Below are 57,671 nucleotides of genomic sequence, written 5' to 3' on the forward strand. Positions count from 1 at the left end.
ATACTTAGTGGAACGCTTATAAGCATGATTAATGTCATTTTCCAGTCTATAAAAAATAAAATGATAACTGAACCAATGATCGTTATGATACCTGATACAAAATTAACTAAGTGGTCAGTGATTAATGATTTTAATGTAGAAGTATCTTGAGTGATACGACTCATTGTTTCGCCGCTTTCATGTCGGTCATAGTAGGGGATCGGTAAATGAAGAACCTTGCTCCATAGCTTGTTTCTCAAATCAGCAACGACAAATTCTCCTATGTAGGACAAAAGGTAGTAGGAAAAACCACCGAACACGGCCTGCAATATAAATACAGCCAATAACAATAGGATAAGAGTCCAATTGAAGCTAGTTGAGGTCAATGAGTCAACTAGTGTTTTAGTTACTAAAGGTACTACTAAACTAATGACCGTGCTTAATAAGGAAAGGATGATAGCTAAAACTGCTATTTTAACTGGCCACCTTAAGCTTTTCAGTAATTGGAAAAAATTTTTAGTAGAAGAGGACATGCTAAATACTCCTTTCTCCATTTCTTATACCAAAAAAATCGTGCAAACTAAAGCTGCACGATCATTATAAAGCCTGAGTCTCCGCCTTAGGTCTTTTTTGCAACTCTACGACTAGGGGGTCTGCAGACATTTCTAAAAGACTAGCTTGCTTGTTTTGCAAATCTAATCGCATTTTTTCTGTTTCTAATAGGAAATTGTCGTATTTAAGCCGTTCTAGTTCAATTTCATCCTTTATTACCTTAGATTTCATAGACTGCATTTTGCGTAAATGGGTTGTCCAAATAGCCGTTAACGGAATCGAAAAGACCATTACTATAGCAACAAGGCCAATAAAAAGTCCAATAATATCTTCCATTTAAATACCTCCTCTTCTTTTTTCCCTAGTATATACGAAAAATACAGAAAATAGTTTCCAATTGAGTTAAATTTTAAAAAAAGACGTATATCTTAACGCTTTTCTTTAATGGCAGGCGACTTAAGAGGGGAGTAAATAGATAATTTTTAGAAAATGAAAAAGCTAATCTAAGGATTGTATTATCCTTTGGATTAGCTTTTCAAAAATCATGTTATTTATTTAAGTAGGCCCAAGCGTATTGAGCATAAAGCTCTGCTCCTGTTACAAGTGAATCTTCATCAATATTAAAGTTACCATGGTGGTGCGCCCAATCTGTATCCTTTTCGGAGTTTCCGCATCCTACTAGTGCAAAGCTTCCAGGGGCTTTTGTTAAAAATGCTGAGAAATCTTCTCCACCCATAGTAGGCTTTTCATCATATACAGAGTCAGAACCAAATGCTTCGCTTGCTACCTGTTGAACAAGCTTTGCGCTTTCTTCCTCATTATCTACTGCATCTGTTCCACGAGTATAAACTACTTCTGCTGTTGCTCCGTAAATGGCTGCCACGTTTTCCGCATAGTCTTTAATGCTCTGTTCCATATGATCACGAGTTTCGGGGTGGAACGTACGAACTGTTCCTTCAATTTCTGCATTTTCAGCAATAACATTGAACCTAGTACCAACAATCATTTTTCCGATTGTTAGTACCGCTGGACTTTGTGGATCGATAGTGCGCGAAACGACCGTTTGAACGTTCATCACAAAGGAAGAGGCTACAAGGGCAGCATCAATACATGCTTCAGGAATAGCGCCATGCCCACCGCGACCTTTGAACTTTACAGTGAAAAGATCGGCTGCAGCAAATGAAGGTCCAGGGGTGCAGGATACTTTACTTGTCGGCATTTGTGACCAAATATGTATACCGAATACATTGTCCACACCTTCCATAGCACCTTGTTCAACCATAGCTTTAGCACCTTGAGCAATTTCCTCTGCCGGTTGGAAAAGCAAGCGAACCTTTCCAGGCAGCTGGTCCTTCACTTCAGATAATGCCTTAGCAGCAATTAGTAGCATAGACGTATGAGCATCGTGTCCACAAGCGTGCATTTTTCCTTCTATTTTAGATGCGTACGGCACATTATTTAGCTGCTGTACCGATAGAGCATCCATGTCGCCGCGTAATGCCACAGTTTTCCCATCAGTTTTGCCATAGATTTCTGCGATAACTCCTGTAGGCTCTGTTTTACGATAAGTAATACCTAGCTTGTCTAAATAGTTACAAATAAATTCTGTAGTTTTAAATTCTTCAAAAGATAATTCTGGCTCACTATGCAATTTCCTACGTAATTCAGTTAGCTCCTCACTGTTGTTTTTTATGGATTCCTTAATTTGAGTGTTAATCATGCTGTTCCCTCCGTTAGTCGTAATACTGTTTCATATAAAATAGTTGCTCCCTTAGCAAGGTCCTTAGTATCCGACCACTCTTCCGGGCAATGACTTAGACCATCCCTGCTAGGGATAAAGATCATCCCACATGCAGTATAATCAGAGAAAATCATGGCATCGTGACCTGCTCCACTACTAATCTGGCAATAGGAAATGTCTAGTTTCTCGCATGCCTCTGTTAAAAGAGAGTGAACTTCTTTGTCCATAACCTTTGGCGTCGTGTGAAGCAGCTGCTCAGCGACGCTTTGCACGTTCGAATTATTTTTAGATTCAATTAGTGCCATTACCTTATTAATTGCTTGCTGAACTTTTTCCTCTTCTCCTGAACGTATATCTACTGAAAAGATTACTTTGCTTGGAATTACATTAGAGCCGTTAGGGAAAACTTCTAATTGTCCTGTAGTAATAACGGTCCCATGTCCTACTTCTTCAGCAAGCTTTGGAAATGCGGAAATGATTTGTGCAGCTGTGACTAATGCGTCGGCTCTTTTGTCCATAGGTGTCGTACCTGCATGACCGGCTCTGCCTTGAATAGTAACCTCTAGCTGAGTTAGACCAACAATAGCATCCACAACACCTATAGATATGTTTTTTTCTTCTAAAATAGGACCTTGTTCAATATGTAACTCCAAAAAAGCTTTAATCGTTTTCGGGTCACGGTATTTTTCCTTAGTAAAATCTAAACCAATATTAGTCATGGCTTCTTTTACTGAAACTCCGTTTTTGTCTTTGATGGATTGAAAATCATCTTCAGACAATAACCCCATCATTCCCCTAGAGCCCATTAGCCCACCGCCAAAGCGAGAACCTTCCTCCTCGACCATTGCAATGACCTCCAGCGAGTTAACTGGATGGATTTGCTGTTCCTGAAATAAAGCGGCAACTTCTAAACCGACTACAACGCCAGCCGCTCCATCGTATGCTCCTCCGTTTGGTACAGAGTCAAAATGAGAACCTACTATAACCGATGGTGCACTTGGGTCGAGGCCTTCAAGTTTTCCAAAAATATTCCCGAGGCCATCCTCTGAAACAGTTAAGTTATAATTTCTCATCGTGTCTTTTATATAGTTTCTAGCTTCCAAATCTTCTTTTGAATAAGTTAATCTTGTTACCCCTGCTTCTGGGGTAGCTGTATATTGACTTAAAAGGTTGATATGCTGCTCTATTCTTAGTTGATTGGCTATCATTCTATCACTCCTTATAAGAATCCTACGAAGATACCAGCGAGTACAACAGATACAATTGTTACACTAATGAATCCCCCAACTAGCATTGGTGGGAGCATGTGGCTAGTTAAAACTTCTCGTTCCTTCTCATCCTCGGTTAAGGCCTTGATCACTTCGTTTGTAATAATGTAGTCTGCAGGGAAACCGTATAGTGCGGTTAAGGAAACAGCAAACGCCATGTTTTTACTTACCTTTAATATCTTACCGATGATGAATGAGAATATGTACATACCAATTACTCCTAAGATGATCGTACCGACTAACGGATATAGGATTTCCATAATCATAGAAGGAGTTGCATTTTTTAAAGCGTCGAAAACAAAAAGCATTAAAACTAGAATACAAATACCGAAGCTGTTTGCCTTTTGAAGTACATTGCGTTCTAAGAAACCGATGCTTCCTGAGATAATACCGAATAATAAGCAAAGAACAAAGGGACTAATTTCAATAATAGGGTTTAAAAGTGTAGAAACCCCATAGGCTAGGAACCCAACAAAGGCTAGTCTAAATAACTTGAAATAATCTGTATTGTATTTGGCAGGTAGGTTTTTAAACATCTTTAGTTCTTCTTTTATATTCTCTGTTGAATTTTCCGCTTGTCCGTCAATAGTCAATTCTCCCTGACGGAATTTGTTCAAAAGATATTTACCTTCTTTCTTAAGAACAATTGATGTAAGGGGATATCCTGCAAATCCTTGCATGACGTATATAACAATTGCAAACACAGATAAGGTGGTAAGCCCTGCATTTGCAGCACCTTCTGACATGATTAAGGCAGAAACAACGCCACCAACTAATGGCGGAATCGCCACAACAATGGTTTCAAAATCGAACAATAGAATACCAATTGTGAATAGTATGATAATTATTCCTAAAATTCCAGCTAATGATATTAAAATAGTTTTCCATTGTTCCTTTAACTGTTTAATAGAAAGAAGTGTTCCCATATTTGTAATTAGCAAATAGATCATCATAGTTGCAACTACTGGTGGTACACCGGCTATAGAGACAATTTCCTTTGGGAAAAAGGTCCAATATCCGATGATGAAAAGGACGGCTGATACGAAAACAGAAGGAATCCAAGCCTTTGTCCGAGTGGAGACCAATTCTCCAATAAATAAAATAGCAATAACGAGAACCAAAGCGATCATTTGTGGCATAATTTTCCGTCCTTTCAGATAATAAAGAATAATCAATAGATTAACATAAAACTTTACTAGAATAAAGTATATAATATATTTCAGAATAAGTAATTTATTTAAGTGGAAATGTAAGTGTTTTCATGTAGCAATAGGAAAAGGGCATTCCATTTTTAGTGGAATGCCCTTTAATATTAAAAGTTATTCAGCAGGATTTAGCTCTAACTCTACTGAAATTTTGATATCTTCGCCGACTAACACGCCGCCTGTTTCAAGTGCTTGGTTCCAAACTAAGCCAAATTCTTTTCGGTTTACCTTAGTCTCTGCTGAGAAAGCAACTACTTCCTGTCCCCAAGGGTTTTTACCCTTACCGCCATACTCAACTTCAAATGTGACCGGCTTAGTTACGTCTTTGATAGTTAAGTTGCCAGTTACATCGTATTCGCCTATGTCAGTGTTTTGAATTTCAGTAGCCTCAAATGTTATAGTTGGGTATTTCTCTGCATCAAAGAAATCCTCGCCACGTAAGTGATTATCACGATCCTCGTGGTTCGTATTGATTGAATTAACATCAATACTAAAAGTGATAGTGGCACCTGTTAAATCCTCGGCCGTACCCTCTAAATCAGCGGTAAAGTGAGTAAAGCTACCTTTTACTTTAGATACCATCATGTGTTTTACAGAAAAATCGATACTAGAATGTGCAGCGTCCAAATTAAATTTTGTCATTTTCATTTCCTCCTACATTTCTGTTTTTAATAGCAAATTCAAACGTAATAGTTTGAGAGTAACTCTTGGTTACTTTATGTAAGTAACTATAAATTAATAATATAATTACGTCAAGTAATTTAATTACTTTGGTTTTACAAAAAATATGAACAGGCGTATAATACTTAGTGATAGAGGTGATTAATATGAAGGAATTATCATTATGTCCGCGACTTTCCAAGGCAATGGAATTGTTAGGTAAAAGATGGACAACTTTAATTATTTATCAATTATTAGACGGTTCTAAGAGGTTTAATGAGATAGAGTCTTCTCTTCCTATAAGTGGACGTTTGTTGTCCGAGCGATTAAAAGAATTGGAAAGAGAAGGGATTGTGCAAAGAACACTTTTTTCTGAGGTTCCAGTTCGAGTAGAGTATAATTTAACGGATAAAGGTATGGCTCTTAAGGAAGTCATAACTGGGATTGAAACCTGGTCCAAGGATTGGTTATAATAAGACACTTGAAAGTTTATATAGGTAAACGCATAGTATGTAAGGTGATAGGTTAAAGAAGAAAGGATTGTCTTTTTTGAACAAACAAGTATGGTACAAAGAATTAATTACAAAGCTAGATCCAAGTAATGTGAAAATAGACGAAGCTCTTCATGTACACACGATGACTCGCATGGGTGGCATGGCTGACTTATTTGTTACACCTGAAAACGAGCAAGAAGCAGCTTTTATAGTTGACTATACTCATAAAAACAATATCCCACTGTTATTGCTAGGTAATGGTTCTAATATGGTTGTCAGAGACGGTGGAGTACGTGGCGTTGTTCTTTGCTTAGAGAAACTAGATAAAATTGTTATTGAAGGTAATCATGTATATGCTGAAAGTGGAGCTGCTATTATAGATGTCTCCAAAGCCGCTGCAAAGGAATCGTTGACAGGTTTGGAATTTACTTGTGGAATTCCTGGAACAGTTGGTGGAGCAATGGCAATGAATGCAGGAGCTTATGGCGGAGAAATCAAGGATGTAATTTTGCAGTGTACTGTTCTTACTCCTGAAGGTGAAAAACTGGTACTTTCAAAGGAAGAGCTGGAGTTAGAGTATCGTAAAAGCATAATTACAAAAGAAGGTTACTATGTCTTATCGGCTGAATTTGAGCTGAAGCCTGGAAACCCAGAAGAAGTAAATGCTAAAATTGCTGATTTAACCTTCCAACGAGAGTCTAAGCAGCCGTTAGAGTATCCTTCTGCTGGAAGTGTGTTTAAACGACCGCCTGGATACTTTGCTGGTAAGCTAATCCAGGATAGTGGTTTACAAGGGAAGGGCTTTGGTGGAGCAGAGGTATCTACTAAACATGCAGGTTTTATCGTCAATAAGAATAATGCAACTGCTACAGATTATATAAATACAATTGAAATGGTGAAAAAAGCAGTGCATGATAACTTCGGGGTTGAGTTAGAACTAGAAGTTAAAATAGTTGGGGAAAATAGTAAATAATATAAATCTAGTCCTATGAATATACATTATTCATGGGGCTTTTTTTATCTTCCAGTATCAGGGGCTATTCCAAGAAATTTAAAATGATGGGCAGGGGTTTACCTGGTTTTGTCGAATTATGACATAGAAATACAAAGGGGGTAATTATTTGAAAAAAGGCAGGAAGGTACTTCTTTGGATATTAGGAATACTAGTGGCTATTGTAATTGTGGTTGTAGTAGGCTTAAATGTTTTTTTGTCTAACACTAAGCCTATTATTCGAGGAGAACTGGCAGTAAAAGTATTGAATGAAGACGTTCAGGTTGTACGGGATCAGGATGGGGTTCCTCATATTAAAGCTCAGAGTGATGAAGATCTTTATCGTGCTCAAGGATTTGTGCAAGCACAGGATCGCTTATTTCAGATGGATTTAGCTAGGAGGCAGGCGAGTGGCCAGCTAGCAGAGGTAGTTGGTAAAGGGGCATTAGATACAGATAAATTCTTTTTAACCTTTAGCCTTCGAGATGCAGCTGAGAAATCCTACGCCGGCTATAGTGACGAAGCAAAGCAGGTTTTGAAGTGGTATACAGAAGGGGTAAATGAATTCATTGATTATGCTATAGAAGAGGGAAAGCTCAGTTATGAATTTAAACTATTAGGCTATGAACCAAGAGAATGGTCTCCAATTGACTCTTTGGCTGTCGGTAAATTTATGGCATATGATTTAGGTGGAAATTGGTCAAGCCTAGCACTTCGACATTGGGCAATTAATGAGTTTGAGCAAGAAAAGGCGGAAGAACTATTTATCACTTATCCAGAGGATGCACCTTCTATTATTGAGGCAAATTTAAATAATCCAGTTGCTGTTAGTGGTAGATTCGATGCAGCTATTCTACCTAATGAATTTAATGGGAGTAATAACTGGGTTGTTAGTGGAGAAAAGACTGCTAGTGGAATGCCGCTTCTGGCAGATGATCCACATTTGGGTTTAAGCACCCCATCGATTTGGTATCAAATGCATTTAGAGTCACCGAGTCAAAATGTAAGTGGTGTAATATTCGCTGGAATACCTGGTATTATTTTAGGACATAACGAAGAAGTGGCATGGGGAGTAACAAATGTTGGGCCCGATGTACAGGACTTATATATTGAAACGCCAAACCCAGATGATCGCACGAAATTTATGTATGAGGGTAAATGGGAACAGGCAGCTATTCGTAAAACGAATATCAAAGTAAAGGGAGAAGAGGACGTGCCATTTGAGGTGTTGGTGACACGCCATGGACCAATTATTTCTGATGTGCTTTTCAAGGAAGAGAATCCTTCTGCATTATTTTCTATGCAGTGGACAGCGTTAGAGCCTACATTAGAGTTACAGGCTATATTAAAAATGAATAAGTCCTCTAATTGGGAGGAGTTTGAGAGTGCTTTAGAGGACTTTCATGCTCCAGCACAAAACTTTGTATTTGCCGCAAAGGATGGGACAATCGCTTATAAAGCTAATGGTAGGATACCGGTCCGTAAAACAGGTGATGGACAGCTTCCGGTTCCGGGCGATTCTAACGAATTTGGCTGGACTGGATATGTACCTTATACAGAACTGCCTAAGGTTGTTAATCCTGAAGAAGGTTTTATTGCAACAGCGAATAATGAGGTTGTCGATGAATCCTATTTATACCATATAACTGATTTTTGGGCGCAATCTTATCGTTACGAAAGAATTGCTGAAGTGTTGGCAAGTAAAAGTGAGTTAACTAAGGAAGATATGATGACACTACAGATGGATCAAAAAAATTTATATGCGCGTGAATTTTTAGCTTCCATGGTAGGGTCGGTAGAAAAGCAAGATAGCGAAGGGAAATATAATGATGTTCTAAAAGTGTTAAAGAAATGGGATCATGTTGATGATAAAGATCAGTCAGCACCATTAGTTTTTCATAAATGGATGAAGCAGCTTCCAAAAACAATGTTTAAGGAGCAAATGCCTGAGGACGTTTATGCCATGTTACCTGGAAAGGGCAATATTTCAGATCAATTATTACGGAAAGGGTATAAAAGCGAAGCGAGTGCTTGGTTAGAGGAGTACGGTGGAGTAGATAAGTGGGTCTACGATTCTTTTACAATTGCAATAAATGAAATTGAAGAGGATTTTGGGAAAAACGAAGCCAAATGGAAATGGGGAGACTATCATCAATTAACGTTTGATCATCCAATTTCAGGTGCCTCTCCTATACTTGGTTACTTTTTAAACCCTAAACCAGTACCAATAGGTGGATCTAACATTACGGTTCAAGCAGCAGGTTATAAAGAAGACGGAAGCGTAAATCACGGTGCATCCTGGAGATTTGTAGCTGATTTAGCTGATCTCTCAACGGCCTATCACATTGTAGGGCCAGGGCAAAGTGGACACATTAAATCAGAGTGGTACCATAGCCAGGTAAGAGATTGGGCGAATGGTAATTATCACACTACGGTGATTAACGGCGACATAAAGGATGGCTTTGAATTAATATTAAAGGCAGATTAAAGAGATGAATTAAGAGCATCGTTAAATGAAATCTAGGAATTTTATTATGGGTTTGGAAACTCGAACGTATGTGGTTATCCAGACAATTAGAAGGCACTTCTGTTCAATTTGAACAAAAGTGCCTTTTTAGTTTGGGAAACTATAAAGTTCTAAACCTGTGGATAAATTGATGTCTAGCTCCACCGCCTTGCCCCTCGGGGTCAAATGGATAAAAGCTTTGGTGGCTGAGGAACCGCCTCCTCGCTTTTCTCCATTTGCCTGTCGGGGCAGGGATAGGCGGTTGCGCTTTTCTGGATGTCTAGCTTCACCGCCTTGCCCCTCGGGGTCAAATGGATAAAAGCTCCGGTGGCTGAGGAACCGCCTCCTCGCTTTTCTCCATTTGCCTGTCGGGGCAGGGATAGGCGGTTGCGCTTTTCTGGATGTCTAGCTCCGGCGCCTTGCCCCTCGGGGTCAAATGGATAAAAGCTCCGGTGGCTGAGGAACTGCCTCCTCGCTTTTTTCCATTTGCCTGTCGGGGCAGGGATAGGCGCCTGCGCTTTTCTTGTAACAAAACATTTATTCATTCAAATATATATTTGAATGATGGTTGATTTTAGAATTATCCGAACATATAATAGAGGAACAATCAAACAACTATTTGAATGAGGTGCTCAAATGCAGTCTAATGATGTATGTGAAGTAACAAAAGTTAATGAAACAATAGTAGAAGAGGTAAAACAACAAATTCCAGATTTAACAAAGTTAGTCTTGCTCTTTAAGGCATTAGCGGACGAAACAAGGCTTAAAATTGCCTATGCCTTAACGGTTGAAGAGGAGTTATGTGTTTGTGACGTAAGTGAAATAATTGGCTCATCAGTGGCAACTGCATCCCATCATCTTCGTTTTCTTAAGGACTTGTCTTTAGCGAAGTCTCGACGTAAGGGAAAACTCGTTTATTACTCTTTAGCAGATGATCATGTTAATGAGCTTGTTAAGATTGCATATGAGCATTCTATAGAAGAGGTGGGAACATGAATAACGTAGAAAAAAAGGAATATCGTTTAGAAAACTTATCCTGCGCCAATTGTGCGAGGAAGTTTGAAAATAATATAAAAAGTCTTCCAACTGTACAGGAAGCAACCGTTAACTTTGGAGCAGCTAAAGTTTCTGTCATAGGCGACGTAACTGTCGAGGAAATAGAAAAGGCTGGTGCATTTGATGGCATCAAGGTTTTACCTGTTTCGCAACGGAAAATAGAAAAGACCCCGTTTTTAAAACGTAAAGAGAATGTTGTAACATTGATATCTTTAATTTTTTTAATAGGAGGAGTCATTGCTTCTTTTGTTTATGAGGAATCTCATCCTGTAGCTCTTTCCTTATTTGTATTATCCATCGCAATCGGTGGATTTGACTTATTTAAGGGAGGGTTTATCAACTTAACACGCTTTTACTTCGATATGAAGACACTAATGACAATTGCAATAATTGGTGCTGCTATCATTGGGGAATGGCGCGAGGGAGCGGTTGTTGTCTTCTTGTTTGCGTTAAGTGAAGCTTTAGAGGCATATTCCATGAATAAGGCTAGGCAATCGATTAGTGAATTAATGGATATCGCTCCACCGACAGCAATTGTACGTCGGAACAATGAGTTAATCGAATTAGATACCGAGTTTATACAAATTGGTGATGTGCTAATCGTGAAGCCCGGACAAAAAATTGCAATGGACGGAATTGTATTAAAAGGAAGCTCAACAGTAAACCAGGCATCCATTACTGGGGAATCTGTTCCTGTAGTCAAAACAAAAGGGGAAGATGTTTTTGCAGGTACGCTAAATGAAGAGGGCTCATTAGAAATCGAAGTAACGAAACGTGTAGAAGATACCACCATAGCCAAAATTATTCATTTAGTGGAAGAAGCGCAAGCAGAAAAAGCTCCTTCTCAACGTTTTGTAGATAAGTTTGCAAAGTACTACACCCCTGCGATAATTGGTATCGCATTTTTGGTGGCGATTATTCCTCCACTTCTAGGTGGCGACTGGAAGCTGTGGATTTACCAAGGTCTTGCTGTTTTAGTTGTAGGCTGTCCTTGTGCCTTAGTAGTATCAACGCCAGTCGCAATAGTTACAGCGATTGGAAATGCGGCAAAGCATGGCGTGTTGATCAAGGGTGGGGTTCACTTAGAGGAGATTGGACGAATCGAGGCAATTGCATTCGATAAAACGGGCACTCTTACGAAAGGCTATCCAGAAGTAACATATGTGGAAGCAGACTCTTCCAAGGATTTTATCCAAAATATAATGTCTATTGAAGCATACTCTCAACACCCACTAGCTAAGGCCATTGTGGAGTATGGTGCTAATAACAGTATCCATCCAATTGAAGTGGACGAATTTAAATCGCTAACAGGGAAAGGTGCGGAAGCAGTCGTAAATGGTATAAAATGGTCAGTAGGTAGCGTTGCTTGGATAAAAACGATAAGTTTAATTTCAGTGGAGGTTCTCCGAAAGGTTGAGAAACTTCAAATGGAAGGAAATACGGTAATCCTTGCAACAGAGGAAGGGACTTATAGAGGCTTCGTTGCCATTGCAGACCCAATACGTTCTACCAGCAGTAAGGTGTTACAAGATTTAAAGGATATTGGGATAAAGCATACTGTTATGCTAACTGGTGACGATCCAAATACGGCAAATGCTATTGCTGCTCAACTGGGTATAACCGATGTGAATGCAGGGTTAATGCCTGATCAAAAACTAATGGCTATTGAGAGATTAAAAGAAAAGTATGGAGCAGTTGCTATGATTGGAGATGGAGTAAATGATTCCCCTGCACTAGCCGCTGCCAATGTCGGCATAGCTATGGGTGGAGCAGGAACGGACGCTGCGTTGGAAACGGCGGACGTTGCGTTAATGGCCGATGACTTAGAAAAATTACCTTATACTATTAGCTTGAGTAGAAAAGCATTGCATATTATTAAAGAAAATATTATGTTTGCATTAGGGTTAAAGATTATAGCTCTTCTTCTTATTATTCCTGGTTGGTTAACGCTATGGATTGCCATATTTGCAGATATGGGGGCTACATTGCTAGTAGTCTTAAACTCTTTACGATTATTAAATAAGTTTAGCAATGGAAAAGAGCTTGAAGAAGCAAAGAAGTAAATAAGACAGTACAAATAGGCTCTTTGGTGCTCGCTTATCGCTCACTCATGCGGAAAGCGTCCACCGAGGCCGAAAGTCAATTCTACTTTATTTTTTAAAACATATAAATTTCATTTTTTAAAAGAGGACGAGATATATTATTACTAGGTTTGGAGGGTTATCAATGAAGCTTACAGAATGGACGATGGAAGAGCAAGAGCAACTGATACATTTTATGACAACAAACACATGGCCATATCATGGGAATTCTCATCCTGTACGAGAGTTGATTGAAAAGACAATTGAAGAGGGTGGATATCAATCTGATGAAGTAAAAACTTTTTGGGTGGAGAACGATCAAGATGAAAAAGTTGGAATTGTAAAAATCTATGATCTACAGGATGAAATTCCTCTCTTTGACTTAAGAATAGCGGATGAAGCCAGAGGAAGAGGATATGGGCCACTTGCTTTAAAAAAGATTACTGAATATGTATTTAATCTTCCAGAAGGGAAAATTCGCTTAGAGGGTCATACGCGCCAAGACAACTTTGCTATGAGAAAAACGTTTGAGCGTGCAGGTTTTGTTAAAGAAGCACAGCTGCGTCAGGCATGGTTTTCACCTAAAGAAGGATCATACTATGATGCAGTTACATACGGAATGACGAGAGACGATTTTATAAAAGGAACTTCGACTCCAGTAAAGTGGGACGATGACTTTCATATTATCGAAAAGGTAAAAGAAGAATTGGTCTTCCCTGAAGAATTTTATACGGAAAGATTAATCATCCGAGCACCTAAAGTCGCGGATGCAGAGGCAGTTCAAAAAGCAGTGCTAGCTTCCCAGCATGTATTAAAGGACTGGATGCCTTGGGCGCAAGAAAAGGAGTCGCTTGAGCAAAGAGTTCAAAATCTTCGACAGGCAGTAGCAGATTTTATCACTCGCAAGGATCTTCGACTGCATTTGTTTTTAAAGGAAACAGGAGAATTCGTCGGGTGTTCTGGACTTCACCGAATTGATTGGGATGTTAGAAAGTTTGAGATTGGCTATTGGATTGATAGTAAATTTGAAGGTAAGGGCTTGATGACTGAAGCAGTTGAACGTATTACTACGTTTGCCTTTGAGGAGTTAAAAGCTAATCGAGTTGAAATCCGTTGTGATAGTGAAAATGTAAGAAGTCGTTCAGTTGCGGAAAGATTAAATTACACACTAGAAGGGACTCTTCACCATGATTCCTTATCTGCTGATGGTAAGAGATTAAGAGATACTTGTATTTATGCAAAGACAAAAAGATAAGGGGTTGCCTAATGGCAACCCCTTTTGTCAGACGGCTCGTCTACCAGTGACAAGTTGAATTACGAAAATAATACCTGCAATAATTAACAGCGTATGGATTAATCCTCCGCCAAAGTCTAAAAGTAGGCCTAACAACCATAGTACGATAAGTACTACGACAATGCCCCATAAAATTCTACCCATTATAAGTCATCCTTTCTTCTTAAAATTATTAATACGTGTTATTATTAATTAGATACCCCGGGGTATTACAGGTTAAACATAAATAATAATTTTTGAATTATGAAAGAAGGATAGAATTGTTAACAAACGTTATGGAAGAAATCGTTCAGAGCCTTGTGAGAGTATTGATGAGAGGGTCAGAATATCAAACGTTTTGTAAGTGTCCTCAATGTGAATTAGACATTATTGCATTAAGCTTAAATACACTTCCGACCCATTATGTAACGACCGAAAAAGGGAGAAAGGCTGTTTTTGAACGGATGAATACATTAGAAAACTTAGAGTGGATTAATAAACGAATTATCCATTCTATTCATGTCGTTGGAAAATATCCTCATAGATAAAAAGAGCCTTGTCTTACGATAAGGTTCTTTTATACTTTAGTGCGAGGATTGAGTTATTCTATGTGAGAGTATAATAAAAGAAGTGAACTAGTTATACTAACGGTAGTAATTTTATTTACTTAAAAGCTATTCTAAAGTTATTGGTTGATTTTAACTAAACATTTCTTTTAAATCCGACTGTAATCCAGACGGCGACTCACTCCGCGAAAAAGCGACCGGTTGGCGCGAAAATCAATTCTACTTGCCTTGCCGATTTAGTGCACATCATAAATCAATCCTAGCCTTTAACATAGCCTACTTAAAAAGGTAAGAACCTAACTTAAATTGAGAAGGCCAGCCTATTGTAGTAAAATAAGTAAGAACGGATGAAAGGAAGATTAATATGCCAACACCAAGCATGGAAGACCATATAGAACAAATTTATATACTTATTGAACAGAAGGGTTATGCTCGTGTGTCTGACATTGCAGAAGCATTATCAGTACTGCCATCTTCAGTAACCAAAATGGTTCAGAAATTAGATAAAGATGGGTTTTTAATATATGAAAAATATCGTGGACTTACTCTAACAAACAAAGGGATGAAGCTAGGGAAAAAGCTAGTAAAGCGTCATGAATTGTTAGAGGATTTTTTACGTTTAATTGGTGTAGAAGAAGAAAATATTTATGCAGATGTGGAAGGAATCGAACATCATTTAAGCTGGAACTCTATAGACCGGATTTCAGACTTAGTTCTTATATTAGAAGATGATACTTCTATTCAAACAAAGCTACTAGAGCTAAGAAGAGACTTAAACGACTAAATGTAATGACTATAAAAGTTTATCTTGCAATTGAATAGGTTATAAGGGAATTAAGAAAAGGTACATAAACTCACAACTTAAGCGAATTCAAATTATATATTTGGAAAAGAATATAAGTAAGCTACACTAAATCTCCTTGAACTAGGAGAACAATCTAATTTTACGGAATTAACAAAACTATAGATTTATAAATAGTAGGTAAAGACCAACTAAAAGTATGGTCAGAAGGAGAGCGGTAACTTTGACAGAATTATTATCAGGTGAAATTTTAAAATTACAAGTAAAATCCAAGGAAGGATCCAAATGGATTCTTCAGCATAAAGACACGGAAATAGCTTTAAATGCTTCGGAGGCGCCAGAAGAACTAAAAGAGGATGACACACTTGAAGTTTTTCTATTTGTGGATAGAAGAGGTAATCTATCTGCAACTACTCAGCTACCTTCCATTCAAAAAGGAACATATGGCTGGGCAAGAGTGATTAAGGTTTCAGAAAAAGAAGGTGCATTCGTCGATATTGGTACTTCAAAAGAGGTGCAGGTAAAGGCGGAGGATCTACCTAAGATAAAAGAGTTATGGCCTGCTCAAGGAGATCATCTCTATATGACCCTACGAACGGATAGAGAAGGGGAGCTTTTTGGTCGATTGGCAACAGAGGACCGAGTAGAGGAGTTGTACATCGATGCGCCAACAACTCTTTTAAATAGCAACCTGCAAGCTAGACCATATCGACTCCTACCTGTAGGCACATTTTTGCTAAGTGTCCCGGAAAACTATCGCGTTTTTGTTCATGAATCTGAACGTGTAGAAGAACCAAGATTAGGACAAGACCTAACTGTTCGTATCATAGATACTAAGGACGATGGCTCGCTAAATGGATCATTATTGCCTAGAAAGCATGAACGTTTGGGTGACGATGCGGAGTCAATCTACCGTTATTTAAATGATGTTGGTGGTAAGATGCCATTTACGGATAAATCATCACCTGAGGAAATTAAAGAAATGTTTTCGATGAGTAAGGCAGCCTTTAAACGTGCCCTAGGTAAACTAATGAAAGAAAAGAAAATTATTCAACAGGACGGTTGGACTGAATTGAAGCAATAGGATTAGATAATAAGGAGGAAAAAGCATCGATAATTATCGGAACTTTTTACTCCTTTTTACGTACTAATGATAGTACCAACCAAGAGAAAGGGGTTTTAGGGGAATGAAAAAAATGGTACAAGTATGGTTAGCTATTTTTCTTGTTGTAGGAGTTTTAGCCAATTCCAATGTAGCGTTGGCAGATACAAATGGAGAAACAGGAACCGAAGTAGTCAATGAAAAATTTGGTGCACCGATTGTTGTATACGGAGGTAACCTGACTGACGACCAAAAGAAAAGTGTAAGAGAAAGCTTGAAAATTACAGATAAATCAGATGTACAAGAAATTGTTGTGACAGGAAAAGATTTAGCCACCTATTTAAAAGATGGTGATGCCTCAGCAAGAATGTTTTCATCTGCAAAAATAACTAGAAAAGATTCAGGTTCGGGTCTTGTTATTAACATAGTGACACCTGATGACATTACAGAAGTAACTGCTGATATGTATGCCAATGCAATGCTTACAGCAGGAATTGAGGATGCGGTCGTAGATATTGCAGCTCCAAAGCCGGTAACAGGACATTCAGCTCTAGTTGGTATTTATAAAGCCTATGAAGTTACTGGGGGAGAGCTTGACCCAGAACGGACAGATGTAGCAAATGAAGAGTTATCAGTGGCAACGATTCTTTCTAAGGATGCTGGAGTAAACGAAGAAGAGGTTACAGAGCTTTTAACAGAAATTAAAAAGCAAATTGCTGAACAAAACCCAGCCTCTCGTGAAGAAGTAGAGAAAATAGTTTCAGAACAGCTTTCCAAATTAAAGATTGAGCTATCAGATAAAGATCGCCAATTGTTAATTGACCTGATGGACCGTATACGTCAGTTGGACATCGATTTTAGTAAATGGTCAGATCAGTTAAATGACTTTAGTAAAACTATTGAAGAGAAGTTTAATCAAATAAAAGATAACCAAGGATTTTGGCAAAGTGTAAAAGACTTTTTCAATAATCTAATCGATTCTATTCGTTCTGTTTTTAGTTAAATGGAACCCTAGTAGTCGCCGGCTCCTCTCTAAACAATGAGAATAGAGAAATTTTCAATTAGAAATTAGTTGCCTTTAAAAGAATGAAAGACGTGAAATCAAGTTGTTGCTGATTTCACGTCTTTTAATTTATCTATTAGTTAGTCTGATTCTCTTACTATAAATAAGTTGGAAATTTGCATTAAATAATTGTATTTGATAAAATAGGTATAATAAATATCTCGAATTCGAGATAAACGGAGGTTGTCATATGAAATTGGCTGGAATTCACCATGTTTCTGCTATAAGCGCCGATATAAGTAAAAATCATGATTTTTTTACAAGAATATTGGGGATGCGTTTAGTTAAAAAAAGTGTAAACCAGGATAATCCGTCATCGTATCATTTGTTTTATGCTGATGCAGTAGGGACTCCTGGAACGGATATGACGTATTTTGACATACCAATGGCAGGAAGAACATATCCTGGAGTGTCAAGCATTAGTAACACGGGGCTTCGTGTAAAAAGTGAGGCAGCTTTGCAATTTTGGAAAAAGAGATTACATGATCTTGAAGTTCCTCATGATGAAATTTCCGAAATGTTCGGTAGAAAAACTCTATATTTTGAGGATTTTGAAGGATCAAGGATGAGACTAGTTGTAGATGACGGCAATGGAATTCCATTTGGGGAGCCATGGATAAAGGACGAGATAAGTGGAGAAAATGCTATAGTAGGCTTAGGTCCGGTTACACTTACTTTAAAAAATCCAGAGCCTACAAAGAAAGTTTTAGAGCAAGTATTAGGATTCACTTTAATTGGTTCTTACCGCTCTGCTATTACCGATGCACCTGATATTCAAGTGTACTCTGTAGGAAAAGGTGGCCCAGCAGGAGAAGTTCATATTGAAACAAGAGAAGATTTACCAAGAGAGAGACCAGGAAGAGGGAGTGTTCATCATGTGGCATTTCGTATTCCTCATATGGATGATTACCCTAAATGGGAAGAACTCCTTCGAGCAAAAGGCTATACAACTTCGGGCCTTGTAGATCGGCATTATTTTAAAGCGATCTATTTTAGAGAGCCTAACGGAATCTTATTTGAGCTTTCTACAGATGAACCTGGATTTGATACAGATGAAAAGTTGGAAACGCTAGGTGAAACTTTGGCTTTACCTCCTTTTTTAGAGCAACGACGTACAGAAATTGAGGCAAAGTTACGTCCGTTGTCAATTAATAAATAGTTGTGTTAAGATTCATAAAAAGGAGTGTGTGATAATGGATTTTCAATATAAAGAACTTGGCAATGATGTATTTGCCTATCAAGTAATAGAAGATGGGGAAAGACTTGGTGAAATTACGTGGACCCTGCTAGGAGACGTGATGGTTATGGACCATACTTTCGTTTCAAGTAAGCTTAGAGGCCAAGGAATTGCAAAAAAACTATTAGACAACGCCGCTTCCTATGCACGAGAAAACGATTTGAAAATGGAGCCTGTTTGCTCATACGTAGTAGATGCATTCGCTAAATCTGATGAATACGACGACTTAAAGGCATAATAAAAGGCAATCCTCTTTAACTTAGTTTAAAGTGGATTGCCTTTTACGTTTTCACAATTAAATGGAAGTGAATAGAACTAGAATACCAGTTAATGCGGATGCACCTACCAATGTATATAAGAAGTCTGTTTGATTAAAGATCAATTTCTTTTCCATGTTAATCTTCCTTTCTATTTGGTGTTAATAATAAAATACCCGTTTTTAGTAGAGTGAAACAGGTTTATTAAAAATAACTCAGGGAAATTGATGATTAATGAAACTTTTTTAATTTACTTTCGTACAATAGCTATGTCAATTAATAATAGGGGGTAGGAAAATGATATCAAGAACAGGAGAAGTAGTATTAGGAATTATCGGAGCAGTTTTTAATGTAATTGCAATCATACTAGTTTCTTTACTTGTCATTAACGGCAGTACAGCACTACAAGATGAGGAATTTTCAACTATCATGGAACAAGAAATGCTTAATGATCCGCAACTAACTGCAGAAGAAGCAGAACAAGCTTTAGGTTTTGTTGAAGTATTTGTAGACTTATTTGGGGTTATTGGCTGGGCAGCTGTTGTTGCATTCGTAATCAGTTTAATCTTTAACATTTTAGGAATTGTATTTGTTTCTAAAAACAAAAAACCAAAGCTAGCAGGTATCATGTTCATTCTAGGTGGAATTTTTGCAGGAATTATTTCCTTAACATCTATCATTTTATATGTAGCTGCAATCATGTGTTTCGTCAGAAAATCACCAGTTAAATTTGAAGACGAATATACTACGGAACAAACATACTAAAAAAACACCGGCTTAATAAGCCGGTGTTTTTAATGGAAATAAATATTTAGCGGTAGACAATGGGTGGCCTTCAAAGTATTCATCAAACTCTTCGAGACATTCAAAGCCATAGTGTTCGTAAAAAACACGAGCACGTTCATTCTTACTTTCTACATAAACAAATAATTGTTTTCCAATAGACATATGGTTAACGCCAGCTTCTAATAGCTTCCTACCGTACCCCATTTTTTGAAACTCTGGAAGTACGTAAATAGCTGTAAGCTCAGCATCACCATCTTCGTCCACATAAGTAAAATTAGCAAAGCCTATAGCCTCACCTTTATATTCAGCAATCAAAAAAATTGTTTTTTCTATACGTTTGGCTATCATCATTGGAGAATAAGCTTTTTCTAAAAATAGTTTCTGAATGTTTTCTGGTATTATATCTTTATAAGTATCATTCCAACTGACCTGTGCGATCTGTTGTATAGTAGGAATATCATTTAACGTAGTCGCCCTTATCATTTGAAACACCTCTTTTAGCTTTTTGTAATCATAACAAAATATCGATCAATCTTCTATACGTAATAACAAAATAATTGAAAATAAACATTTTTACATAGGAGGCAAACATGTCCTGGGAGTTAAAGAAATTTAGTGAATTAGATACGCATAATCTTTACGAAATACTAAAACTTCGAGTAGAGGTTTTTGTTGTTGAGCAAAACTGTCCATATCCAGAACTAGACGACTGTGATCAACAAGCTCTTCATCTTTATCTTAAAGAAAATAACGAAATTCTTGCTTATTGTCGTATTCTACCTGCAGGTCTCAAGTATGACGATTGCTCAATTGGAAGGGTAATTGTTAGGGAACAGGCAAGAGGAAAAGGTTACGCACGGGTGCTTATGCAAAAAGCTATAAACATAATTGAAACTTCTTGGAACGTTCCGTGTATAAAGCTATGCGCTCAAAGTCACTTACAACATTTTTATCAGTCCGTCGGCTTCGAAACAATTAGTGATGAATTTGATGAGGATGGTATACCTCATGTCTATATGATTAGGTCAAAAAATTAATAAGTGTTATATTGTCCTTATTAGGGTATACAAATCTTATAAATATATAGGAGGTAATAAATATGGCGAAAAATAGATCACTCTTATTGGCGGGACTTGCAGCTGGGGCTTATGCCTATTTCAGGAAAAAAGAAAATCGTGACAAGGCAATGGAAGCATTTAATAATACGAAAGATAAAGTAAATTCTTTCATGGAAGCTCAAAAGCAAGGTGCGAGTGAGGAAGAAACAGGAAATCCTAATCCTTACTATGAAGAAGATAATAATATGGTGAATGAGGGAGCCATGACAAGCGTCCAGTATTACAATGAGGAAGAAGCTGAAGCTACTCCAAACTCAGTTTCTGACAAGGATATAAAACCAGAAGACAATAAACTTTAAAAAAAGGTGCCTAATAGGTGCCTTTTTTATTTTACATATATAGATATTACTGTATAATTTCTAAAAAATACCTTTAAAATTAATATGGTGAATAATGGTACTTAGGCTCTATCTGATTTCTCCTCAAAGGAATTTCTCATTTCTATATTGTTCCTTTGGTTGAATTAGCATTTATCTATCACTGTCGCAGTTTCAAGATAGGATATTTAGGGTACGAAAGAGAAACGAGTATATTTTAAAGGAGGAAGCAAAAAAATGAAAAGGGCAATGTTAATTTATAATCCTTCTGCTGGGCGAGAAGAAGCAAAACAATTTAAAGATAGAGCAATTGAAGTATTAACGAATTTAGGTTTTGATGTGACGGTAAAAGAAACACAAAAACAGGATGATGCTACACATTTTGCGGAAATGGCTTGTACTGAAAAAATGGACTTTTTGTTAGCCATGGGTGGAGACGGAACGATAAGCGAGGTAGTGAATGGTCTTGCTGAACGAGAAGACCGACCTTTATTCTCTTTTGTCCCCCTCGGTACAGTGAATGATTTTGCAAGGGCTCTTGGCATTCCGCTTGAACCAGACATTGCAATAGAAGCACTTAAGATGACCAATACGGAACAAGTTGACGTAGGAAGAATCGGTGATAAGTACTTTGTTAATGTAGTGGCAATAGGGGATATTGCTAGTAGTGTGGCAGATACTCCTGTGGAACAAAAAACGAGGTATGGTTCTATGGCATACTTAATGGCTGGGGCAAAGGCAATCATCTCCAATGAAGAGGTAGAGATGACAATTACCCATGATCACGGTTCATGGAAAGGGACATCTATATTAGTTTTAGTTGCCCTAACCAATTCTGTAGGTGGATTTGAGAACTTGGTTAAATCTGCTAAAATTGATGATGGGAAAATGCATGTCTTTATCATAAAACAAGCAGGATTAGCGGCAATCGCGCGCATGGGAACAAAAGTAATGCTAGGAACACTAGGGAAGGATGAGGGAGTAGAGACTTTTACTACCGAGAAGCTCCGAATAGAATCGAATCGCCCATTATTTTGCAACGTAGATGGTGATCAAGGAGACTGTACTCCTCTTGATATACACATTCTTCCTAGGCATTTGGAAATGCTTTTACCTAAAAAAACAGAAAGCAATTAAAAGTCTAGTTTTTTACTATAAAATGTTATAAAATGATTCTACATCCCTATTTAATAGATAGGTACAAATGGACTATAAATTTGACTGGAAAGATGAGGTACTTATGGATAATACAGAAAAAATATTCTTAGATTACTTCACAAAAGCCTATGCCAAAGAAATGGGTATTACTAATAGAGTAGAAGGTCTTGATAAATTTTTTGAATTAGAAAAGAAACTATTCTTAGATATGTATTCTTTTGAAATTGAGAGAGCGAAAAAGGTATTAAGAGAAATCATTGACTTAATTATCGCTACTAATAACAAGCAAATGATTCAAAATGTAAAGTACTATTACATACAATTATCCGCTGTAATGGCTAGAAAGTTGTATGAGAGCCAGGTTCCGCTTGATAAGGTAATGGCCTTTAATAATGCTAGCGTGGAAATTATAGATACGAAGATGAGTGATGCACAGTTTTTGCAGTGTGCAGATGAGTTAGTAGAATTCTTTGTCATGGTAATTACAGAGAGGAAAAAACCTTCCTTTGGGCACCAGACAGTAAATAAGGTAATTCTTTATATTAATGATGAAATTGAAACAAATCTAACAGTAGAAGATATCGCCAAGCAATTTAATATTAGTACTAGTCATCTTTCTAGAATTTTTAGGGAACATACTGGAGTAACGCTGGTAGAATACTTAAATATTAGAAAGGTAGAAGAGTGCCAATACTTTTTACGCCATACAAACAAATCAATATCAGAAATCTCTAATTCATTCCACTTTTGTAATCAGAGTTATTTCACGCGTATTTTCAAAAAATACACGAGTCTTACTCCTAAGCAGTTTAGAGATCATCAAGAACATCCTAATTTTAAGTATAATTTTCCAAAAGAGCCCAAAACTTATTAAAGGTTTGTTTAAGTAATATTTGAAAAATAGCTTCATAGAGGGTATACTCGATATAGTTTGAAAAATGAAGGTGAAGCGATGAAGAAGAAAATCAGTTTATTCACTATCCTTATTTTTGCAACAGTCCTACTAAGTGGCTGTTCAGGAATAGAAAACAAAGAAGGCACTTTTTACAATATATTTGTTCGACCTTTTGAGTTTTTAATTGAATTTTTTGGAGACATTTTTAACGGTAGTTACGGGATGGCAATCATTGCTATTACTATTCTTATTCGTTTAGCCTTAATGCCCTTGATGCTTAAAAATTATAAGAATCAACAAGGTATGAAAGAAAAAATGGACAAGCTCAAACCAGAGATGGATGAGATCCAAAAGAAGTTAAAAGAAACAAAATCAAAAGAAGAACAAATGGTACTACAACAAGAAATGATGGGCTTATACCGCAAGCATAATGTGAATCCATTAAATATGGGTTGCTTACCAATGTTGATTCAGATGCCAATTGTTATGGGATTATATTTTGCAATCTTATATTCAGCTGATATAAAATCACACGAATTTTTATGGTATAACTTGGGGTCACCTGATATCGCTATGACACTTATTGCTGGGGCTGTATATTTTGCACAAGCAAAAGTTTCTCTATGGACAGTGCCTGAGCAACAGCAACAACAAATGAAGTTGATGGTTTATATTTCACCGATCATGATTATGTTCATCTCGTTCAGTTCTATGGCAGCATTACCGCTATATTGGGCTGTAGGTGGTATCTTGTTAATATTCCAAACATATTTAGGTCGTAAGTTTTATTCGAACCATCCAGAAAAAGCAGAAGAGTCTGTATAATAGAGAGAGGAGCTTTTTGTAAAAAAAGAGCTCCTTTTTTTTAGTGTCTAGCTCCACCGCCTTGCCCCTCGGGGTAAAATGGTTAAAAGCTCCGGTGGCTGAGGAACTGCCTCCTCGCTTTTCTCCATTTGCCTGTCGGGGCAGGGATAGGCGGTTTCGCTTTTCTGGATGTCTAGCTCCACCGCCTTGCCCCTCGGGGTCAAATGGAAAAAAGCTCCGGTGGCTGGGGAACTGCCTCCTCGCTTTTCTCCATTTGCCTGTCGGGGCAGAGATAGGCGGTTTCGCTTTTCTTATGAAAAAAGTTATAATAATTGGGTCAGTGTTTAGCCTGTCGGGTCAGAGACAGACTGCTTGCGCATTAAATAAATAGAGGTGTTCGTATGAAGAGAAATTGGATATTTGGTATTTTAATTGTAGCTGTTAGTATTGCTTCTTTAGTATTTATTATAAAAGGAGATATAAATTTAGCTGTTTTGTTTATGACTCTTATCTTTGTCTTAAGTAATGGTTACAGAGCTATTGTATTTAAGGAAAAAGGGCATGAACGAGAGGCGAAATGGATGAAAACAATGGCAATCGTTTTCGCTGTCCTATTTGTACTCGTATTATTTCTAACAATTACTTAAAAAAACGTGAAATCATGTGTAGATGATTTCACGTTTTCTTTATTGTTTAGGAAATTATAAAGTTTTGAATCTGTGGATAAATTGATGTCTAGCTCCACCACCATGCCCCTCGGGGTCAAATGGATAAAAGTTCCGGTGGCTGAAGAGCTGCCTCCTCACTTTTCCCCATTTGCCTGTCGGGGCAGACATAGGCGCTTGCGCTTTTCTTGTTTTGTTTAACGTTCTTTAAGACTTAATAGCTAAATTTTTTTCTAGACAGAACAATAAGTATAATAGCTGGAACCGTGCAAAATGCCATTCCTAAAAAGGCTAGTTTTGGTTCTATATCATATAAATAACCACCAGCTAGTGTTAGGACGGCACTACTTAAACTCATGGATAGAGCAGCATAAATTCCTTGGGCAGCAGGTATGAGCCTTTTGTCTAGTGTTCTAGATATATATTGAATAAAGGCATAATGTGCAACTCCAAAAGAAACGGAATGTAGTGCCTGAGTGAGGATAAACATCCAAACCGATGGAAATAGATAGATTCCAATCCAACGAATGGTGGCGCCAATCCCGGCTAAGAGAAACATCCAAGATACTTTCTTATTTGAAAATAACTTGTCAGCAATAAGAAAGAATACAATTTCAAATATAACAGCAACATTTAAAATGATTCCGATATAAAGGCTGTTGACTCCGATATCCTGAAGATAAATAAATCCATAATTATTATATGATGCGTGAGACCCCTGTATAAGTACAGTTAACGTTAAAATAATGATAAATTGCTTAGAAGTAAAAAGTTCTTTCCATTTAACAGAGTTTTCTTTTGTAGTTCTCAAGGGTATTTCACTCAAAGAGGCTGGCATTGGTCTAGAATAGGTCAGCATGATGATTGCAAGTGCAGCTAACATCGTCCAGAGTATTGCTTGCTCGTCCCATATAGCAGTTACTCCTCCGATAAACAACAGGGCAAACATGAAGCCGACTGATCCAAAGGAACGGCTTTTTCCATAGTGAACTTTGTCTTTTTGCATAAGAATGGATGCACTACTCTCCATAGCAGGTAATAAGTTAGGATAGATTAAGCTAAACAAAACAGTAATAGTTAATAAAGAATAAAAAGAATTAAAGGGTATGTATAAAACAAGTGCTGCAAAGGAAAGTAACGCGAGCAAGCGAAGCACCTTCTGCATACTATACTTACTAGTAGCTCGTGGGAATAAGGCAAACGTGGAAAAGGCTCTTGCAAGCATTCCAGCACCCATAATAACGCTAGCAGAGGTGACACTAAGGCCTTTAGCATTGGTTAGATAACCGGTCCAATAGGGCATAAACACTCCCCATGTGAAGAAGAACGTGAAAAAATTAATGGATAACCATTTTTGAGAATTCATAGAATGACCTCTTTACTTTCGACTTATTAAAGCTAAGTAAATGAGCTAACTAGCTGTAATAACTGTCTAGATTTAATTTTTGGTACGAATTTATTTTCGCATAAGTTACAATTTTGAAACGAGTTTAATAACATTATAAAGCATTTTAAATTGATTAGGGATAAGTTCTATGAAAAATGTTAAACTAGTAATATCGCTAATTGGAAAGAAGGAAGAGCAAGGGATGCAATCTAGATTTAGTTTAATGAAGGCAAAAAAGAAAAGAAAGTGGCCAAAAATTGTAGTTAGTATTATTTTGGGTTTAATAGTTGTAAGTGCCGTGGGATGGATTGGTATAAATGATTGGAATATAGATAAAAGTTTAAAGGCGTTAGGTATTACAGTTCAGGAAGAAAAACATGAGGTTGAACTAGAGAAACCAACGCAAGTAATAGAGGAAGCAAAAGATCCAGTAAAAGAGGAGCCTCCAATTGTAGAGGAGCCTATAGAAGAAGTAGATCGTTCAGGGGCAAAAGGTTATGAAGGCAATGAAACTTTACCTGCCGAGCCAACCTATGTGGATGGAATTTTAATAGCAAGCAAGCAATATCCCCTACCTGCCACTTATGCACCTGGGGAAAGTAAAGAAGCAAGACAAGCTTTCGAAGCTATGGCAGCTGAAGCAAGGCTTTCCGGTTACGAATTAGTAGCATTTAGTACATACCGTTCTTTTGACTATCAACAGCAGCTATACAATAGATATGTGAGCAATGATGGAGTGGAAGCTGCAGATCGATATAGCGCTCGCCCTGGATACTCTGAGCATCAAACCGGGCTTGCATTCGATATTGGAGAATTACACTTTGAGCAGCACTTCGCAAGAGAGAGTTTTGGGGAGACGCCAGCTGGCCAATGGTTAGCTTCTAACGCTCATAAATATGGATTTATTATGCGTTTTCCAAATGGAAAAGAAAAAATTACCGGGTATATGTATGAGCCCTGGCATTTTAGATATGTAGGATTGGACCATGCAGCTAAAATATATGAAGCAAATACAACATTAGAAGAATATTTAGGCATATAAGAAAAAGATCCCATCATTCGTGGGATCTTTTTCTTGTATTAAGGCAATGGCTTAAATCATCGTTTTATAAAATTGGAGATATTAGTCGAGCAAGTGATTCCTTAAACTTAATCATAGTCGACCGTTTTTCATAAAGTTCCCATGTAAGTTCAGTAGAAAGCTTCATATCCTCTTCAAATAACTCCGCTAATTGATGGGAAGTTTCATTGTCATAAATAAATGCGTTTACCTCGAAATTTAACTTGAAACTTCGAACGTCAATATTAGCAGTACCTACAGTAGAAGCTTCATCATCAATAACAATCATTTTCGTGTGTAGGAATCCATTTTCATAAATGAATACTTTTGCCCCAGCTTTGATAAGCTCTCCAACATATGAATAGGTTGCCCAGTATACAAATAAATGGTCAGGCTTGTTAGGTATCATAATTCTTACGTCTATACCTGAAAGACAAGCTACACGGAGAGTATCCATAAAGCTAGCATCTGGTATGAAATAGGGGGACTGAATATAAATGTATTTCTTCGCCATCATGATTAATTTTAAATAACCATTTTTAATTTGCTCCCACTCAGAATCAGGTCCACTCGAAACAATCTGTAATCCAACAGAACCTTTCAATGGGATAGCTGGGAAAAAACGATCGGAATATTCGATATCATGTTCTGCAGAAGCTTGATTCCAATCGAGTATAAAACGAGTTTGGAGCGGATGAACGGAGCTTCCTTCAATTCTAAGGTGAGTATCTCTCCAGTAACCAAATTTCTTTTTCTTACCTAAGTATTCATCACCGACGTTGAATCCTCCTATGTACCCAATTCGTCCATCAATGACTACTATTTTGCGGTGGTTTCGGTAGTTCATCCGTGGGTTGATCAATGGAAGAATGGATGGAAAGAATGCTTCCACGCGTCCGCCTAGCTTAATGAGCTCATGAAAGTGTCGCTTTCGTAAAGAGCGAGAGCCTGTATCGTCATACAGTATGCGAACCTTTACTCCTTGTTTAGCTTTTGCTAGTAGAACCTTATAAATCTCTTGTCCTAAATTATCTAAACGGAAAATATAGTATTGAATGTGTATATGGTCCTTTGCATTTTCTAAGTCGAACAAGAGGGCATCAAACTTTTCACGCCCGTCTGTAAAGATATCCACTTTGTTATCTTGTGTTAAAACGGCATGGTTATTATTAAGATGCATAATAATCAAATCTTTGTAATGACTAGCGTCATCCAATCTAAAATCAAAGGATTCATCTTCAATAGCTTCCATTTGAAACTCAATTAATTTATCGATACCTATTTTACTTTTCCCTTCCCAGCGAAAAAGGGTTTTGCGTCGCAATCTTCTTCCAAACAGTAAATAAATACCGAAACCTAGGATGGGGATGAAGAATAGAACTAAAATCCATGCCCAGGTGGAGGACGCATCTCTTCTCTCTAAAAATATTAAGGCGATTGCCAAAGAAATATTTAAAATTAGTATGCCTGTACCAACAAAACCGTATATACTCGCAGCCAAAATTACACCCCCAACCCTTTTATATCTGTCTTTTCTAGTATAGCCGATTTAGTTAAAAGAAAGAAGAATTGTAACATATTGAGTAAACCTATAAGCATAAGTAATTAGCAAAATGAAATATACATATAAGGTGTTTGAATAGTCTGATATAATCAAGGTGGGAATTTAGACTTAAGGAGATGGGGAAAATGCTTCAAGCAAAAAATCTTCAGAAGAAGTTTAAAGCAAAAGAAGTAGTGAAAAAGATAAATTTGGAGCTTGGTACAGGAGAATCAATTGGATTGTTAGGTCCAAATGGAGCAGGAAAATCAACTACTATATCCATGCTTTCATCATTAATGAAGCCTACAAGTGGAACTGTTCTTTGGAATGGGACTTCCATTGAAGGGAATCCTCAAATGCTTCGTAAGAATTTAGGGTTGGTACCTCAAGAAATAGCCTTGTACCCAGAGCTTACAGCACAAGAAAACCTAGAGTTTTTTGGACGAATTTATGGGCTGAAAGGAAAAAATTTAGAAACACGGGTGGAGGATGTGCTTGAAAAGATTGGTTTAAGTGACCGGAGAAAGGACAGAGTAAAAACCTTTTCCGGTGGGATGAAGCGTAGACTTAATATTGGAACGGCTTTACTACATAAGCCTTCCTTTCTCATTATGGATGAGCCTACTGTAGGAATAGATCCTCAGTCTCGTGCTTACATATTAGAGGCCGTAAAGAAGCTTGTAGAGGAAGGTATGACGTTACTTTACACAAGTCACTATATAGAAGAGGTAGAGCTGCTTTGCGAAAAGATATACATTATGGACCAAGGTGAAATTATTGCATCGGGAACAAAAGAGGAATTAAAGTCTTTAGTATCCGACCAACAAACAATTGAGTTAAAGGGTCATTCGCTTTCAGTTGCATTTGAGGAAAGCTTACAGAAGCATTTTCCAACTGCTAACATCCATAGGGAAGAAGAAAAACTTTTAGTATCTCTTTCTAAGTTTATGGAGCCATTATCAAGTATTTTTGCAGTTGCTGCCGAAAACGAAGTGACGATTACTTCTGCAGTAGTTAAAATTCCTTCTCTCGAGGATGTTTTTTTACATTTAACAGGAAGAGCTTTGAGAGACTAGGGGGGAATAGAATGCTTTTTAATTTAATTAGTAAGCAACTAAAGGTGATTGTTCGTAATAAGCAGCCGCTTATTATCCTTTTAGCTATGCCTATTATCTTGATTACTATTTTATCATCAGCCTTGGCTGGGATCATGGATACAGACGGATCTTCTGCTATTCAGGCTCACTTGGTAATTATAGATGAAACTAGCTGGGAGAAGGAACAGGCATCTATTACAGTCTTTCTAAAAGAGTCTGGACTGGAAGGGTCAACTCTTAATACTCTTTTGCAAACGTTTGAAGAAAACGATCCTACTAATGTTTTGCAAAATTCAATTCTCCTCTCTAAGGAAATGGAGAAATATGTAAAAACAACTAACGAAGATATATCTAATCTAGAAGATTTAAGAAAGAGTGATAATGTGGATGGTATCTTAGTCATTCCTGATAACTTTAGATTAGATTATATTAAACAATCTTATTTTGACCAAGGAAATAAGCCGAGTTTTGAGTTGTTATTAAATCAAGAGAATGAAATAAGGTCATCTATAATTGCTTCAATTCTTGAGGAGTGGAAAAAAGGGTATAGCCAGTCAATGGCGTTAAATAAAGTGGGTATAACTCCAAACGAAGTAATGGGTCAAACAATTGCAGTACAAAAATTAGAGCATTTAATGAATGAGGGTGAACGTACTATTCCATCTTCCGTTTATTACTCTGTGGGAATGCTAGTAATGTTTGCTCTTTATATACCCTCCTTTTTGGCAGGATTTGCGTTACAGGAAGTATATTGGAAGGTTTATGACCGAATCCTTTTAGCAGGAGTATCCTCAACCTATTACACTCTTTCTATATTTATAACAGGGGCAATTGTAGCGTTACTACAACAGGCGATTATATTGCTATATGGAAGCCTGGTGCTGGGAATAGACTGGATTGGCATACAGGCTATGATTGTAATAGTCATTAGCTTCAGCTTATTTATCGGGGGACTTTCAGCACTTTTAACGGCCTTGCAATTTAAAACGGGAACTGAAGGTATTGCTAATGTGTTTAATGGATTAGTCATTACTATTTTCTCCTTCTTAGGAGGCTCCTTCTTTAAAATTAGTGATGTATCCGAGACACTTGGTGACATCGGTGGCTATACCCCTAACGGAGCCACGATGAAAGCAATTCTTTCTATTCAAACTGGTGATTCTGTTGGTGTGATATGGCCACAGATGTATGTGCTATATATCGGTCTATTATTATGTGTCAGCTTGTCCATTATAGTATTTCCTAAAAGAGGTGTGACATCATGAAGGGCATTTGGATTGCAAGAGCTCAAAATTTAAAGCGAAAGCCGTTGGTTCTTCTAACAATGACCTTTATGACAGTTGTCCTCGCCTATGTTCTCAGTGGTGGTGTAGGTGGCCAGCAAGCAATTTTTATCACTAATGATCATTCCAAAACAAGTAGTGACGTATTAGATAAATTAAAATCTTTAGAGGATTATTCCTTTCATCCACTATCTAAAACTGAGTTGGAAGAGAAGATAGAAGGGGATCCTGACTTAATAGGAGTGTTACTTACAGAGTCTACGTATACAGTCTTGAGCAGTGCAGAAACAGATGTCGTTAGAAATGTATCTTTAATAATAGAAGCTGCATATAACGAACTGGCCTTTGAGAAAAGAATAGTAGAAGTTGGCGGTAGGGATAAGTGGAATGAAGTGAATAGAATTTTAGACGATGAGGAAGCCTTTGAAATCGAGATTAGCGCTATGAATGAAAAGCAGACCTTTCGATATGATGGAGCTCTGCAAAGTTTATTTGGTTATATGCTCTTTTTTGTATTTTATACCATCTCAACAAATGTTCAATTTATATTGGAAGATAAAAGAACAGGAGTGTGGAATCGTCTAAAGTTAGCTTCTATTAGCCGGACTAAATTATATTTCGGGCATTTATCTTTTAGCTTTCTAATTGGTTTTTTGCAAATGCTTTTAGTTTTGTTAGTGTTCCGATTTATCGTAGAAACTAATATGTATGGAGCATTCTCGGAAATAATTATTATATCGAGTATTTATGTATTATTAGTTTTGGCGATATCATTAATAATCATTTCCCTAGCCAAAACCGTTAGTCAAAGTGGAGTTATTGTTTCCTTGCTGGCAGTGGCTTTCGCTATGTTAGGTGGGGCATATTGGCCACTTGAAATTGTTCAATCAGAAGGGTTACTGAATATGAAATGGCTGTCTCCTATTTACTACGCGATGGAAGCATTAAAAAGAGTTACCATTTATGGGGAAACCTTAAGTGCTGTATCCGCGTACCTATGGATGATGCTTTTATTAGCGGCTACGTTTATAGCAGGGGGTATATATTTATTAGAAAAGAAAACAGAACGTGGCCATTCTAGTGAGTAAAAAGGGGGAATGGAAATGTACTGGTGCAAAGTAGCGAGAACAAATGAAGAATTTGAAGCTATCGCAAAATTAAATTATGAAACATTCGTAGAAGAAATTCCGCAACATGAAAAAGATCCAAGTGGAATGAGAGTAGATCCTTTTCACCATGAAAACGTTTATGTGATTGTATTAAAAGACCAAGAGCTTGCGGGAATGGTAGCCTTTAGAGCGGAGCGTCCATTCTCATTAGACAAGAAGCTAGGACCAGTAGAAAATTATCTTCCAGAGGATGCCCTAAAAGGGGCACTCTGTGAGGTCCGTTTACTAGCGGTAGATAAAAAGCATCGAAATGGGCGTGTTTTTTATTATTTAGCTAGAGCACTATCTGACTTTGCATATGAAAATGGATATGGAGCGGCTGTTATTTCGGGAACAGTAAGAGAGCAAAAGCTGTATAATCAGCTTGGTTTTGAGCCTTTTGCAAATCCAATCGGAGCAGAGGATGCCTTATTCGTCCCTATGGTATTAACGAGAGAGCGCTTTGATAATTCGGTTGCTGCACGCTTTAAGCAGAAAAGGTATTCTTTTTATCCAGGTCCTGTTCACCAGGTTAATGTAATCAAAAATGCTTTTCAGGAAGATCCACTCACCCATCGTTCTCATCAATTTGAGGTAATGCTTGATCGAGTTAAGCAAAGGTTAAATGAGTTGAGTGGTGCTAAATACGTTCACTTACTTATAGGAACTGGTACTTTGGCGAACGAAGCAATGATTGCACAATTGAAGGTGTTGGATGAAAGGGGTCTAATCTTAACGAATGGAGCTTTTGGAGAGCGTCTTCAAAAACAGGCATTACGTTGGGGATTAGATTATAACGTGGTTAACTATGATTGGGGACAGGCTTATGATTTAGAGGCCATTGAAAAAAAACTTGCGCTTGGAAATTATAGCTGGCTACTAATGGTTCATGGGGAAACCTCGACAGGGATGCTAAATGAATTAGAAAAACTGAAAGACATTTGCGGTCGTTATAATGTATTGCTCTGCGCTGACTGTGTTAGCTCGTTTGGATCTCTCCCATTCTCTATGGAAGGATTATATTTGGCTACAGGAGTCAGTGGAAAGGCAATAGGTACCATGAGTGGAATTTCTTTTGTCTTTGCCAATTCAGAAATAGTCTCCTGTGAGCGTATTCCTGCCTATTTAGACATAGGCTTAACGACAAACTCCCACGTACCCTTTACAATGCCATCCCAACTTATCCATAGCCTAGAGAATGCCTTAATGGCCTATGACGATGGGGAAAGATATAAGCTTTTACATAAACGATGGATGTATATTGAAGAGGAAGTTAAACGACATAATATAGAGCTCTTTACAAATAACACATATCCTATGATATTCACATTACAAGAAAACCAATTTCCACACCTCGCTGAGGATGCAAGAATGTCAGGCTTTGATTTACATTATAAAAGTGAATATTTAAAAGAAAAAAGCCTTATACAAATATCCTGTATTCAGCCAGATTTTGAAGTTGCATGGACGAAATTCATCAATTGGTTTGCCAATTACCGTCTATATCATGAAGGAAAAAGTAAGTCGCTTTTTGAATCAAGTAGCCTGTGAATAGTGGGTAATAATGAACGCAACATTAAATAAGGCTCATTGTAACATTGGTTACAATGAGCCTTACTTATGTAAGTATGGAAAGATTTAATCTGTATTAATCTGTTTATAAGTCTCTTGGATAAAAGTTTTATAAGGAGTGTCTGGCATCTTGCTTACATTGTCATAAGCCTTTTTCGCAGCCTCTTTTGCTTTAGCTCTTTGACCAATGGCTTTATAGCACAGGGATAGGTATGCATCTTTCTCGTAAAAAATGGATAAATCAATCGGATGACTGAGAGCATCATGAATGACTACTTGCTCTAGCTGTTCAATGGCAGCTTCAAATTGCTTTAAACCGTAATAAGTTTTCCCTCGCTCTAATACAAAGTAAGGGGTAAAAATTTTATCTTTTGCTAATGTATATGTTTGAAATATTTTTTCAGCCTCTTCATATTGATATTTATAGGAATTTAAGTAATGGATTTTAGTAATCAAAGAGAAGTACTCGGCATCTGGATCATCTGCAAAGATTCCATATGCCTCTATTTTTTTTGCGTAATACTCTATTTTCTCCTCGTCTTTTTGCATCATTGCATGGGCAGAAGCGATTCTATAAAGGTCATCTAAGTGGTAAAAGGTTTTGTTTTCCTTTGAATACTCAATTGCTTGGTCCATTAGCTTTAAGGCAGATTCATAGTTTCCGATTGCGTAGTACAAGGCTGTCTCGGTATAGTCAAAGTCAAGTCGAGAAACGGGGTCAATCCATATACCAGTATTTTCTAGTTCTGCCCGTTCCTGTTGGAGAATATGCAAGGCGTCCTCGTAATTATGCTCCTGAAATTTGACCATTACTCTAACAATTCCTATTTTAGCTCGTCGTGAAGTAATGTTTAGCTTCTCATAAAGCTCTGCTGCTTGATTCAATGATTGTTCCCAGTCTTTTTTATGTACTTGGTACATACAACGACTGTACATTTCTAACAAGCGGGCTGACTCATACCCATGACCGATTTTAGGTAAATATGGCTCAACTAATTGTATTAATTGCTCATATTCATCGGATAGATCATTGTAGTGTGTATTAAAAAGATGCTCCGCCTTCTCAAGAACTACGCGTAGTTCTTGTCCACTTACTTCCTCTAATAACTCCGAAACATCTACGTTCAACTGTTTTGCGATATATTGAAGGCTTTCCATAGAAGGCTTCGCCTTATTATTTTCGATTAGACTGAGCATTCCCTTAGTTAGCTCAGAACCTGCAAGTGCCTCTAGAGTCATCTTTTGTTGCTTTCTCAATGTACGTATTCGCTCTCCAAGCGTCTGCATAGCTTCACCTCATTTATTGTTAGTTTAATTATATTAAACTTTTTGTTGAAATGGAAGAACGGATATGATATTATTTGTTTAATAAAATTAAACTTTTAGTTTTTTCAGAACAAATAGAAAGAAAAAGCTAAACAAAGGGGAAAAAATTATGGAAGAAATAGTGAAGTTGAAAAAAGCTACTTATCATTTATGGACATTCACCATTAGTAAGCTCATATCGATTTTTGGCGCTCAAGTTTATGCATTTGCTATCAGTTTTTATATTCTACAGCTAACTGGCTCTGCAACAAGCTTCGCGACAAACCTAATATGTAGTATTTTACCTAGAACTCTACTTGCTCCTTTTGCGGGGTATGCTGCTGATAAATACTCTAGAAAAGGAATTATTATTGGAGCTCAAATTGCCAGCTCGTTGGCGATAGGTGGATTATTAATCTTCAGTATAAATGCAGAATTGTCATTGATTGCGATTTATATAACAACGGTCATCTTATCCATTACCTCAACGTTTTCGGGAGTAACATTTAGTTCTTCCATGACGGGGCTAGTAGATGAAGCGAGAATACAAAAAGCGATGTCTTTAAACCAGATGTCTATTTCCTTTGCGGCGATTGGAAGCCCAGCGGTAGGGGGGATATTATATGGAACAGTGTCTATGCCGGTGTTTTTAGGAATTTATTTGACAGCGTCTATGATAGCGGTAGTTTTAGAATCTACAATGAACTTTAAATTATTTGCTACAAGAAAAGAAGTGGTGGAAGGGGCTCCTAAAGAGTCGATGCTACAAAGCATCAAAGAAGGTTTTAAATATTTAATGAAAAAGCCTGTCGTAAAAATAATTATTTTTATCTCTTTAATAGTGAACTTTTTGTTTGGGGCTTTTCAGGTTGGATATTCGTTTATCCTCATCGAAAAATTAAAGCTTGATCCAGTCCATTTTGGTTATACAGAGATGGCCTTTGCTGTTGGAATGCTGTTAATGTCTATTTACTTCTCAAGTACGAAGGAGTTAAAATATCCTCTTTTTGTTTCTAAATGGAGCATAGTATGCACAGGGTTTTTATTGGCTTCAATTGCGACTCCACTATTAATGAACATGTCTTATTTGGGGACCGTGTTATTTTATATTATAATCCTCTTTATTTTTGGAGTGACTATGATGGTCACTAATACACCAATAATGGTCATGATGCAAAAGACAATAGATGATGATTATAAAGGCCGTGTATTTTCTATTTTAGAAACAGGGTCAATGGCTCTAATGCCACTTGGTATGGTTGTTTTTGGGTTTCTGTATGATGTATTTTCTGCAGAGCTTATCCTAATTACTTCGGGAGTTCTATTAGTAGCTACCGTTTTAGTGCTTGCAAGGCCATCGGTTATTAGAAAAGCACATCCAGAGCTTGCGAAAGGGAAAGTGGAGACTACACCAGCCCCACAGCCAGAATAAAATCTGCTCTGGCGGAACAAGAGGGGAGTTGGTCCATTACAACAGCTATAAAAATGGCGATTACCCAATAAGCCCCCGCTTCGAGGATGTTAAATGTGGATAGTTAACAGTCAATTAAAAGGAGGGGTTCTTTGAATAGCCCTATATTAAAGCAAATAGGAACATTATTTATTCCAGTAAGAAATATAGAACAAGCTAGAGATTGGTACTGCGATATTTTGGGGATAAAAGTAGACGGGGATATTCAGTATGGTCATCTTTACGTTTTACCTATGGAAGGCGCAGGGATAGTATTAGATAGTAAAATTTATTCAGAGGATAGCATATTCAAAGTGCCAGCATTTCATTTCAATACTAAAAACATTGAAGAAGCATTTCAATATATGAAGGATAAAGGAGTAAATCTTCTTACAAAAATTGAGCATAATCATTATTTTAATTTTAATGATCCTGATGGGAATACTTTAATGATATGTAAATGTTAAATTTGAGAGTAATTCAAATAAAGGCATCGTAAATTTAAAAATTTACGATGCCTTTACAGCTAATTTTATAGCCCATGTTTTAATGTTTTAGTGGATCTACGATATGCGAAAATTAAACCTATTGCTAATATCGCAAGAATCCCAGATAATACGTAAATATTATCTGGCTGCTTCGTAAACAACCATGCAAACAAGAGAGGACCGATGATGCGTCCGAGGTTATCCATTGAATAAGTCATCCCAGCTGCAGTCCCATATCGACCACCTGACTCTTTGGAGGTAAGGGATACAATGGTTGTTCTAGCAAGTGCATTACCTGCTGTGAAAACACAAAGGGATAATCCCGCCCAAAAAATATTAGTCGTAAACACTGTCATGACCAACCCTATAGCTGTAACTACTTGTGCATAAAGAAGCCAAGTCGTCTCCGTTCCGTTCTTGATACGTCGTACAACTCCACCTTGAATAGCTGCATCGACAAAGCCGCTGAACATGAATAGATAACCAATTTGTAATGGTGTTATAGCTACTCTTTCAATTTGAAATAACTGAAAAGTTGCCTCCAAGCCAGCAAGTAGGAAGGTAACCATAAAAGAAAAAAGGAATAAGTATTTTATACGGTAGGACCATAAGCTCAAAGCGCCTCTTGGAAGAATCGTTCGCTTATTGGCTTCACCAGTACGAGCTGGTTCTTTTAAAATGATTAACGCATAAACAAAAATGACTAATAATAGAATAGCTGAGACGATAAATGGAGTTTCCAAGCTAATATGACCTAGAATACCTCCAATTGCCGGTCCAAATATAAAACCTAAACCAATAGACATTCCCATGAAGCCCATATACTTATTTCTGTTTTCCTCATCGGATAAATCTGCTATAAAGCCAGTTACCGCAGTGTAAAGCGCACCTGAAAATAGTCCGCCGACTACACGAGAAAGGTAAAGCATTACCAATGAATCGAAAAATAAGGAGAATAACCAAAAGCTTAAGCTAAAGCCGATTAATCCCGTTAGAATAAGTGTTTTCCGTCCAATCCGATCAGAAAGCATTCCCCAAAGAGGAGCAGTGAAAAAGGAAGCTAAAGCATAGACTGTTAGTAGACCTCCTACATGAACCTCGTTATAGTTTTCCTGAAGTATAACCTCAGGCAGTACGGGAATAATAATTCCAAAACCTAAATAAACAAGAAATTGAACGGACATTAATATAAAAAGTGATTTTTTCATTGTCAAACCTGCTTTCTCAAACCTTACCATCTATAATACCTGTTTCGGAAGGAATTTTCACCTTGAAAAAGGTGAAGATAAAATAGTGAATGAAAGCATGATATATCGAGGTTTAACAAGAATATCACTAGCTGAAGAATTTTATCATCCTTTGTATACATTTTAACTGTCGGTAGATTTACCCTGGATAGGTTTTCCTACTCACATTAGCAGGGAAATGAACTTGCTAAGAACAGTTTAATAACTCCTTGGTTCGGATATACTTTGTATAGCTTCAGAGATTTCTTGTATATGGGGAAAAGGAAATGCTAAGTCAGCAAGTGACACAAAGCCTACTAACTCTTCATTTTCTACTACTGGGAGCCGGCGTACTTGATGCTTACCCATTAAAATTGAGGCTTCAGCTGTAGTTTCTTGAGGAGAAACTGAAATGACGGCTTTAGTCATAATGTTTTCTACTTTGCATTTGACATCTTTAGCCACTGCTCTTGTTACAATGTCCCTGTCTGTGATCATTCCAACTAGCTTTTTTTTGCTTACTACTGGTAAACAACCGATATCTAATGAACGCATTTGTTCAGCAACTTCGTTTACATAATCATTAGGGCTACACGTAACCACTTGCTTACTCATTACATCCTGTACAATCATCGATATCACTCCTTTAGAGGTTATGATGGTTTACAAATGCGTAAAATATGTAATAAAAATGAAAGGTTTAGGCCATGTAAAAAGTGGTATTATAGGATAAAGAAAAATAAATAAAATAAAAGAAACCTTTTAAATATATATTCGTAATAATAAATGGAAGGGACTGAGGTGGATTGGCTAAGGAAGTTGATTTAAAGAAAATTGTAAGTAATCTATCAAAACTTGGTGTGACTGTTACAATGACAAAATCTAGGCTTGAAATACTTAAAGCTTTATCACCACCCGCACAAAGTCCACATGTGCAATCCTAAAAAAAGAGTGACTGGAAGCCTCGTTAAAACGAATGCTTCAGTCACTCTTTTTTTATTTTTAGCTTAATCTTCATCCTTAGCAAACATATATGTTCTATGGTGAAACTTCATACTAAAGACTAAACCGATAGCAAGCATATTACCCATCAAGGAACTACCGCCGTAACTTATAAATGGTAGTGGGATCCCCGTTATAGGCAGGAGCTGAATTGTCATACCAACATTCTCAAATACATGGAAAGTAATCATGGCAATAATTCCAGCGCATACATAGGTGCTGTACATATCCTTGAGCTGTAAGGTTATTTTGGTTAAGTGATAGATCAGTAGAAAGTAAAGACTTATTACTATACTAGCACCAACAAATCCATATTCCTCGCCAATGACAGCAAAGATAAAGTCCGTATGATTTTCTGGTACATAAACAACTCGGCCACCATAACCTTTACCGAATATTTCGCCTGAGCCAATCGCATTTAGGGCCGTAATAAGATGCATCCCCTCATTGGAAGCATATGAATATGGGTCTATCCAAGAATAGATACGAGCAAATTGGTAAGGGTCAAAGGCAAAATATTTAGCTAAGAAGTCTTGTGCATATAAGGCCATCCATAAGAGAAGGCCACCTATTCCTAGCCCACCTAAAAATAACGGTAAAATAATTTTCCAAGTAATACCTGCCACGACTATTAAGGCAGCAGTGATTGCTAAGAAAACTAACGAGGTACCTAAATCAGGCTGAAGCATGATAAAAGCTAACGGTATAATTAAGGTGATACCTATTTTCCCTAATAGAATAAAGTCTGTTTTAACAGTTTTCATCACATACTGTTCATGATGATAGGTAATAAGACGCGCTAAACCTAAAATATAAAAGGTCTTCATAAATTCGGCAGGCTGAATGTCCCCTATTGGTAAATGGAACCAGCTTTTTGCTCCATTACGTGGTGATACTAAAGCCATGCTCTCTGGTAGGATAGCAAGGATGGCTAATAGGAAAATTCCTATTCCGTATATATACCATGCCATTTTTTTGTATTGCTCGGGCTCAAAAAACATGACCATCCCAATAATAACGCACCCAACTACATACCAAAAAAGCTGTTTGGATACAAAGTTATACGCAGCGTATTGACCGGTAGTCTGAGCCGAGGAAATGGCTAGTAAGCTAACGATCAGAAATAATAATAAAATAAAAGCTAACGTCCAATCGAAGCGATCAGCAAAGCCTTTTTTATTTTCCATAAAAATCACCTAGATTTCTTTCTAAATATACATTTTTTTGTTTCATTTCCATTCTCTTATATAGAAGGAAACACACTTTTTCTATTATATCGTAAATACTCTTTTTTGGCTTGTGAGTAATATAGACGATATTACAAAAACAGTTGTTTCGTTTAAATAAAATTATGCTAATATATATCTTATATGAGGAGTGAAAATTCAGTGGCTAAAAAAGAGAGAGACTTAGATGACTATTTAACTCATCTATACGTTCATGCAAATGAGATAGAGCATTTTACATTATTTAGTGGTATTTCAGTTCAACTATTTTTAAAATTTGCTAATTTGTCTTCCCTTTTGTTGTTAAAGCATCGTTACGAAGATGCTTCTTTTAATATCCATACACAAATGGATTTTATAGGGGAAAATCAATTTGGACATTTTTTAAAGGAGTCCTCTGAAAAACCTACTTCCCTTTGTTTTTTGGATTTCTCAGATGAGCGACGATTAAATCTGCTGACTCCTCAAGAACAAGCAGAGCTTTTATATATAGCACACAAAAAAGAAGCGTTTCGATCACCATTTTATCATCACCTTCAAAATCGATTTGTCTATATGACCGATGAAGATGAGCATATTACTAAAATTTATTTTCGAGATATAGAAGATTTTTACGGTTTAATCGCTGACTTATTCAATCAAGTGATTAAAGAAAAAACGAAATCTACTGCATTTTGGAGAAAAAAGAATAATATTATATTGCCAGAGTTGTCCTCTGCAACTGTGGAAAGGTACACCGACTTTTATGAAGACGGAGTTCTCATGTCTTTGTTCCGCGTGGATAAGACTAATTATGGAATTGAAATTCGTTGCTTACCGGAAAATATTTTTCCTGACGAGGTGCTAGAGGATATTAAGCACCATGTTAAAAGACCATATGATTTCTTAATAGAAATATAAGAGGACGCTTTTGCTACATACTGTTGCAAAAGCGTCTATTATGTATCTGAGGTGATAAATAGTGGCATGGATTTTACTTATAGTTGCAGGCATAACTGAAATTATATGGGCAATTGGGTTAAAGGAAGCTCATGGTTTTACAGAGCTTATCCCTTCTCTTATCACCATAATGTTTCTAGTGATTAGCTTTTTTTTATTTGCACAGGCGATGAAGACGATTCCGATTGGAACTGCATATGCTATATTTACGGGTATTGGAGCTGCCGGCACGGCGGTCGTAGGTGTTCTATGGTTTAATGAACAAGTAAATGCAGGTAAAGTCGTATTCTTATGTCTGCTACTTTTCGGTATCGTTGGTTTAAAGCTGATTGATACAGAGGAGGCAAATTAATGGAATGGATTATACTGATTGTAGCTGGTCTTTTTGAGGTTGGTTTTGTAGTTTGTATGAAGCTTTCTAATGGCTTTAAAAATAAGAAATTCTCTATACTTACCATTATTACGGCATCTTTAAGTTTCTTTTTACTATCCTTAGCCCTTAAGGATATATCTGTAGGTACAGGATATGCTGTGTGGACTGGAATTGGGGCAGCAGGAAGTGTATTGATCGGTATGTATTTGTTTAACGAAAAGAAAAGTCGTCTAAAATTATTCTTTTTAAGCTGTATTATAGGTGGAGTAGTTGGCCTAAAACTATTTGGCTAACAATTCATGTATAGATACAAGAAATGATAAAATAGAAATATCCAAAACGTGGAGGTCAAAGTGATGAAATTGAAATTAGGATTATTATATGGTGGGAAATCTGCGGAGCACGAGGTTTCTTTGTTAACGGCAAGAGCGGTTTCGCAAGCAATAGATTTTGCTAAATATGAAGTGTATCCTGTCTTCATCTCGAAAGAGGGAGAATGGAGAAAGGGACAAAAACTATTAGGGCCTGTTGAAACGGTTGAAACGCTTCAATTTGGAGAAGATACAGGTAAAGCGAATGATATAACAAGTTTCCTTCCAACTGATAATACAACTAAGAACCTTGAGACTGCGGAAGGTAATGAAGGACTAGACGTAATCTTCCCATTGCTGCATGGACCTAATGGTGAGGATGGAACAGTTCAAGGACTACTAGAAGTATTAAACTTGCCTTACGTTGGAAATGGAGTTTTAGCTTCTGCTGCTGGAATGGATAAAGTAGTTATGAAGCAACTGTTTGCTCAAGCAGGCTTAAAACAGGTTCCTTTCGTTCATTTCATTCGACGTGAGTGGAAGAACAGTCAAATAGTTATACTTGAAAAAATTGAAGCAAGCTTAAAATGGCCGTTGTTTGTCAAACCAGCTAATCTAGGATCAAGTGTTGGGATTACAAAGGTAAACAGTCGCGAAGAACTTATAAAAGCAATCGACCTAGCGTTTAAATATGACCGTAAAATCTTAGTAGAGCAAGGTATTGTCGCTCGTGAGATAGAAATGAGTGTATTAGGAAACGATTCTCCAAGATGTTCAGTAGCCGGTGAAGTATTACCAACTAAAGACTTCTACGACTACTCTGCAAAATATATAGATGGAACGACAAACTATGCAATACCTGCAAATGTTTCAAATAGATTGCAAAAATCTTTAGAGGATGCAGCTATTCGTGCATTCAAAGTGTTAGATTGCTCTGGTTTAGTTCGTGCAGATTTCTTTGTCACAGATACAGAAGAGGTGCTGATCAACGAAGTAAATACGATGCCTGGGTTTACCCCAATTAGCATGTATCCAAAGCTGTGGATGGCTTCGGGCTTATCCTACTCAGACTTGATCGAGGAGCTAATATCACTAGCGATTGAACGCTATGAGGAAAAACAGCAACTGGAACATTCTAAGGACGGAGAGTGACTTAAGTTGAAAAAAACATTAGCACATATCGCAAAGTGGTTAGGTTTAGAACAACCATCTAGTAACCCTTTAGTTACAGGAGTTTCTATTAACACCCGTACGTTAAAGCCGGGAGATCTATTTATCCCCTTTCGAGGAGAGAATGTGAATGGTCATAAATTCGTAGAGAGCGCATTCGATAAAGGGGCAGCTGCAGCATTCTGGTTAAAGGATGAGCCAAATCCTCCAAAGAACGTTCCTTTGCTATTTGTAGACAGTAGTGAAGCAGCACTACAACAGATGGCAAGAGCGTATCGAGAAGAGTTATCTACCGTATTCATAGGAATCACCGGATCAAACGGTAAAACATCCACAAAGGACCTAATAGCAGGAATGCTTTCGCCTTATTACCGTGTGAAGAAGACGGAAGGAAACTTTAATAATGAACTAGGACTTCCTCTGACTATTCTATCCCTTGAGGAGGATACTGAGTATGCGGTACTTGAGATGGGAATGAGCTCATTTGGAGAAATTGAATTCCTTTCCAATATGGCAAAACCAACGTATGCAGTAATCACAAATATTGGAGAGGCGCATATGAAGGATCTTGGATCTAGAGAAGGAATTGCGAAAGCGAAGTTTGAGATTATAGCTGGTTTAAATAAGGATGGGCTACTCGTTTATGATGGTGACGAACCTCTTTTGAAACCGTTTATATCGAATGCACCAGGTTTAAATACTAAATCCTTTGGTACAGGAAATAAAAATGATTTATGTATTGAACAAGTTACATTTACTGAGCAGGGAAGCAGCTTTATTGTAAATGGAGAGCTAAATGAAGAAATGTCTATACCCATTCTAGGGGAGCATCAAGTGAAAAATACGTTGGCTGCATTACTTGTTGGGAAAGAAATAGGTTTGTCGAGTCAACAGATGCGTGATGCCTTAAAGCAAATCGTACTAACAGATATGCGCATGCAGGTAATTGAAACTAACAATGGCAGTATTTTTATTAACGATGCATATAATGCTGCCCCAACCTCTATGAGAGCAGCTATTCAATTTTTAGAGAAGTCGACTATTAAACCCGATAAATGGCTTGTGCTTGGAGATATGCTGGAGCTTGGTCCGGATGAAAAATCATTCCACGAAGAAATTGGTGAGTATATATCCAATGATGTGTTCTCAGGTGTTTGTTTATTTGGCTCACGTATGAAATGGTTAAAAGACCAACTATCAGACAAGTTTGATGAACAACAGCTGAAATGGGTAGAAAATGATTACGAGTCACTTATATCCTTTTTAGATTCAAAAATAACAAATCAATCTATTGTTTTAGTTAAGGGATCAAGGGGAATGAAGTTAGAGAAGGTAATTGAACCCTTTCAAAAATAGTAGAAAGTAGGGATGGCATGAAAACAGGAGTACTTTGCTTACATGGTTTTACTGGGGGTCCATATGAAGTCCAACCTTATGTGGATTATCTAGAAGTAAATACTGACTGGAAAATTGTAGTTCCTACCTTACCTGGCCATGGGGAAACACTGGAGTTAAAAAACCTAACAGCCGAATCATGGATGATGGCAGCGGAGCAGGCTTTGCGTTTGCTGCAAAAGGAAGTAGATCGAGTGTTTGTGGTTGGTTTTTCCATGGGCGGGATTATTGCCATTTACTTGGCTCTACGCTATAAAATTGAAAGATTGGTTTTATTAAGTGCTGCCGCAAAATACATAAATCCAACGCAGTTGCTACATGATATAGGAGACGTCGCCAAAAAAATAGTTGAAGGTAAAGCAGAAGAAAATACGCTGTTTCAAATCTATAGTAACAAACTTCGTGCAACTCCTATTCAAGCTGCTTTAGAATTTGTTCGAGTGGTGAAAATGGTCGAACCTTATTATGAACAAATTACTATCCCAGTATGTTTAGTTCAGGGAAAGAAAGATGGAATTGTTCCTTTTACGACAGCACCCTTCTTATTTGACCATATCCGTTCTACAAACAAACAGCTAATTTTTTCGGAGAGCGGGAAGCACCATATTTGTTATAGCGATGATTGTCAGGAATGGTTTCCACAGGCTCTTACATTTTTAAGGGAAGAAATGTAGAAGAAAAGTTCGGAGCTACTGACTTTAAATTCTAATTCATTGCAACTGAGACAATTGCATGCTATACTACGTTTAGAACAATGGATACATTTTGTGCGAAGACTCTTCAGCATTTATTGAAGAGTACTTTTTTTTGAACATAACGGTTTGTTTACGTAAGAATTAACGAACCGCTCGGCAAAAGACCGGGCTTTCCCTTTATATTAGACCCCTCTGATTGAAACCACAGAGAATTTTAAGTAACGGAAACGTTCCTCGTATAGGCTCGAATTTGCCGCAATTTCATCTGAAAATGTAACCATTTGTCAAAACAGAACAAAAAGGAGATTAAAATTTTGACAAATTTTTCAGAATTAAATATTAGCGCTTCTACACTAAAATCCGTACAACGAATGGGATTTGAAGAAGCAACACCAATCCAAGAAGGTACTATCACTCATGCTATGGAAGGCCGCGACATTATTGGCCAAGCACAAACAGGTACTGGTAAAACTGCCGCTTTCGGTATTCCAATGATTGAAAAGGTTGATCCTAAAAACCCTAACATTCAAGCTTTAATTATTGCTCCAACTCGTGAGCTTGCAATTCAAGTTTCTGAAGAGCTTTATAAATTAGGCTATGATAAAAAAGTTCGTTTACTTTCTGTTTACGGAGGACAAGAAATTGGCCGTCAAATCCGTGCGCTTAAAAACAAGCCACAAGTAATCGTTGGTACACCTGGTCGTATTCTTGACCATATTAACCGTCGTACTTTAAAGCTTGACCAAGTGGAAACATTAATCTTGGACGAAGCGGATGAAATGTTAAACATGGGCTTCATTGATGATATCAATACAATTTTAGAAAGTGTTCCAGACAATCGTCAAACATTATTGTTCTCAGCTACTATGCCGGGACCAATTCGTAAAATTGCTGATAAATTCATGAAAGATCCAGTTGAAGTTAAGATCAAATCAAAAGAAATGACTGTTGAAAATATTGAACAGTTCTATGTAAAAGCTACTGAGCGTGAAAAATTCGATTTCCTTTCAAGAATATTGAATGTACACCAACCAGAGCTTGCAATTATCTTTGGACGTACTAAACGTCGCGTAGACGAGCTTTCAAATGCCCTAAGCATCCGTGGTTACTTAGCAGAAGGAATTCATGGAGACTTAAGCCAGGCGAAGCGTATGTCTGTATTAAAACAGTTCAAATCAAATAAAATTGATATTCTTGTTGCAACTGATGTAGCTGCTCGTGGATTAGATATCTCAGGCGTTACTCACGTTTATAACTTTGATATTCCACAAGATCCAGAAAGCTATGTTCACCGTATCGGTCGTACAGGACGTGCTGGTAAAAGTGGTATTGCGGTAACATTTGTTACTCCAAGAGAAATGGGCTACCTTCGTATTGTTGAAGACACTACGAAAAAACGTATGACAGCTCTTCGTCCACCAAGCTCAGATGAAGCATTAGTAGGGCAACAACGTGTAGCGATTGAAGCTCTTACTGAAATTATTAACAAAAATGATTTAGGTGACTACCGTACACTTGCTGCAGAAATGCTTGAAAAGCATGAAGCAGTTGACGTGGTTGCAGCAGCAATCAAGTCAATGACGAAAGAGCCAGACGATTCACCAATCTCACTTTCAGAAGAACGTCCATTACCAGCTCGTAGAGAGCGTAGTGGCGGCGGACGCAGTGGCGGCGGCGGATACAAAGGTAACCGTAGCAGCGGCGGTGGCGGACGTAGTTCTTCATCACGTGGAGGAAGCGATCGCGGATCTTCTCGTTCAGGAAGCGGTTCACGTCCAAGCGGTCGTCGTAGCAGCGGTCCACGTGACGGTTCTACACAACGTAGCACAAGAACTCGTACACCACGTAACGAAGGCTAATTTTATATAATCCTTTAAGGCGAATCCACTTTGGTGGATTCGCCTTTTGTGTGCTTAGCATGTAAAAAGATAAACGTTTAGCCTGTATGACTCGCAAATAAAATTAATTTAATGAATCTAATTATAAAGTTGAAACATTTTTGTGTAATATTCGTATACAATGACAAGAGAAGAGGTGGATGATAATGAGAAAAGAACCAATTAATCGAATATCCGTAAAAGGTTTAAGAGTGTGGAGAATTTATGGCATCATACAAACCCTAATTATTTTGTTATTAGGCATTGGTACAGGAGTAATCAATTATTTTACGGGAAACTACATATGGTTATACATAGTGGCAGGAGCAGTAGTATTGCTATTTGGATATTTATTCATTTATTTATTTCCAAAGGTAAGATGGAGCAGATGGAGATACGAGGTAAGGGATCAGGAAATAGAACTACAGCATGGTCTATTTGTTGTGAAGAGAACGCTAGTCCCAATGGTTAGAGTGCAACATGTAGACACAGAGCAAGGACCGATTTTACGTAAGTATGATTTGTCGTCTATTACTATCTCAACGGCTGCTACCAGCCACACAATTCCCGCATTAATAACAGAAGAGGCGGATGAGCTACGAGGAAGAATTTCGGTGCTAGCAAGGGTGGCGGAAGAAGATGTCTAAAGAAAAGTATAGACTTCACCCAATTTCTGCCGTTATAAATTTTGTGAAAGTCTTAAAGGAAATGATTCTACCGTTAATTGTTCTAGTGTTAGTCAATGGTTTTGGAGACGATGCAAACTTTTGGTCTGGACTTTTCACTTACGGCATTTACGGAGTACTACTTTTGTTCATGCTAATCAGTGGAATTATTAAATGGAGAAGATTTCGCTATTGGTTTGAAGACGGGGAGCTGCGAATAGAGTATGGTCTTTTTGTAAAGAAAAAGCGATATATCCCTTTTGAACGTATTCAGAGTCTTGACTATACGGAAGGTATATTCCATCGACCATTTGGATTGGTAAAAGTAAAGGTGGAAACAGCAGGTGGAGGTCCTACAAAAGAGGCTGACGCTGAGCTTACTGCTATTAGGAAAGAAGCCGCCGAGCAAATAAAGAAAGAAATCATGCTCGCTAAAGGTCAAAATGTACCTATTATAGAAGATGATTTAGAGGTTGAAGAGACAATTATAGAAGAAAAGAAGCCAATTTTCCGAATGTCCACAAAGGATCTTTTCGTACTAGCGAGCACATCAGGTGGTGTAGGAGTATTCTTTTCAGGTCTTGCAGTATTTGCATCCCAGTTCTCAGAATTTATACCCTATGAAACTATTTATAACGAAATTATGATTTTCATCAAATTTGGAGTGCTTATGGTAGTCTTAGTAATCTTCGCTGTTTTACTTATGGCTTGGATTGTTTCAGTTCTGTTAACCTTTATCAACTATTATGATTTTACAATAAAGATAGAGGATGACGAGATTATTATTACTAGAGGACTTTTAGAGAAAAAGAAAATTACAATTCCTTTAACTCGGATACAAGGGATCCGATTAGTAGAAAACCCTCTTCGTCAGCTTACTGGATATGCTACGGTAACGGTAGATAGTGCAGGAGGGTCAATGGCAGAAAAAGATGAAACCATTCGTTTATTGCCATTAATAAAGAAAGCAGAGATTTATCCAATATTAGAAGAAATTTTCCCTGATTTTCAAATGCAACCTAACTTTCAAAAAGTGCCAAGTAAATCTCGAAAATTCTTCTATCGCTTAGATTTGCTGTGGATTTTACCTATAGCTGCCACAGTTATTTACTTCTTTTATCCATATGGATTATTATCACTTCTACTAATCCCCGCAAGCTTTGGATTAGGCTTGTGGCAGAAGAGAACAGCTGGTTTTTATATAGAAGAGACACAGTTAGTTGCCCAATATCGATTATTTAGTAGAGTGACTGTTTGGATGGAGAAAAGAAGGATTCAATCGATGACAGCTCGTACTACGTACTTTCAGAAGAAATCAGACGTTTCTTCTGTAGTAGTAACTATAAAATCAGGGGTTGGCGGGGCAGAAACAGTGATTCCTCATATCGAGAAGGAACATTCTGAAAACCTATTAAGCTGGTATGAGCCAATACGAAAGCCTAAAATAGATATAGAAAAAGAGATGGAATGATAATTATTTTGTCCATAAAAAAACGTGAAATCGGAAAAACTCGATTTCACGTTTTTACTTTCTAAGTAAGAAATCTTTCCATTCTAGTTGTTTTGTGTACAATAGTAAGTTACTTAACCACTCTGTATGGATTCTTCTTTTTCTTCCAGGAAGCAATTCGTTTAGGATGAAAAAAGATCATTCCAAGTATAAATCCTGTGATTAGACCGCCAAGATGAGCGGTCACCCCTACATTCGGTTGTAGGAATGATAGAATGACACCAATTACGATGATAGGTATGATAATCTGTCTGAGCTGGGGTAATAAGTGTTTCGTGTAATAAACTAACGCAGCAAAAGCACCTAAAATTCCGTATATTGCTCCACTAGCTCCAAGGCCAGCGTAATTCCAGTCATGAATCAAATAAGTTGCTACATTACCCATGAAGCCTGATAGGAAGTAGATGGTTAAGAACCTAGCTTTACCAGTAAGCTGTTCCAACTCTGGACCGAAGATGTATAAAGAGAACATATTAAATAGTAAGTGAGCAAATCCTGCATGCAAGAACATGGAAGTGATTAATCTCCAATATTCACCCTCTGCAATGAGTAGGTTAACCCCCATCCCCATATACCGCAAATAGATTCCATAAACCGGTATAATAGTTAGTAGGAAGATAAAAATATTAATGGCTAATAAGGTAGAAACAATCGGATATAATTTTATGTATTGTTTAAAGCTTTCTCTTCTGGAGAACATACTCTCACCTCGAATTTCTTATTAATAGTATATCTTGTAAAGACCATATAGGAAAGGAAGAACATTCATGATAACTGGTATTGGTTTAGACATAACTGAAATAAAAAAAATAGAATCCATTTTAACTAAAACTTCAAAGTTTGTTCCGCGTGTTTTAACAAAAAAAGAAATAGAAATTATGGAGACTTTATCAGGTGCTCGGCAATTAGAATTTTTAGCTGGAAGATTTGCAGCTAAAGAAGCATTCTCTAAGGCAATAGGCACCGGTATTGGGAAGCAATGTAGCTTTCAAGATATAGAAATTTTAAAAGAAAGTTCTGGGAAACCTATATTATATTTTAAGGAAAAGCCTATAAATGGCTTTGTTTCTATAACTCACACAAAAGATTATGCTGCTGCACAAGTAATTCTTCAATCATAACCGGTCGTCCACCTACATACAATGAACGAAGGCAGTGATAATAGAAAGGGTGGACAAAATTGAAGAGCCTAGTGGCTAGACTGGTAGTTTTATTTGCAATGATTCTGGTACTATCTGCATGTGGAGCTGAATCGAAGGAAGACGTAGTAAAGAAATTGAGCAACAAATGGAGTGACGCAAAGGGATATGAACTAACTGCAGAAATGAGTATTCTAACAGGTGCAGAGCCAAGAGTTTATGATGTGGAAGTTTGGCATACTAAACCAGACTTTTATCGCGTTAAAGTTTCTGATGCAAATGCAGAAAACACACAAATGATTGTTCGTAATGCAGAAGGTGTTTTCGTCGTTACACCTGCCCTTAACAAAACTTACAAATTCCAAAGTAAGTGGCCTTCAGAAAATAGCCAAGCGTATTTAATTGGCTCGTTAGCAGAGGACATTAAGAAAGACAAAGCTGCTACATTTAAAGAAGAAGGAAATAAATATGTATTTGAAGCTAAAACTACTAATAATCACAAAAATATGCTTCCGACTCAAAAAATCTATATCGACAAAAAGACGATGTTACCAACAGACGTTTCGATATTAAATGAAAATCAAGAAGAACAGATTCATATCAAGTTTGATAAAGTCTCTTTAGGAAAAACACGAGCTGCTGGAGACTATAAAATTGAACAAACACCTGCTGCTCAGGCTGAAGGAAATACAGTCGAGGCATCAGCTGAGTTAGAAAATAGAGACTTTGAAACGCACTACCCAGTTATTAAATGGGAAGATACTCATCTAATGGAAGAGAAGGTTATACAATTAGAAAATCAAAAACGAGTAGTGCTGACTTTTAGTGGAGGAGACAAGGATTTTACAGTCATCCAACAATTGAGCGATGCCTCAATGCCGTCTACTATTCCGGTGTTTGCGCCTGGTGATCCAGTTGATTTAGGTGTGGCAATAGGAGCAGTTACAGATCAATCTATTAGCTGGGAACAAGATGGGATGTCGTTCTTTATTGCCTCCTCTTCACTAACTAAAGAGGAAATGATAGAGGTAGCAGCTTCGATGACAGTTACTGAATTAAAGTGATTATAGGTTGACGACCTCTTCTTCCAAGGAGCATAATAATTTTAAAGACTTGGAAGAAGAGGTTTAATAATGTCACAAAAGCTATATAGACCAACTTTTATAGAAATAGATTTACTAGCAATACAAACTAATATAGAGCGGTTAAAAGAGACTTTACCATCTTCCACTCAAATAATTGCAGTAGTAAAAGCAAATGCATATGGACATGGAGACATTGAGGTGGCACAAGCTGCTCTTCAATCAGGTGCTTCTATGCTTGCTGTAGCCACTCCCGAGGAAGCATTACATCTAAGAGGAGCTGGCATAAAAGCTGAGATTCTTGTTTTGGGAGCTGCGCCACCTTCTTTTTTACCGGAGGCTAATGCCCAGAATATTACTCTTACAGCTTATTCATGTGAATGGATTTATGCTACAAAAGAGTTTAAAAGTAATGTGAAGATCCATATTAAAATAGATAGTGGTATGGGAAGAATAGGATTCTCAAATAAAGAAGAACTGAAAGAAGCTTTAGCTTTTATAAAGGAATCTAGTAGCTTAGAAATTACGGGTGCTTATACCCACTTTGCTACTGCAGACGATGAGGATACCGAGTATTTTAATAAGCAAGTCAAAAAATTTAACTCCTTTTTAGGGTTATTTGAACAAAAGCCTGCTATGATTCACGCTTCCAATAGTGCTGCTGCACTGCAACATCCTAGTCAAAGCTGGGATGCAGTCCGTTTCGGTATATCTATGTATGGAATAGCTCCTTCACCATTTTTGAATAACCATCTTCCTTTCCCTTTGGAAAAGCCTCTTTCTTTGTATACAGAAATAATACATGTAAAGAAGGTTAATGAGGGAGATTCAATAGGATATGGTGCGTCCTATACAGCTAAAACCGAAGAATGGATTGGCACATTACCAATTGGCTATGCGGATGGGCTACTTAGAAAACTCCATACAGAGCATGTGTTAGTTAAAGGGAAAAGAATGCCGTTCGTCGGAAAGATTTGTATGGATCAATGTATGATACGTCTAGATGGCCCAACGAAAGTCGGAGAAAAAGTTGTCTTAATAGGAAAACAAGGAGACGAGGAAATCGAGGTTGAAGAATGGGCAAAAACGCTTCAAACGATTCCATATGAAGTATGCTGTACCTTATCTACTAGAATACCTAGAATTTATCGCAAGTAAACTGTCGACAAAACGTAGTTCTTCATGCATAATTTGTCTAACCATTTCTTATAATGTCTTTTATTTCACGCCCAGTAATGGTAAGATGAAGTATATTGTCAGATAGGGAAATGTTTTGTCGGAGGTGTTTGCTGTGGTAAGTGATAAAAAGAAAAAAGAAGCGCTTATAGAGATTCCAATGCAAATGGGTAATGAGGAAAAGCAAGCTACACAATCATTACCAGGTAGGGAAAGCGTTGCTCGTGTACATGCAAATGAATATATAAAGAAAGGCCAGGCAAATCTTATAAGAGAAGCTATGATGAAAGGCTATGTTGAGATGTCTCATATTAACTTATCCATATGTACAGAGTGTCTACATGCGGAATATGAAGCCCAACATACGACAGAGCGACTCGTAAGTGGAGGATGAAAACTTGATCGTAAAACGTGGGGACGTTTTTTTTGCAGATTTATCACCAGTAGTCGGGTCTGAGCAAGGTGGAACCAGACCCGTATTGGTGATACAAAATGATATCGGGAATCGGTTTAGTCCGACTGTAATTGTGGCAGCAATCACCGCTCAGATTCAAAAAGCGAAATTGCCAACACATGTAGAAATCAATGCAAAAGAGTATGATTTTGAACGTGATTCAGTTATATTATTAGAACAATTACGAACTATTGATAAGTCGAGGCTTACAGATAAAATTACACATTTAGATGAAGATGTAATGGAAGAAGTCGATCATGCACTAGGCATCAGTTTAGGAATCGTAAAATTTTAAATACATAGACAAGACGCAATGTGTAGCCGACAAATACGCATTGTGTTTTTTTATTTTCTTTTTATATGAGTTATGTGGAGAGTTTTCATTTAGAGTGAAAATTATTTTTCTTTAAAAATAAGAATTGCGCCATATAGAGTGGTATTTATATAGATTTCTTTAAATGATTTACTGTGTGTAGAGTAGATTATGTTGCTTTTAAACAGCATAAAAAAACCTGCAAAGATATTAATAGATGTAAATTCTTATAAGATTCGTTACAATATAATTACCATTTAAATAATGAGGAGCTGGGAACAACCAAATGAATAAACAAATTGCTACATACATTCGCGATAATATCGATATAATATTGGAAAAATGGAAAGTTAAGATGGAAGACGAAAAAGATGACCGTTTTTTTCAAATTATGTCAGATCAAGTTATTGACCATACTGCACGCGAATTTGGGGAATTAATGATATCGAGTCTTACTGAAGATCAGGAAATTTATACAGGGAAGCTAAACGACTTTTCCGTACAAATTGTGCGCTACGGATGGTCCATATCTTTTGTTTTAAAATCATTGACTAACTTTACAGAAGTTATCTATGAAGATATGGAAAGTGCCGGACATTTAAATGAAAATAATTATAAATCTTATCGCTCTATTTTGAACAATTGGCTTACGCCTCTTACTCATACAATTGTAGAAGCTTACTCTATTGTGTGGGAAAAAACAGTTAACCTACAAAAGATAGCACTGCAGGAACTTTCAGCCTCTCTTATTCCTGTGTTTGAGAAAATCTCAGTGATGCCATTGGTTGGAACAATTGACACTGAGCGTGCAAAGCTTATAATGGAAAACTTACTGCAAGGAGTAGTGAAGCATCGTGCAGAAGTAGTGTTATTGGATATTACAGGAGTTCCAGTAGTAGACACGATGGTCGCTCATCATATTATTCAGGCTGCCGATGCAGTTCGTTTAGTAGGGGCAAAGTGTTTCTTAGTGGGAATTCGCCCAGAGATTGCTCAAACAATTGTAACGCTTGGTATTAATTTAAATGATTTTACAACAACAAGTACTTTGCAACGTGGAGTGGAACAAGCATTGGCACTAACAAATAGAGCGATAGTTGAGGTGAAATCATAATGATGACGCGGATTCCAATTTTGAAGTTAAGGGATTGTTTAATTGTATCCATACAATGGGAGCTAGATGATCAAACTGCTTTGTCATTTCAAGAGGATTTATTGGACAAGCTGCATACGACAGCTGCTAGGGGAGTAGTTTTAGATTTAACACCGATAGACTTTATTGATTCTTTTATCGCTAAAGTCCTTGGAGACGTCATTAATATGTCAGGTCTAATGGGAGCTAAAGTAGTGATAACGGGAATACAACCGGCCGTTGCAATCACATTAATCGAGTTAGGAATTAGACTTGAGAATGTAGTAACTGCTTTAGACTTAGAAAATGGATTGGAAAAACTTGAACGAGAATTGGAGGACTAATCCATATGAATATGAAGTCTTCTGTTCACATTATAAGTGAGTGGGATATAGTAGCGGCAAGGCAACTGGGGAGAAACGAAGCAAAAGATGCTGGTTTTGGAACAGTTGACCAAGCTAGAATTACCACCGCTATTAGCGAGCTCGCTCGAAATATATATTTATACGCTGGAAAAGGAAATATTGAGATCAAACAAATTGTAGAAGGTAATCAAAAAGGGATTTTAATTATTGCTGCTGATGAAGGACCTGGTATTGCTGATGTCCGTAAAGTTATGGAAGATGGATATACCACTTCAGGAGGCTTGGGAGCAGGGTTACCAGGGGTGAAACGACTAATGGACGATTTTAAAATCGAAACTGCAGTTGGAGATGGGACAACAATTATTGCCACTAAGTGGTTAAGGTAGGAGGTAAGATAAATGCCTCAACAATTTAAAAAACAGTATAAGGAAATTTTGAGACAGTATACGTTAAGTCAAACGGAGCATAATTTATATGAAGGTCAAAATGTTAGTAGAGAGCTCATACAAAAAAGTATTTCTCCGGAGGAAGTAATCAGTATACATAAGGCTTCTTTGGAAGAGATTATGCCTGATTTACCGGAAGAGGTATCTCATTCGTTTGATTTTTTGATAGAAGTTATGATTAGATATGGCTTGGCCTTAAAAGAACATCAAACACTTATTGAAAAACAGCAAAATTTTAAAATGGAAATGGAACTGGCAACTAATGTGCAGCAAACACTGCTTAAATCCAAAATCCCAAACATGAATAACTTGGATATAGGGCTAATCTCTGTTCCGGCGAAAGAAATGAATGGAGATTACACTCACTTTTTGAGTAATGACCATGCAATAGGTGTCGCAGTGGCTGATGTCATTGGTAAAGGGATACCTGCAGCTCTTTGTATGTCCATGATTAAATATGGTATGGATAGTTTGGATGGTCCAGACACTGATCCAGTAGTTGTTTTAGATATCATCAATCGAATTGTTGAAAAAAGTGTTAGTGATTCTATGTTTATATCGATGTTTTACGGAACATACGATACAGCACTGAGTGAATTCACTTATGCTTCAGCAGGACATGAGCCACCATTGTTCTATTGTGCTCACACAGGAGAGTTTAAAGAACTTCAGGCAAAAGGCTTATTGCTTGGTGTAGTTCCTAATGTCAAATACGAGCAACATTCTATTACGTTAGAAAAAGACGACTTTGTTGTAATGATGACCGATGGTGTAACGGAATGTCGTTCGAAGGAAGGCTTTATTGACCAAAATATAATACTAAGTATTATTGAAAGCGTAAAAGATAAGCCGGCTCAAGAAATGGTCGAATATGTATTCCATAAGCTAGAGGAATTGCAGGAATTTGAACAACGTGATGATTTCACTCTAGTCATTTTCAAGAAATCGCTATAAAAATGTTTAACAATGATTGTATCGTGGTATAGATACGTATATATAGTGAAAACGGGGGATAATTTGATTATGAATATATCAGTAGAACTATACGAAGAAGAAATGCGTATCAAAGGAATTATTAAAGGTGAGATTGATGCATTTACAGCACCTTTGTTAAGAGAAAAGCTTTCAGAAATTAATTTAAAAGAAGATTCACGTGTCGAGTTAAATTTATCGGACGTATCATATATGGATAGTACTGGATTAGGTGTATTTGTAGGTTTTTATAAAAGTGCTAAAGAGTCTAATGTCCACATGGAATTAACGGGACTTTCACCTCGCCTTAAAAGATTGTTTGATATAACTGGGTTAGGGGACATAATGGACATTCAAGCAAGCGAAGAGGTGAAAATAGATGAAACCGTTTGATTATGTAGAGATTCGTTTGCCTGCAAAGCCTCAATATGTGAGTGTAGCACGTCTTACAATTTCAGGGCTGGCGAATCGGATGGGCTTTTCTTATGATGATATTGAAGATTTAAAGATTGCAGCGAGTGAAGCAATTACTAATGCAGTTCAGCATGCTTATGCAGAAGATGAGGACGGCGAAGTAGTAATTGGTTGTGCGTTATATTCTGATAGAATCGAAATTATGATTGCAGACCATGGAAAAAGTTTTAACTTTGAGGAAACAAAAGCGCAAGTGGGACCTTACCATGATTTAGAGGAGGGATCATTCTTACGTGAAGGAGGGCTTGGCTTATACCTTATCGAAACATTGATGGATGAAGTAAAAGTTCATCACCAAGAGGGTGTAACTGTATTTATGACGAAGCATGTCGGAGTAAAGCAGGTGGATGATAATGTCGAACACATCTCTTCCTAAAGAGTCAAAGGAACAAATATTAAAGTGGATTAAAGAATATCAAACGACAGAAAGCGAAGAGGCTCAAACAAATCTTGTGTTAAACTACGAGCGTTTGGTTGAGTCGATTGCTCGTAAATATTCTAATGGTAAGTCTCATCATGAGGATATAGTTCAAGTAGGTATGCTTGGTCTATTAGGGGCCATTAGAAGATACGATCCGTCCTTTGGTAAAAACTTTGAAGCTTTTGCCATTCCGACGATTATAGGTGAAATAAAAAGATTTCTCAGAGACAAGACTTGGGCAGTTCATGTTCCAAGAAGAATAAAAGAATTAGGTCCACGTATTAGATCGGCAGTGGAAGTGCTAACAACTGAGTTTCAAAGATCTCCCTTAGTCCCGGAAATTGCAGATTATCTGGATGTAGAAGTTGAAGATGTTCTAGAAGCAATGGAAATGGGCAA

65 protein-coding genes (2 of these 65 running past the window's edge) are annotated in these 57,671 nt (G+C 37.3%); 48 read left to right on the forward strand and 17 right to left on the reverse strand.

The window, feature by feature from the left end; genetic code table 11:
- From M3627_RS06065 to M3627_RS06090, 6 genes are all read right to left on the reverse strand, one after another.
- On the reverse strand, window positions 1-533 hold the 5' portion of the coding sequence (locus tag M3627_RS06065) for an ABC transporter ATP-binding protein (protein WP_251553322.1). Its footprint begins 1,210 nt before the window's first position; the window shows 533 of its 1,743 coding nt (coding positions 1-533); its start codon is at window positions 531-533; its stop codon lies off the left edge, out of view.
- 43 nt (window positions 534-576) lie between these two features.
- Window positions 577-867 carry a hypothetical protein gene (locus M3627_RS06070; protein ID WP_169358507.1) on the reverse strand — a complete coding sequence of 97 codons (291 nt, stop codon included), beginning with the start codon at window positions 865-867 and terminating at the stop codon, window positions 577-579.
- 211 nt (window positions 868-1,078) lie between these two features.
- Window positions 1,079-2,251 carry an amidohydrolase gene (locus M3627_RS06075; RefSeq protein WP_251553323.1) on the reverse strand — a complete coding sequence of 391 codons (1,173 nt, stop codon included), beginning with the start codon at window positions 2,249-2,251 and terminating at the stop codon, window positions 1,079-1,081.
- A complete protein-coding gene (locus M3627_RS06080) occupies window positions 2,248-3,480 on the reverse strand; it encodes a Zn-dependent hydrolase (RefSeq protein ID WP_251553324.1) in 1,233 nt (410 codons plus the stop codon). Before M3627_RS06080 ends, M3627_RS06075 begins: the two co-directional genes overlap by 4 nt.
- Before the next feature lie 11 nt (window positions 3,481-3,491).
- Window positions 3,492-4,679, reverse strand: a complete 1,188-nt coding sequence (locus M3627_RS06085; protein WP_251553325.1) for a hypothetical protein — start codon at window positions 4,677-4,679, stop codon at window positions 3,492-3,494.
- A gap of 180 nt (window positions 4,680-4,859) precedes the next feature.
- Window positions 4,860-5,387, reverse strand: a complete 528-nt coding sequence (locus M3627_RS06090; protein ID WP_251553326.1) for a YceI family protein — start codon at window positions 5,385-5,387, stop codon at window positions 4,860-4,862.
- A gap of 185 nt (window positions 5,388-5,572) precedes the next feature.
- Between M3627_RS06090 and M3627_RS06095 the strand changes: the two genes are divergently transcribed.
- From M3627_RS06095 to M3627_RS06105, 3 genes are all read left to right on the forward strand, one after another.
- Entirely contained in the window at window positions 5,573-5,878 is a 306-nt protein-coding gene (locus M3627_RS06095; RefSeq protein ID WP_169358511.1) for a winged helix-turn-helix transcriptional regulator, read from the forward strand.
- A 76-nt stretch (window positions 5,879-5,954) separates the two neighbouring features.
- Window positions 5,955-6,872, forward strand: coding sequence for a UDP-N-acetylmuramate dehydrogenase (gene murB, locus M3627_RS06100; protein WP_251553327.1), 918 nt, complete (start codon window positions 5,955-5,957; stop codon window positions 6,870-6,872).
- Between the two features lie 148 nt (window positions 6,873-7,020).
- A complete protein-coding gene (locus M3627_RS06105; RefSeq protein WP_251553328.1) occupies window positions 7,021-9,378 on the forward strand; it encodes a penicillin acylase family protein in 2,358 nt (785 codons plus the stop codon).
- Window positions 9,379-9,703: 325 nt separating this feature from the next.
- Here the strand turns inward: M3627_RS06105 and M3627_RS20780 are convergent, their stop codons facing one another.
- On the reverse strand, window positions 9,704-9,832 hold the full coding sequence (locus M3627_RS20780) for a hypothetical protein (RefSeq protein WP_285841650.1): 129 nt from the start codon (window positions 9,830-9,832) through the stop codon (window positions 9,704-9,706).
- Window positions 9,833-10,032: 200 nt separating this feature from the next.
- Here M3627_RS20780 and M3627_RS06110 point away from each other — a divergent pair, with 200 nt between their 5' ends.
- From M3627_RS06110 to M3627_RS06120, 3 genes are all read left to right on the forward strand, one after another.
- A complete protein-coding gene (locus M3627_RS06110) occupies window positions 10,033-10,392 on the forward strand; it encodes an ArsR/SmtB family transcription factor (RefSeq protein ID WP_169361360.1) in 360 nt (119 codons plus the stop codon).
- Window positions 10,389-12,515 (forward strand): heavy metal translocating P-type ATPase, encoded by a 2,127-nt coding sequence (locus tag M3627_RS06115; protein ID WP_251553330.1) that lies wholly within the window; start codon window positions 10,389-10,391, stop codon window positions 12,513-12,515. Before M3627_RS06110 ends, M3627_RS06115 begins: the two co-directional genes overlap by 4 nt.
- Window positions 12,516-12,678: 163 nt before the next feature.
- Window positions 12,679-13,788, forward strand: a complete 1,110-nt coding sequence (locus tag M3627_RS06120; RefSeq protein WP_251553331.1) for a GNAT family N-acetyltransferase — start codon at window positions 12,679-12,681, stop codon at window positions 13,786-13,788.
- A gap of 27 nt (window positions 13,789-13,815) precedes the next feature.
- Here M3627_RS06120 and M3627_RS06125 read toward each other — a convergent pair whose 3' ends face one another.
- Entirely contained in the window at window positions 13,816-13,971 is a 156-nt protein-coding gene (locus M3627_RS06125) for a lmo0937 family membrane protein (protein WP_169361363.1), read from the reverse strand.
- Between the two features lie 116 nt (window positions 13,972-14,087).
- Between M3627_RS06125 and M3627_RS06130 the strand changes: the two genes are divergently transcribed.
- The 7 genes from M3627_RS06130 (at window position 14,088) to M3627_RS06160 (ending at window position 19,598) form a co-directional block, all read left to right on the forward strand.
- Window positions 14,088-14,354, forward strand: a complete 267-nt coding sequence (locus tag M3627_RS06130) for a late competence development ComFB family protein (RefSeq protein WP_340881746.1) — start codon at window positions 14,088-14,090, stop codon at window positions 14,352-14,354.
- Window positions 14,355-14,736: 382 nt separating this feature from the next.
- Window positions 14,737-15,156 (forward strand): transcriptional regulator MntR, encoded by a 420-nt coding sequence (gene mntR, locus M3627_RS06135; RefSeq protein ID WP_169361364.1) that lies wholly within the window; start codon window positions 14,737-14,739, stop codon window positions 15,154-15,156.
- A gap of 241 nt (window positions 15,157-15,397) precedes the next feature.
- Window positions 15,398-16,258: a CvfB family protein gene (locus M3627_RS06140; RefSeq protein ID WP_169361365.1), complete on the forward strand. Its 861-nt coding sequence runs from the start codon at window positions 15,398-15,400 to the stop codon at window positions 16,256-16,258.
- Between the two features lie 103 nt (window positions 16,259-16,361).
- On the forward strand, window positions 16,362-17,279 hold the full coding sequence (locus M3627_RS06145; protein ID WP_251553332.1) for a DUF1002 domain-containing protein: 918 nt from the start codon (window positions 16,362-16,364) through the stop codon (window positions 17,277-17,279).
- Between the two features lie 250 nt (window positions 17,280-17,529).
- On the forward strand, window positions 17,530-18,498 hold the full coding sequence (locus M3627_RS06150; protein ID WP_169361367.1) for a ring-cleaving dioxygenase: 969 nt from the start codon (window positions 17,530-17,532) through the stop codon (window positions 18,496-18,498).
- Window positions 18,499-18,508: 10 nt separating this feature from the next.
- Complete coding sequence (locus M3627_RS06155; RefSeq protein ID WP_251553354.1) at window positions 18,509-18,814, forward strand: GNAT family N-acetyltransferase; 306 nt, start codon at window positions 18,509-18,511, stop codon at window positions 18,812-18,814.
- 316 nt (window positions 18,815-19,130) lie between these two features.
- Complete coding sequence (locus M3627_RS06160; RefSeq protein ID WP_205964167.1) at window positions 19,131-19,598, forward strand: DUF4064 domain-containing protein; 468 nt, start codon at window positions 19,131-19,133, stop codon at window positions 19,596-19,598.
- A gap of 12 nt (window positions 19,599-19,610) precedes the next feature.
- Here M3627_RS06160 and M3627_RS06165 read toward each other — a convergent pair whose 3' ends face one another.
- The gene (locus M3627_RS06165; protein WP_251553333.1) at window positions 19,611-20,102 is read right to left on the reverse strand and encodes a GNAT family N-acetyltransferase; all 492 of its coding nucleotides are present in this window, start codon (window positions 20,100-20,102) and stop codon (window positions 19,611-19,613) included.
- A gap of 107 nt (window positions 20,103-20,209) precedes the next feature.
- Here M3627_RS06165 and M3627_RS06170 point away from each other — a divergent pair, with 107 nt between their 5' ends.
- The 5 genes from M3627_RS06170 (at window position 20,210) to yidC (ending at window position 23,932) form a co-directional block, all read left to right on the forward strand.
- Entirely contained in the window at window positions 20,210-20,656 is a 447-nt protein-coding gene (locus M3627_RS06170; RefSeq protein ID WP_169361370.1) for a GNAT family N-acetyltransferase, read from the forward strand.
- A 62-nt stretch (window positions 20,657-20,718) separates the two neighbouring features.
- Complete coding sequence (locus M3627_RS06175) at window positions 20,719-21,036, forward strand: hypothetical protein (RefSeq protein WP_169361371.1); 318 nt, start codon at window positions 20,719-20,721, stop codon at window positions 21,034-21,036.
- Window positions 21,037-21,291: 255 nt separating this feature from the next.
- Window positions 21,292-22,191: a diacylglycerol/lipid kinase family protein gene (locus M3627_RS06180; RefSeq protein WP_169361372.1), complete on the forward strand. Its 900-nt coding sequence runs from the start codon at window positions 21,292-21,294 to the stop codon at window positions 22,189-22,191.
- Between the two features lie 103 nt (window positions 22,192-22,294).
- Window positions 22,295-23,086, forward strand: coding sequence for an AraC family transcriptional regulator (locus M3627_RS06185; RefSeq protein WP_169361373.1), 792 nt, complete (start codon window positions 22,295-22,297; stop codon window positions 23,084-23,086).
- A 78-nt stretch (window positions 23,087-23,164) separates the two neighbouring features.
- Window positions 23,165-23,932, forward strand: coding sequence for a membrane protein insertase YidC (yidC, locus tag M3627_RS06190; protein ID WP_169361374.1), 768 nt, complete (start codon window positions 23,165-23,167; stop codon window positions 23,930-23,932).
- Window positions 23,933-23,979: 47 nt separating this feature from the next.
- Here the strand turns inward: yidC and M3627_RS20785 are convergent, their stop codons facing one another.
- Window positions 23,980-24,114, reverse strand: a complete 135-nt coding sequence (locus M3627_RS20785) for a hypothetical protein (RefSeq protein ID WP_285841651.1) — start codon at window positions 24,112-24,114, stop codon at window positions 23,980-23,982.
- 198 nt (window positions 24,115-24,312) lie between these two features.
- Between M3627_RS20785 and M3627_RS06195 the strand changes: the two genes are divergently transcribed.
- Window positions 24,313-24,558, forward strand: a complete 246-nt coding sequence (locus M3627_RS06195; protein ID WP_251553334.1) for a hypothetical protein — start codon at window positions 24,313-24,315, stop codon at window positions 24,556-24,558.
- Window positions 24,559-24,790: 232 nt separating this feature from the next.
- Here the strand turns inward: M3627_RS06195 and M3627_RS06200 are convergent, their stop codons facing one another.
- A complete protein-coding gene (locus tag M3627_RS06200; RefSeq protein ID WP_251553335.1) occupies window positions 24,791-25,942 on the reverse strand; it encodes an MFS transporter in 1,152 nt (383 codons plus the stop codon).
- A gap of 169 nt (window positions 25,943-26,111) precedes the next feature.
- On the opposite strand from M3627_RS06200, the gene M3627_RS06205 reads away from it, so the two are divergent.
- Entirely contained in the window at window positions 26,112-27,005 is an 894-nt protein-coding gene (locus M3627_RS06205; protein ID WP_240949794.1) for a M15 family metallopeptidase, read from the forward strand.
- Window positions 27,006-27,069: 64 nt separating this feature from the next.
- On the opposite strand, the gene cls is transcribed toward M3627_RS06205, so the two are convergent.
- On the reverse strand, window positions 27,070-28,524 hold the full coding sequence (cls, locus tag M3627_RS06210) for a cardiolipin synthase (protein WP_251553336.1): 1,455 nt from the start codon (window positions 28,522-28,524) through the stop codon (window positions 27,070-27,072).
- Between the two features lie 188 nt (window positions 28,525-28,712).
- Between cls and M3627_RS06215 the strand changes: the two genes are divergently transcribed.
- The 4 genes from M3627_RS06215 to M3627_RS06230 are packed head-to-tail and all read left to right on the forward strand — an operon-like array spanning window position 28,713 to window position 33,645.
- Complete coding sequence (locus M3627_RS06215; RefSeq protein WP_251553337.1) at window positions 28,713-29,642, forward strand: ABC transporter ATP-binding protein; 930 nt, start codon at window positions 28,713-28,715, stop codon at window positions 29,640-29,642.
- 11 nt (window positions 29,643-29,653) lie between these two features.
- Window positions 29,654-30,928, forward strand: coding sequence for an ABC transporter permease (locus M3627_RS06220; RefSeq protein WP_251553338.1), 1,275 nt, complete (start codon window positions 29,654-29,656; stop codon window positions 30,926-30,928).
- Window positions 30,925-32,034: an ABC transporter permease gene (locus M3627_RS06225; protein WP_169360961.1), complete on the forward strand. Its 1,110-nt coding sequence runs from the start codon at window positions 30,925-30,927 to the stop codon at window positions 32,032-32,034. Before M3627_RS06220 ends, M3627_RS06225 begins: the two co-directional genes overlap by 4 nt.
- A 15-nt stretch (window positions 32,035-32,049) precedes the next feature.
- Entirely contained in the window at window positions 32,050-33,645 is a 1,596-nt protein-coding gene (locus M3627_RS06230; RefSeq protein WP_169360962.1) for an aminotransferase class V-fold PLP-dependent enzyme, read from the forward strand.
- An 87-nt stretch (window positions 33,646-33,732) separates the two neighbouring features.
- Here the strand turns inward: M3627_RS06230 and M3627_RS06235 are convergent, their stop codons facing one another.
- Window positions 33,733-34,953, reverse strand: coding sequence for a helix-turn-helix domain-containing protein (locus M3627_RS06235; RefSeq protein WP_169360963.1), 1,221 nt, complete (start codon window positions 34,951-34,953; stop codon window positions 33,733-33,735).
- Between the two features lie 148 nt (window positions 34,954-35,101).
- On the opposite strand from M3627_RS06235, the gene M3627_RS06240 reads away from it, so the two are divergent.
- Entirely contained in the window at window positions 35,102-36,403 is a 1,302-nt protein-coding gene (locus M3627_RS06240) for an MFS transporter (protein ID WP_169360964.1), read from the forward strand.
- 131 nt (window positions 36,404-36,534) lie between these two features.
- Window positions 36,535-36,888 carry a VOC family protein gene (locus M3627_RS06245; RefSeq protein ID WP_169360965.1) on the forward strand — a complete coding sequence of 118 codons (354 nt, stop codon included), beginning with the start codon at window positions 36,535-36,537 and terminating at the stop codon, window positions 36,886-36,888.
- Window positions 36,889-36,953: 65 nt separating this feature from the next.
- On the opposite strand, the gene M3627_RS06250 is transcribed toward M3627_RS06245, so the two are convergent.
- Both M3627_RS06250 and M3627_RS06255 read right to left on the reverse strand, forming a co-directional pair.
- On the reverse strand, window positions 36,954-38,117 hold the full coding sequence (locus M3627_RS06250) for an MFS transporter (protein ID WP_169360966.1): 1,164 nt from the start codon (window positions 38,115-38,117) through the stop codon (window positions 36,954-36,956).
- 237 nt (window positions 38,118-38,354) lie between these two features.
- Entirely contained in the window at window positions 38,355-38,768 is a 414-nt protein-coding gene (locus M3627_RS06255) for a CBS domain-containing protein (protein WP_169360967.1), read from the reverse strand.
- 173 nt (window positions 38,769-38,941) lie between these two features.
- On the opposite strand from M3627_RS06255, the gene M3627_RS06260 reads away from it, so the two are divergent.
- Window positions 38,942-39,079 carry an Lmo0850 family protein gene (locus M3627_RS06260; protein ID WP_251553339.1) on the forward strand — a complete coding sequence of 46 codons (138 nt, stop codon included), beginning with the start codon at window positions 38,942-38,944 and terminating at the stop codon, window positions 39,077-39,079.
- Window positions 39,080-39,142: 63 nt separating this feature from the next.
- On the opposite strand, the gene M3627_RS06265 is transcribed toward M3627_RS06260, so the two are convergent.
- On the reverse strand, window positions 39,143-40,324 hold the full coding sequence (locus M3627_RS06265) for an FtsW/RodA/SpoVE family cell cycle protein (RefSeq protein WP_169360968.1): 1,182 nt from the start codon (window positions 40,322-40,324) through the stop codon (window positions 39,143-39,145).
- Between the two features lie 201 nt (window positions 40,325-40,525).
- Here M3627_RS06265 and M3627_RS06270 point away from each other — a divergent pair, with 201 nt between their 5' ends.
- From M3627_RS06270 to M3627_RS06310, 9 genes are all read left to right on the forward strand, one after another.
- Complete coding sequence (locus M3627_RS06270) at window positions 40,526-41,263, forward strand: hypothetical protein (RefSeq protein ID WP_169360969.1); 738 nt, start codon at window positions 40,526-40,528, stop codon at window positions 41,261-41,263.
- Window positions 41,264-41,324: 61 nt separating this feature from the next.
- Window positions 41,325-41,654, forward strand: coding sequence for a DMT family transporter (locus M3627_RS06275; RefSeq protein ID WP_169360970.1), 330 nt, complete (start codon window positions 41,325-41,327; stop codon window positions 41,652-41,654).
- On the forward strand, window positions 41,654-41,968 hold the full coding sequence (locus M3627_RS06280) for a DMT family transporter (RefSeq protein WP_169360971.1): 315 nt from the start codon (window positions 41,654-41,656) through the stop codon (window positions 41,966-41,968). The genes M3627_RS06275 and M3627_RS06280 overlap by 1 nt, the downstream gene beginning before the upstream one ends.
- A 63-nt stretch (window positions 41,969-42,031) precedes the next feature.
- Window positions 42,032-43,138, forward strand: coding sequence for a D-alanine--D-alanine ligase (locus tag M3627_RS06285; RefSeq protein WP_169360972.1), 1,107 nt, complete (start codon window positions 42,032-42,034; stop codon window positions 43,136-43,138).
- Between the two features lie 6 nt (window positions 43,139-43,144).
- Complete coding sequence (locus M3627_RS06290; protein ID WP_169360973.1) at window positions 43,145-44,512, forward strand: UDP-N-acetylmuramoyl-tripeptide--D-alanyl-D-alanine ligase; 1,368 nt, start codon at window positions 43,145-43,147, stop codon at window positions 44,510-44,512.
- Between the two features lie 17 nt (window positions 44,513-44,529).
- Window positions 44,530-45,225, forward strand: coding sequence for an alpha/beta hydrolase (locus M3627_RS06295; RefSeq protein WP_169360974.1), 696 nt, complete (start codon window positions 44,530-44,532; stop codon window positions 45,223-45,225).
- A gap of 335 nt (window positions 45,226-45,560) precedes the next feature.
- Window positions 45,561-47,105, forward strand: a complete 1,545-nt coding sequence (gene cshA / locus M3627_RS06300; protein WP_169360975.1) for a degradosome RNA helicase CshA — start codon at window positions 45,561-45,563, stop codon at window positions 47,103-47,105.
- Between the two features lie 185 nt (window positions 47,106-47,290).
- A complete protein-coding gene (locus M3627_RS06305; RefSeq protein WP_251553340.1) occupies window positions 47,291-47,770 on the forward strand; it encodes a PH domain-containing protein in 480 nt (159 codons plus the stop codon).
- Complete coding sequence (locus M3627_RS06310; protein ID WP_251553341.1) at window positions 47,763-49,259, forward strand: PH domain-containing protein; 1,497 nt, start codon at window positions 47,763-47,765, stop codon at window positions 49,257-49,259. Before M3627_RS06305 ends, M3627_RS06310 begins: the two co-directional genes overlap by 8 nt.
- A 109-nt stretch (window positions 49,260-49,368) precedes the next feature.
- Here the strand turns inward: M3627_RS06310 and M3627_RS06315 are convergent, their stop codons facing one another.
- Complete coding sequence (locus tag M3627_RS06315; protein WP_169360978.1) at window positions 49,369-49,998, reverse strand: rhomboid family intramembrane serine protease; 630 nt, start codon at window positions 49,996-49,998, stop codon at window positions 49,369-49,371.
- A 67-nt stretch (window positions 49,999-50,065) separates the two neighbouring features.
- On the opposite strand from M3627_RS06315, the gene acpS reads away from it, so the two are divergent.
- From acpS to sigB, 12 genes are all read left to right on the forward strand, one after another.
- Window positions 50,066-50,419, forward strand: a complete 354-nt coding sequence (gene acpS / locus M3627_RS06320) for a holo-ACP synthase (RefSeq protein WP_251553342.1) — start codon at window positions 50,066-50,068, stop codon at window positions 50,417-50,419.
- 59 nt (window positions 50,420-50,478) lie between these two features.
- Window positions 50,479-51,501, forward strand: a complete 1,023-nt coding sequence (locus M3627_RS06325; protein ID WP_169360980.1) for a LolA family protein — start codon at window positions 50,479-50,481, stop codon at window positions 51,499-51,501.
- Between the two features lie 69 nt (window positions 51,502-51,570).
- Complete coding sequence (gene alr / locus M3627_RS06330; protein WP_169360981.1) at window positions 51,571-52,677, forward strand: alanine racemase; 1,107 nt, start codon at window positions 51,571-51,573, stop codon at window positions 52,675-52,677.
- Between the two features lie 133 nt (window positions 52,678-52,810).
- A complete protein-coding gene (locus M3627_RS06335; protein ID WP_445678174.1) occupies window positions 52,811-53,089 on the forward strand; it encodes a transcriptional regulator in 279 nt (92 codons plus the stop codon).
- Window positions 53,090-53,093: 4 nt separating this feature from the next.
- A complete protein-coding gene (locus M3627_RS06340) occupies window positions 53,094-53,444 on the forward strand; it encodes a type II toxin-antitoxin system PemK/MazF family toxin (RefSeq protein ID WP_144539613.1) in 351 nt (116 codons plus the stop codon).
- A 304-nt stretch (window positions 53,445-53,748) separates the two neighbouring features.
- Window positions 53,749-54,576, forward strand: a complete 828-nt coding sequence (locus M3627_RS06345; RefSeq protein WP_169360983.1) for an STAS domain-containing protein — start codon at window positions 53,749-53,751, stop codon at window positions 54,574-54,576.
- Window positions 54,576-54,938 carry an STAS domain-containing protein gene (locus M3627_RS06350; protein WP_169360984.1) on the forward strand — a complete coding sequence of 121 codons (363 nt, stop codon included), beginning with the start codon at window positions 54,576-54,578 and terminating at the stop codon, window positions 54,936-54,938. Before M3627_RS06345 ends, M3627_RS06350 begins: the two co-directional genes overlap by 1 nt.
- 5 nt (window positions 54,939-54,943) lie before the next feature.
- Window positions 54,944-55,345, forward strand: coding sequence for an anti-sigma regulatory factor (locus M3627_RS06355; RefSeq protein WP_169360985.1), 402 nt, complete (start codon window positions 54,944-54,946; stop codon window positions 55,343-55,345).
- Window positions 55,346-55,357: 12 nt separating this feature from the next.
- The gene (locus M3627_RS06360; RefSeq protein WP_169360986.1) at window positions 55,358-56,359 is read left to right on the forward strand and encodes a PP2C family protein-serine/threonine phosphatase; all 1,002 of its coding nucleotides are present in this window, start codon (window positions 55,358-55,360) and stop codon (window positions 56,357-56,359) included.
- 69 nt (window positions 56,360-56,428) lie between these two features.
- The gene (locus M3627_RS06365) at window positions 56,429-56,770 is read left to right on the forward strand and encodes an STAS domain-containing protein (RefSeq protein WP_169360987.1); all 342 of its coding nucleotides are present in this window, start codon (window positions 56,429-56,431) and stop codon (window positions 56,768-56,770) included.
- Entirely contained in the window at window positions 56,757-57,227 is a 471-nt protein-coding gene (gene rsbW / locus M3627_RS06370) for an anti-sigma B factor RsbW (protein WP_251553344.1), read from the forward strand. Before M3627_RS06365 ends, rsbW begins: the two co-directional genes overlap by 14 nt.
- On the forward strand, window positions 57,205-57,671 hold the 5' portion of the coding sequence (sigB, locus tag M3627_RS06375) for an RNA polymerase sigma factor SigB (protein WP_169360992.1). It continues 316 nt past the right edge of the window; the window shows 467 of its 783 coding nt (coding positions 1-467); the start codon lies at window positions 57,205-57,207; the stop codon falls past the right edge of the window. The genes rsbW and sigB overlap by 23 nt, the downstream gene beginning before the upstream one ends.

Source organism: Psychrobacillus sp. MER TA 171 (assembly GCF_023713305.1).
In the GTDB taxonomy this organism is placed as follows: domain Bacteria; phylum Bacillota; class Bacilli; order Bacillales_A; family Planococcaceae; genus Psychrobacillus.

Excerpts from the sequence above, each read along its gene's own strand:
- M3627_RS06070 (WP_169358507.1), bottom strand. The coding sequence starts at position 867 with ATGGAAGATATTATTGGACTTTTTATTGGCCTTGTTGCTATAGTAATG.
- M3627_RS06075 (WP_251553323.1), bottom strand. The coding sequence starts at position 2,251 with ATGATTAACACTCAAATTAAGGAATCCATAAAAAACAACAGTGAGGAG.
- M3627_RS06080 (WP_251553324.1), bottom strand. The coding sequence starts at position 3,480 with ATGATAGCCAATCAACTAAGAATAGAGCAGCATATCAACCTTTTAAGT.
- M3627_RS06085 (WP_251553325.1), bottom strand. The coding sequence starts at position 4,679 with ATGCCACAAATGATCGCTTTGGTTCTCGTTATTGCTATTTTATTTATT.
- M3627_RS06090 (WP_251553326.1), bottom strand. The coding sequence starts at position 5,387 with ATGACAAAATTTAATTTGGACGCTGCACATTCTAGTATCGATTTTTCT.
- M3627_RS06095 (WP_169358511.1), top strand. The coding sequence starts at position 5,573 with ATGAAGGAATTATCATTATGTCCGCGACTTTCCAAGGCAATGGAATTG.
- M3627_RS06110 (WP_169361360.1), top strand. The coding sequence starts at position 10,033 with ATGCAGTCTAATGATGTATGTGAAGTAACAAAAGTTAATGAAACAATA.
- M3627_RS06115 (WP_251553330.1), top strand. The coding sequence starts at position 10,389 with ATGAATAACGTAGAAAAAAAGGAATATCGTTTAGAAAACTTATCCTGC.
- M3627_RS06120 (WP_251553331.1), top strand. The coding sequence starts at position 12,679 with ATGAAGCTTACAGAATGGACGATGGAAGAGCAAGAGCAACTGATACAT.
- M3627_RS06125 (WP_169361363.1), bottom strand. The coding sequence starts at position 13,971 with ATGGGTAGAATTTTATGGGGCATTGTCGTAGTACTTATCGTACTATGG.
- mntR (WP_169361364.1), top strand. The coding sequence starts at position 14,737 with ATGCCAACACCAAGCATGGAAGACCATATAGAACAAATTTATATACTT.
- M3627_RS06145 (WP_251553332.1), top strand. The coding sequence starts at position 16,362 with ATGAAAAAAATGGTACAAGTATGGTTAGCTATTTTTCTTGTTGTAGGA.
- M3627_RS06150 (WP_169361367.1), top strand. The coding sequence starts at position 17,530 with ATGAAATTGGCTGGAATTCACCATGTTTCTGCTATAAGCGCCGATATA.
- M3627_RS06160 (WP_205964167.1), top strand. The coding sequence starts at position 19,131 with ATGATATCAAGAACAGGAGAAGTAGTATTAGGAATTATCGGAGCAGTT.
- M3627_RS06165 (WP_251553333.1), bottom strand. The coding sequence starts at position 20,102 with ATGATAAGGGCGACTACGTTAAATGATATTCCTACTATACAACAGATC.
- M3627_RS06170 (WP_169361370.1), top strand. The coding sequence starts at position 20,210 with ATGTCCTGGGAGTTAAAGAAATTTAGTGAATTAGATACGCATAATCTT.
- M3627_RS06175 (WP_169361371.1), top strand. The coding sequence starts at position 20,719 with ATGGCGAAAAATAGATCACTCTTATTGGCGGGACTTGCAGCTGGGGCT.
- M3627_RS06180 (WP_169361372.1), top strand. The coding sequence starts at position 21,292 with ATGAAAAGGGCAATGTTAATTTATAATCCTTCTGCTGGGCGAGAAGAA.
- M3627_RS06185 (WP_169361373.1), top strand. The coding sequence starts at position 22,295 with ATGGATAATACAGAAAAAATATTCTTAGATTACTTCACAAAAGCCTAT.
- yidC (WP_169361374.1), top strand. The coding sequence starts at position 23,165 with ATGAAGAAGAAAATCAGTTTATTCACTATCCTTATTTTTGCAACAGTC.
- M3627_RS06195 (WP_251553334.1), top strand. The coding sequence starts at position 24,313 with ATGAAGAGAAATTGGATATTTGGTATTTTAATTGTAGCTGTTAGTATT.
- M3627_RS06200 (WP_251553335.1), bottom strand. The coding sequence starts at position 25,942 with ATGAATTCTCAAAAATGGTTATCCATTAATTTTTTCACGTTCTTCTTC.
- M3627_RS06205 (WP_240949794.1), top strand. The coding sequence starts at position 26,112 with ATGAAAAATGTTAAACTAGTAATATCGCTAATTGGAAAGAAGGAAGAG.
- M3627_RS06215 (WP_251553337.1), top strand. The coding sequence starts at position 28,713 with ATGCTTCAAGCAAAAAATCTTCAGAAGAAGTTTAAAGCAAAAGAAGTA.
- M3627_RS06220 (WP_251553338.1), top strand. The coding sequence starts at position 29,654 with ATGCTTTTTAATTTAATTAGTAAGCAACTAAAGGTGATTGTTCGTAAT.
- M3627_RS06225 (WP_169360961.1), top strand. The coding sequence starts at position 30,925 with ATGAAGGGCATTTGGATTGCAAGAGCTCAAAATTTAAAGCGAAAGCCG.
- M3627_RS06230 (WP_169360962.1), top strand. The coding sequence starts at position 32,050 with ATGTACTGGTGCAAAGTAGCGAGAACAAATGAAGAATTTGAAGCTATC.
- M3627_RS06235 (WP_169360963.1), bottom strand. The coding sequence starts at position 34,953 with ATGCAGACGCTTGGAGAGCGAATACGTACATTGAGAAAGCAACAAAAG.
- M3627_RS06240 (WP_169360964.1), top strand. The coding sequence starts at position 35,102 with ATGGAAGAAATAGTGAAGTTGAAAAAAGCTACTTATCATTTATGGACA.
- M3627_RS06250 (WP_169360966.1), bottom strand. The coding sequence starts at position 38,117 with ATGAAAAAATCACTTTTTATATTAATGTCCGTTCAATTTCTTGTTTAT.
- M3627_RS06255 (WP_169360967.1), bottom strand. The coding sequence starts at position 38,768 with ATGATTGTACAGGATGTAATGAGTAAGCAAGTGGTTACGTGTAGCCCT.
- M3627_RS06265 (WP_169360968.1), bottom strand. The coding sequence starts at position 40,324 with ATGGAAAATAAAAAAGGCTTTGCTGATCGCTTCGATTGGACGTTAGCT.
- M3627_RS06280 (WP_169360971.1), top strand. The coding sequence starts at position 41,654 with ATGGAATGGATTATACTGATTGTAGCTGGTCTTTTTGAGGTTGGTTTT.
- M3627_RS06285 (WP_169360972.1), top strand. The coding sequence starts at position 42,032 with ATGAAATTGAAATTAGGATTATTATATGGTGGGAAATCTGCGGAGCAC.
- M3627_RS06295 (WP_169360974.1), top strand. The coding sequence starts at position 44,530 with ATGAAAACAGGAGTACTTTGCTTACATGGTTTTACTGGGGGTCCATAT.
- M3627_RS06305 (WP_251553340.1), top strand. The coding sequence starts at position 47,291 with ATGAGAAAAGAACCAATTAATCGAATATCCGTAAAAGGTTTAAGAGTG.
- M3627_RS06310 (WP_251553341.1), top strand. The coding sequence starts at position 47,763 with ATGTCTAAAGAAAAGTATAGACTTCACCCAATTTCTGCCGTTATAAAT.
- M3627_RS06315 (WP_169360978.1), bottom strand. The coding sequence starts at position 49,998 with ATGTTCTCCAGAAGAGAAAGCTTTAAACAATACATAAAATTATATCCG.
- acpS (WP_251553342.1), top strand. The coding sequence starts at position 50,066 with ATGATAACTGGTATTGGTTTAGACATAACTGAAATAAAAAAAATAGAA.
- alr (WP_169360981.1), top strand. The coding sequence starts at position 51,571 with ATGTCACAAAAGCTATATAGACCAACTTTTATAGAAATAGATTTACTA.
- M3627_RS06345 (WP_169360983.1), top strand. The coding sequence starts at position 53,749 with ATGAATAAACAAATTGCTACATACATTCGCGATAATATCGATATAATA.
- M3627_RS06350 (WP_169360984.1), top strand. The coding sequence starts at position 54,576 with ATGATGACGCGGATTCCAATTTTGAAGTTAAGGGATTGTTTAATTGTA.
- M3627_RS06355 (WP_169360985.1), top strand. The coding sequence starts at position 54,944 with ATGAATATGAAGTCTTCTGTTCACATTATAAGTGAGTGGGATATAGTA.
- M3627_RS06360 (WP_169360986.1), top strand. The coding sequence starts at position 55,358 with ATGCCTCAACAATTTAAAAAACAGTATAAGGAAATTTTGAGACAGTAT.
- M3627_RS06365 (WP_169360987.1), top strand. The coding sequence starts at position 56,429 with ATGAATATATCAGTAGAACTATACGAAGAAGAAATGCGTATCAAAGGA.
- rsbW (WP_251553344.1), top strand. The coding sequence starts at position 56,757 with ATGAAACCGTTTGATTATGTAGAGATTCGTTTGCCTGCAAAGCCTCAA.